Consider the following 57,671-nt stretch of genomic DNA (forward strand, 5'->3'; position numbering starts at 1 on the left):
TAAATCGACGCATGCCAAAATTGCCTTTGATATTTCCAAAGACACTCTCGACTTCAACCGGCCGTAGGCTACGCATTTGCAGGCCATACTCACTAGTTAGATTGACCCGTGCCTGCGCCTTTAACTCATTTGCGCGCCTGTTAATATAGATTCTTCGATTGGCAGACGGGTTATCGCCTTTCTTGATACAACGATCCCGGTATGGACACCCGCTACAATCTGCACTTTCATAAATTCGTACCACACTGCGATAGCCGCTTTTGCTTTTTTGGCTCCGCTCATACTGAAACCGTAGAATCCTACCACAACCGCAGATATATTCATCGCGCTCTTCATCATATTGCCAGTTTTGTACGCGAGTGAGATCAGACTTCCACTTTCGGCTAGCTTCTTTATGAAAGGTATTGTATTTTACGTAGTTTCTCAGTTTGGCTTCTTGCAAATACTCATAGTTTTCCTCACTGCCGTAGCCTGCATCCGCCACCACATTACCAGGTAGTTTTCCACCTAATTCCTTTTTGAGTTCTTCGAAGTGCTCTTTCAAGCAACTGGTATCACCGGCTTCCTGATGTACGCTATACCCAACTACAAATTGATTCTCGGTTCCAATCTGGACGTTGTATCCCGGCTTTAACTGCCCGTTTTTCATGTGGTCCTCTTTCATCCGCATAAAGGTGGCAGCGGTATCTGTTTTGGAATAGCTGTTGCGTTCCGCAAGGAGTTCTTCTTGTTGTTCATATTTTTTCATCCGGGGCAGGTAGTCTTTCACGATGAGCTTCTTAGCCTTTTGCAGCTTTTTGTCCGCCGGATTGTCGTCTAGTTTTTTATCAATCCGTTTGACAGCTTCTTCGATTGCTTTTGAGTCGATGGGCTTGTCCCCGCCAAGCTCTTCGAGGTTTTCGTCCCCATATTCCTCGTTTTCCGCTTGATTGGTTAGTTCCGCTGCGGCAAATAGCTCTTTGGAATGCGACAGGGGACGGTTCTCTCTTGTCGCATGTTCTTCTTTACGATATAATATGGATAAAAAGTCAAGGTGATTTAAATGACAAGGCATGCCAGAAGACAAAGTGCAAGTGGTATTTACCATATCATGATTAGAGGTAATGAACGGAAAAATATCTTTCTTTGTGATGAAGACAAAGATCGTTTTCTTGAAGTATTGCAAAGAATGAAGGAAGAAGAGAACTACCTCTTATACGCATATTGTCTAATGGATAACCACGTCCATCTGTTAATTGGTGAGCGCAAAGACAGTATACAGAGATTAATGAAGAGAATATGTGTAAGTTATGTTTATTATTTTAATAAACGATATAAAAGAGTAGGACACCTTTTCCAGGATAGGTATCGTAGTGAAGTGGTAGAAGAAGAGGGATACATATTAGCTGCTACAAGGTATATTCACAATAATCCAGTGGAAGCCGGAATTGTCAGGAATGTGGAAGATTATAAGTGGAGCAGTTATCATCAATACATAAATCCCTGGAAGGACAAGATGATCGATAGAGAGCTGATACTTTCACTGATATCTGATCAAGAAGAGCGGGCGATCGAAGGTTTTATAAACTATTCTGCTGAAATAGCAGAAGAAACTTTCATCGGAGCAAAAGAGGAAAGTACGATAAATAGAAGGCAAGACAAAGATGAGGACCTTAAAGAACAGATACATGTAACATTACAAAAATATAGACATACTTTAGAGAGTTTTAAGCAATGCAAAGATAAAAGCCTACGGAATGAAATAATAAAACTCATTAAGTGGACAACGAAAGCATCTGTAAGGGAACTGGCAAAAGAATTGGGGATCAGTAAAGATATAATTTTTAGGGCGTAAATGCGAAATAAGAACCGTCCCCTGTCGCGTAGGCAGCCTCCTTAGCGGGGACAACGTGATCCTGTCCGGCGACAATGTAACGATTAAGGGTTCTACCGTTGCCGCAACCGTTGCGGCCAATATAACAGCCGTTAACGGCGTCAATATTACGGCGGAAAAAGACCTGAGCCAGACCGATGCCTCGGTCGGCAAACGTGGCGGCTACTACTTCAACCGGTAGCAGGAGACCGATGAAACGGTGGCCGGCAGTACCATCGCCGCCGGAACGGATATCACCGTCAAAGGGCGGGATATCCTGGTCAAAGGCTCGGACGTCAGCAGTGAAAACGGCAAAATCAGCCTGAAGGCCGATAACAACGTCAACGTCACGGCCGAAACCGAACATCATGAAAGCCTGCACGAAGAACACCGTGAAAAAACAGGCCTCCTGTCCTCTACCAAAACCGACATCTATGACCACCAAAGCCTGGACGCCGTCCGGGGCAGCAGCCTGTCCGGCAATGAACTGGAAGTAACCGCCGGCAACGATGTCACGGTGCAGGGTTCAAGTGCCGTGGCGGATAAGGATGTCGCCATAACCGCAAAGAACGGAAATATCACCATCGAATCAGCCCGGGAGACCAGCCGGAGCGAATACGAGAAGTCTGTCAAAAAATCCGGCGTCTTCTCCGGCGGCGGATTGGGCGTAGCCATAGGCAGCCAGAAGCAAAAACATACCGACGACCTGGACAGTGTCAGCCAGGCGGGCAGCGTCGCCGGGTCCGTTGACGGCAATGTAACCCTGGAGGCCGGAAAAGACGTGACCGTCACCGCCTCCGACATCATCAGCGGCCAGGACACTGCCATAACCGGGCAGAACGTCACCATTGAGGCGGACGACAATATCGACAAAGAACGTGAGACCTATGAATTCAAACAAAGCGGTCTCAGTCTGGCGATCGGTGGTCAGGTCGTAGACAACATCCAGGGTGTCTACCAGCCGGCCAAACGGGCCGGTGAAGTAGAAGACAGCCGTCTGAAAGCGCTCTACGACTACAAGGCCGTCAAAGCGGCGGATAATCTGAACCGCGGCAAAAATGCCGACGGCAGTGCCAAGACAGATGGCGGCTTGTCGGTCAGCATCAGCCTGGGCTCGAGCAAAAAACAAAGCGAAACCAACGCCGAAGCAACCACAGCCGCAGGCAGCCAGGTGACTGCCGGCGGTGATGTCAGCATCACCGCCACCGGCGTGAAAGACGAACAAGGCCGGGTCATTGACGGCGGGGACCTGAACATCGTTGGATCGAGTATTGACGGGCAAAACATCCATCTCAGCGCGGCCAACGGTGTGAACCTGACGGCCGCGGAAAACACCACCAGCACCAAAACCACCTCCAGCGGCAAATCGGCTGGTATTGGCGTCAAAGTCAGCGCCGGACAGGCCCCGGGCTTCTTCGTGGAAGGAAGTAAGTCCAGCGGCAGAGAAAATGGTAATACCGTAACGCACACCAATACCCATATCACCGCAGCCGATACGGTAACCATCGAATCCGGTCAGGATACCAGCCTCAAAGGAGCGCAGGTCAAAGGCAAAACCGTCGATATCGACGCCAAAGGCGACCTCAATCTCGAAAGCCTGCAGGATGTAGACAACTACCAGGAAACCAACAAATCCGCCGGCGGCTCCATCAGCTTCGGCGCCGGCGGCCTGAGCGGCACCGCTTCCGCCAGCAAAGGCCACATCGACTCCGAATACCAAAGCGTCACTGAACAAACGGGGATCTATGCAGGAGAAGGCGGCTTCGACATCGAAGCAGGCGGCAACACCGACCTGAACCCATTAAAAGCAGGAATAACCAAAAAGATAAATAAGTATGCATGGAGCAGTTATCATGAATATATAGGAAATTGCGGAATTACCGATATAGATTTGGCGTTGGGCATCGACAGCATTTATGAAGAGGAGATAAAGGAAAAGGGGAGTTAGCTCGAAGAATTCTTCAAAAAATGGATGTGTGTCGCCCCGGTTGAGTACGGGATTTTATCAGGCGGTATCAGGACAGGCTTGCGCCGTTTAGCGTCAAGGAAGCAGGTAAATATATTTAACAGATTGGAGGTAAAAGCAATGATGAGAAATCCTGAACAAACAATCGGTAATCTTATAGATAAACAAAATGTCGCCTTTATCAGTTCGGTGGCTGGCGATGGCTTTCCCAATACAAAAGCCATGCTGCCGCCGAGAAAGCGTAAGGGCATTAAAAATTTCTGGTTCACAACAAATACTTCTTCCATGCGGGTAACTCAATATCGCAAAAACCCTAAGGCATGTATTTATTTTTGTGACAAGAGATTTTTTCGCGGCGTTATGCTGAAAGGGACGATGGAAGTATTAGAGGATGCGGCCAGCAGGGAAATGATCTGGCAGGAAGGCGACACCATGTATTATCCAAAGGGCGTTACCGACCCGGATTATTGCGTACTGAAGTTTACAGCGCAATCGGGGAGGTATTACAGTAACTTCAGCTCCGAGGATTTTGTTGTTGAATAGTTGGAGCGCTTTAATATGAGTAAGGAAACGAAAGAAAAGTTAGCTGGATCATAAAAGACATGGGGACGGTGGATGTGTCTTGCGGAAAAATAAATCTTACGCAAATGGTACAGTACTTGCCCGCCGCCTTTGTGGCGGGCAGGGGGCAATGGAAATAAAGAATGCAGGCAATCCGCCTGTTTATTTTTTTTGCAAAAAATAAGGTAGAAAATTATAAATATAGAAAAAATTTCTGAAAGTTAGCAGGTATCGGAAAATGGAAAGCGAATTAATTTAAAAAATAATTTTATATTTAATTAAATTAAGAATGAGAGGTGGGTGATATCGATTGGGTCATAACCGGTTTGGATAGGAGGTTTGCTTGGAAGGCAATAAAGGAGGGGAAGTTCGGTTACCGGATGGTGGAGTTGGCATCAAGCCGCAAAAAAAGAGGAGGAGTTTTTTAATGAAGAAAATCGTATCTCTCCTGTTGGTATTGGCAATGACAATGCTTTTGGCAGCCTGTGGATCAAACAGCAGCCCAACTGCCGCAGACAACGGCGGAAAGAAAAAGGTGGGCATTGCCATGCCGACAAAATCATCTTCCCGCTGGATCGCTGACGGTGACAATATTGTGAAACAACTGCAGGCCAAGGGGTATGAAGTGGATCTGCAGTATGGCGAGGATAATGTGGAAAACCAGGTCGCGCAAATTGAGAATATGATTACCAAAGGGGCCAACATTCTGGTTATTGCCTCGATTGACGGGGATGCGTTAAGCGATGTATTGCAGAAAGCCAAGGACAACAATATACCGGTTATCGCTTATGACCGTTTAATCAGAAAAACACCCAATGTCGATTATTATGCCACCTTTGACAATTTCAAGGTCGGGGTCTTGCAAGGTCAGTATATTGAAGAAAAACTGGGCTTAAAGGAAGGTAAAGGACCGTTTAATATGGAGATGTTCGGCGGTTCACCCGATGATAATAATGCCTATATGTTTTTTGACGGTGCCATGTCGGTTTTGAAACCGTATATTGATTCCGGGAAGCTGGTAGTAAAAAGCGGCCAGATGGATATGAAAGTCTGTGCTACCCTGCGCTGGGACGGAGCGACGGCACAGGCCAGAATGGATAATTTGCTGAGCAAAAACTATACCGCCGATAAAGTGGATGCCATTTTGTCTCCCTATGACGGCATCAGCATTGGTGTTATTTCTTCATTAAAAGCAGTGGGATACGGTACCGGGGCTCATCCTATGCCGATCATTACCGGACAGGACGCGGAAATACCTTCGATTAAATCGATTATTAAAGGAGAGCAGTCCATGACGGTGTTTAAGGACACCAGGGAACTGGCTAAAGTTACCGTGGCCATGGTAGAGGCTGTTGTAAACGGTAAAACGGCGGAAACCAACGATAATAAGACGTATAATAACGGGGTTAAAGTGGTTCCTTCCTATCTTCTGCCTCCGGTTGCGGTGGATAAGACCAATTATAAAAAGGCACTGGTGGACAGCGGCTATTACACGGAAGACCAACTGCAGTAAAGCAGCGTCCGTGTCAACGTAAAGAAGCTAACCATGCTGCGAGACGGCCGGACGGTATTATTTGATGATGGCTGAAAGGCCATCATCAAATAATACATTCACCAGGACCGGCGCATTATGGTTCCAATGCCGGAGAAGCTGGCAACCGGTTAGAAGATCCATGCGGGAGGTGGGGCGATGGGAGACTTCATTTTGGAAATGGTTAACATAACCAAAGTTTTTCCCGGAGTTAAAGCGTTGGATAATGTCAATTTACAGGTAAAAAAAGGCGAGATTCATGCGCTGCTTGGTGAGAACGGGGCCGGAAAATCTACGTTGATGAAGATTTTAAGCGGGGTATATCCACATGGCACCTATGACGGTGAAATCCGTTATGATGGTCAGTGCTGTGAATTTAAAACGATCAAGGACAGTGAAAAACAGGGCATTGTCATCATTCACCAGGAACTGGCGCTCATTCCCTATTTGTCGATTGCGGAAAATATTTTTCTGGGCAATGAGAATGTGAAAAGAGGGATGATTGACTGGCATGTCACTACAGCCCGGACCCAGGAATTGTTGTCAAAAGTGGGATTAAACGAATTGCCCGGAACGCTGATTACTAATATCGGGGTGGGTAAACAGCAGTTGGTGGAGATTGCCAAGGCGTTATCCAAAGAAGTGCAACTGTTGATTCTGGATGAACCGACATCGGCATTAAATGAAGCGGACAGTGACAACCTGCTCAACCTGCTGCTGGAATTTAAAAAACAGGGAATTACCTCCATTTTGATTTCTCATAAGCTGAATGAAATTTCCCGGGTAGCCGATTCCATCACCATTCTGCGTGACGGGGCTGCCATTGAAACGCTGGATGCCAAAGCGGACTGCATTACCGAAGACCGCATCATCCAGGGGATGGTCGGCAGAACGCTGACTGACCGGTTTCCGAAAAGAACAGCGGCAGCCGGGGAGGTTATTTTCGAGGTCAGAAACTGGAATGTATATCATCCGCTGCACAGTGACCGCCAGATTCTTCATGATATTCATCTGACAATCCGCAAAGGGGAGGTAGTAGGGATTGCCGGCCTGATGGGAGCCGGCAGAACGGAACTGGCGATGAGTATTTTTGGCAAGTCGTATGGACAGAAAATCAGCGGACAGATTTTTAAAAATGGCCGCGAATGTCAGCTTGGCGATGTCAATGCGGCGATCCGTAATGGAATTGCTTATGTAACGGAAGACCGGAAACAATACGGACTCATTCTGGACGACGATATCAAAAAAAATGCAACGCTGGCCAATTTGGATAAAATAGCCAGGCATCATGTTATTGACGGCAATCAGGAAATTGTGGAGGTGGAAAATAGCCGTAAACAATTAAATATCAAGTGCTCCAGTATTTTGCAAAAGACAATGAACTTAAGCGGCGGTAACCAGCAGAAGGTGGTGTTGGCAAAATGGGTTTTTGCCGAGCCCGATGTTCTGATTTTGGATGAACCTACCCGTGGTATTGATGTAGGCGCCAAATTTGAAATCTATTCTATCATCAATGATCTGGCCAGGGCAGGCAAGGGGATATTGTTCATATCCTCCGAACTGCCCGAAATCCTGGGAATGTGCGACCGGATCTATGTGATGAGTGAGGGGCGGGTAACCGGAGAACTGCCGCGGGCAGAGGCCTCTCAGGAAAAAATCATGAAATATGTAATAACCAAATAGGGAGGGGCAGTCGTTGGAAACGCTGAAAAAAATGATTCAGAGTAATATCCGGGAATACGGCATGGTGTTTGCTCTGATATCCATTGTGGTGTTTTTTGAAATTGTCAGCAAGGGCACGCTGTTAATGCCGTTAAACGTGACAAACCTGATTCAGCAGAATAGCTACATCCTTATTTTGGCCATTGGTATGCTGCTGGTTATCGTTGCCTTTCAAATTGATTTATCGGTGGGGTCGATCACCGCATTTATCGGAGCGATGTCGGCCATCCTTATGGTAGACAATCAGCTGGGGGTTGTTCCGGCGGTGCTGCTTTCCCTGCTGCTTGGTGCGCTGGCCGGGGCCTGGCAGGGGTATTGGATTTCCTATTTCCGTATCCCGGCGTTTATTGTAACGCTGGCCGGTATGCTGATTTTCCGGGGACTAACGATGACGGTTCTCAACGGCCAGTCCAAGGGGCCTTTTCCGGTCAGTTTCCAGAAGGTCAGCAACGGATTTGTTCCCGATCTGTTTGGCGGCAGTTCCCTGCATATCACCACCCTGGTGATTGGCATTATCCTGACGTTGATTTACATTTACTTTGAAATCAACAGCCGGAAGGCCAAAAAGCAATATAATTTTGAGGTCATACCCCTCCAGTTTCTGGTAGCGAAGATCGGGATTGTAGCGATCGCCATTAACTGGTTTATGTACCTGCTGGCTTCCTATAAAGGCATACCCAATGTGCTGGTTCTGCTGTTTTTTCTGATTGTCATGTACACCTTTATTACCACGAAAACGGTTGCCGGACGCCATATCTATGCGGTTGGCGGCAATGAGAAAGCGGCTAAACTATCCGGCGTAAAAACAAAAAGCATTGTATTTTGGGTCTTTGTGAATATGGGGGTACTGTCAGCGCTTTCCGGCCTGGTCTTTGCCGCCAGGCTGAATGCGGCAACACCGAAGGCCGGGGTCGGCTTTGAACTGGATGCCATTGCCGCCTGCTTTATCGGCGGCGCGTCGGTGGCCGGGGGGACCGGCGCCATTATGGGGGCGATCATCGGTGGTTTGGTTATGGGAGTCATGAATAACGGCATGTCCCTGCTCGGGGTTACGGTCGATATGCAACAAACGATTAAGGGGCTGGTGCTGCTGGTGGCAGTGGCTTTTGATATTTACACCAAATCCAAACAGTCGTGACGATATAAGAAAAGAACTGTAATATTGGTTTTCTTAAATAAAATAATAAAAAAATGATTAAATTAAATGTCGAAATTAAAGGGATTTTCAGCTTTCTTTTATAATATACATATACAGCTGAATTTAAAAACGGCTCCTGGACAGGTGTTTGGAAATCCCTTTACCAAACAGTCCCTGCAACCAATAAACATCTATCAATCTGTAAGTAACTGGAAAAATTTAAGCATCAGCAGTTTTCCCATAAACGCTGACAGGCTGACGAAAGGTAAGATATCATGCTTATGGCAGAAACCAACAATATAAATTTGAAAGCTGTGGGAGGACCGAATGAGGCTTTGGTAGTCAATACGGTCCGGCGGCGGGGGCCTATATCGCGCGTAGATATAGCGAAGCTGACCGGATTGACGGCACCGACGGTAACGAACATTTCCGGCAAACTGATTGAAGCCGGCATCATGAGCGAGTATATGATCGGCGAGTACAGCGGAGGACGCCGTCCGGTCCTGCTCAAAGCCAATCCGGATATGGCCAAAATGGTGATAGCCGATATCCGCTCGAAAGAAGTGGCCGGTTATATCATTAATGCCGGGCTGGAGATTAGCAAGCAAATCCGCAAGGATACCCGCCATCTTGATAAAGATGCTGTACTGGCGGCTATGCTGGACATCATCGCTGCCTTATGTTCTGCGGAGGAAGGCGAGGCGGTGGCGGCGATCGGGATTATTGTCCGCGGCCCGGTCCGGTCGGCCGAGGGAGTGTCCCTGTTTTCACCCAGCACCGGCTGGCGCAATGTGCCGCTGAAGTTTATTGTGGAAGGGCAGTTCCATATTCCCACTTTTGTGGAAAATGATATGCGGGCCATGGCTTTGGGTTCCTATCATTACGGTCCGTACCGGGATATCCGGAATGCCGTGTTTTTAGGAGTCGGCGGTGGCATTGGCTCCGGTATTATTTTAAACGGGGAGTTGTATCGCGGGTTGGGTGACAGTGCCGGTGAAATCGGGCACAGTGCCGTGGATATCGACGGACCGGTATGCAGCTGCGGCAATCGCGGCTGTCTCGAGGCGATGGCTTCGGAGACCGCCTTGGTCAATCTTGCCGTGCAGGCCGTAAAGGAAGGGCATACATCGCTTATTACCGATATGGTTAATCAGGATATAGAGGCCGTCAAGCCCGAACATATTTACGCTGCGGCGGAACAGGGCGACGGGCTGGCTGTGGAGGTGCTGCATAATGTGGCCCGCTACCTGGGGGTAGGCGTTTCCAACGTGATCAACATTTTTAATCCCGAGCTTGTCATTATTGGCGGCGGGATCACCAAGGGCTATAAGTTTATTGAGGACAGTATGATGGAAGTCATCAAGCAAAGGGTGCTGGAAAGCTGTTATGCCAGTGTCCGGATTGAGTGCTCGGCAGAAGGCCGTGCCGCCGCCTTAAACGGTATTGTTGATTTAGTGATGCAGGGACTTATTTTGAACAAATAGCACGGATCAGAAAGGCATAGGTAAAAACGTCACTTTCCGCTTTGTCGGAAAGTGACGTTTTTTTTAGAAAATTTATTTTTTTCAGAAGAAGGAAAATGCTGGACGACAGCGTATATTATTTTATGTAATAAATTAAATATTTAATTTATTACATAAAAATTGTCCGTAATTCAGGAAGCAAAGCGTAATGGCCCAACATTTCAATCTAAATTGGGGGAGGGTAAATTGTGGAGAAGAAAAAATACAGCATTGGAATTGACTTTGGCACGCAATCCGGACGTGCGCTGTTGGTGGAGGTGGCGACCGGCAGGGAGGTAGCCACGGCGGTAGTACCTTATAAAGATGGTGTCATTGATGAAGTACTGCCGGGTACGGACATCGTACTGCCTTATGACTGGGCCCTGCAGAATCCGGATGATTACCTGGAAGTCTTATATCAGGCTGTACCACAGGTGCTTGCCGAGGCCAAGATCGACCCGGAAGATGTAATCGGTCTGGGAATTGATTTTACGGCCTGTACCATGCTGCCTGTGGCCAAAGACGGGCGGGCCTTATGCCAGCTTCCTGAATTTCGCCATAAACCGCATGCCTGGATCAAGCTGTGGAAGCATCATGCTGCCCAGGATGAGGCCAACCGCTTAAACCAGATTGCCGCCGAACGCGGCGAGGACTTTCTGGTCCGTTATGGCGGGAAAATATCCTCTGAGTGGCTGATTCCTAAGATATGGCAGATTTTAAATGAAGCTCCGGAGATCTATGAGGCCGCCGACCGGTTTATGGAAGCTGCCGACTGGGTCACCATGCAAATGACGGGAGTCGATGTCCGCAACAGTTGTACTGCCGGCTATAAAGCCATCTGGCATAAACAAAAGGGTTATCCGGATAAGGATTTTTTCAAAGCGCTGGATCCCCGGCTGGAAAACCTGGTAGCGGAAAAGTTATACAGTCCGATCGTACCGATTGGCAGTAAGGCCGGTGAATTGATTCCTAACATGGCCAGGGAAATGGGGCTGAAGGCAGGCATTGCCGTTTCCGTAGGCAATGTGGATGCCCATGTGGCTGTTCCGGCGACCGGGGTAGTGGAACCGGGGAAACTGGTCATGAGTATGGGAACTTCGATTTGCCACATTGTGCTGGGCAGGGAGGAAAAAACGGTTGACGGCATGTGCGGCGTAGTGGAAGACGGGGTGGTAGCCGGCTATTACGGCTATGAAGCGGGACAATCGGCTGTCGGCGACATTTTTGAATGGTTTGTGGAGCATTGTGTTCCGGCAGCGTATCTGCAGGAGGCCGCTGCGCGTAAGATCAGTATTCATACCTTGCTGGAGGAAAAGGCAGCCCGACTGGTACCCGGCGAAAGCGGCCTTTTGGCACTGGACTGGTGGAATGGCAACCGGTCGGTTCTTGTGGATACCCATCTGACCGGATTGTTATTGGGAGCAACCTTGCTAACCAAGCCGGAAGAAATCTATCGCGCCTTGATTGAAGCCACTGCTTTTGGAACCAATATGATTGTGGAATCCTTTGAAAATGCCGGTGTGAAAATCGATGAATTGTATGCCTGCGGCGGGTTGTCCCAAAAAAATACTATGCTGATGCAGATTTATGCCGATGTGACCGGACGGGAGATTTCGGTTGCCGAGTCGCTGCAGACTCCGGCGCTGGGTGCGGCTATGTTTGGTGCGGTGGCTGCCGGCAGAAAACAGGGCGGGTATGATACGATTTTTGCTGCAGCCGCCAATATGACACGGATTAAGCAGGTGTATACACCTAACCCCGATAATGTAGTCCGCTATGCCAGGCTATATGCCGAATATAGAACGCTGCACGATTATTTTGGCCGCGGTGCCAACGATGTGATGAAACGCTTAAAGGAAATCAAACGGACGGCCAGGGAGCAAACCGGTACCGCAGCTCCGGCGCTGGAGCTGGAGGTAATGGAGGTAAGCTGAAGCCGCTGTTTTTTGAATCAGGTAAGAGAGGAGATAAGCACTATGCTGGAAGAACTCAAGCATTCCGTATGGCAGGCCAATCTGGACCTGCAAAAACACGGCCTGGTACTGTTTACCTGGGGCAATGCCAGCGGTATTGACCGTGAACAGGGCTTGATCGTGATTAAACCAAGCGGTGTGGAATATGAAAGGTTACAGCCGGAAGATATGGTGGTTTTGGATTTGACGGGTAAACAGGTAGAGGGCAGGTTCCGTCCTTCTTCGGATACGCCCACCCATCTGGTATTATATCGTCAGTTTCCTGAAATTGGCGGCATTGTTCATACTCATTCCACTTATGCCACCGTTTGGGCTCAGGCCGGGCGGTCCATTCCGGTGCACGGCACCACGCATGCCGATTATTTTTACGGCGGCGTGCCTTGTACGCGGGCGTTAACGAGCCAGGAAATTCAGGGACAGTACGAAGAAGAGACCGGAAAGGTCATCGTGGAGACCTTCCGGGAAATGCACCCGGCCTATGTTCCCGGAGTGCTGGTGACCAATCATGGGCCATTCTCCTGGGGGAAAAATGAGCACGAAGCCGTTTACCACGCTGTTGTTCTGGAAGAGGTAGCCAAAATGGCTTTATACACCTATGCCCTGAATCCGGAGGTTCAGGCTGTGGACCAGGGGCTGCTTGATAAGCACTTTTTAAGGAAACACGGACAGCATGCTTATTATGGGCAGGTGGCCTGCGCTGAGGAAAATTAAAAAGAATTCATTATAAGGAGGAGAAGGGCATGAATATTCATTGTAGTGAAAAGGAAGTGTGGTTTCTCACCGGCAGCCAGCATTTGTATGGCGAAGAGTCGCTGCAGCAGGTCAACGAACATTCGCAGGTCATTGCCAAAGCTATCGCTGAAAATATTGATATACCGGTCAAAGTGGTGTTTAAGCCGGTGCTGACCACGCCGGATGCTATTTATCATACCTGTATTGAAGCCAACAGTGCGAAGCACTGCATTGGCCTGATTGCCTGGATGCATACCTTTAGCCCGGCAAAAATGTGGATTGCCGGACTTAAAGTACTGCAAAAACCGCTGGCTCATCTTCATACGCAATATAACCGTGATATTCCCTGGACGGATATAGATATGGACTTTATGAACCTTAATCAGTCGGCTCACGGCGACCGGGAATTCGGTTTTATTGGCACCAGAATGCGGAAAAGCCGTAAAGTAATCGTAGGTTTCTGGCAGGATGAGGATGTTGCCAAACGGTTATCAGTGTGGATCAGGGCAGCGCTGGCCTGGGATGACTGGCAGGGGGCCAGATTTGCCCGGTTCGGCGATAATATGAGGGAAGTGGCAGTAACCGAAGGCGATAAAGTGGCGGCCCAGGTGCAGTTCGGCTACGCGGTCAACGGCTATGCGGTCGGCGATCTGGCCGAATATGTCAATGCGGTCAGCAAGGAAGAAATTGACCGGCTGATTGCGGAATATGAAGATAAGTATGCCGTACAACCGGATTTGACCCGAAATAGTGCCAAGTGGGAGGCTTTATTGGAGTCTGCCAGAATTGAAGCCGGGATGAAGAACTTTCTCGAAGCCGGCGGTTTTAAAGGTTTTACCACTACCTTTGAAGACTTGCACGGTCTCAAGCAGCTTCCCGGTCTGGCTGTACAGCGCCTGATGGGGGCAGGTTACGGTTTTGGACCGGAAGGCGACTGGAAATCAGCAGCCCTGGTACGGGCCATGAAGGTCATGTCTTACGGATTAAAGGGCGGTACTTCCCTGATGGAGGATTATACCTATCATCTGGAAAACGACAATATGAAAGTGCTGGGCGCTCATATGCTGGAGGTTTGCGAATCGGTGGCAGACGGCAAACCGTCGCTGGAGATTCATCCGCTGTCCATCGGCGGCAAAGCCGACCCGGCCCGCTTGGTCTTTAATGTTCCGGCCGGGCGGGGGCTAAATGCCACCATTATTGATATGGGCAATCGTTTCCGGCTGCTGGTCAATGAACTGGCTGTTGTGGCGCCTGATCAGGAACTGCCTAAATTGCCGGTGGCGAGAGCGCTCTGGATTCCGCAGCCTAACTTCAAAGTAGGTGCCGAGGCCTGGATTTTAGCCGGCGGCGCTCACCACAGCAGTTTCAGTCAGGCGGTCACGGAGGAACACATGGAGGATTTTAGCGAGATAGCAGGCATCGAGTATGTTGCCATTAACAGCAAAACAGAAATATCCTCTTTTAAAAAGGAACTGAAGTGGAACGAATTATATTATCATTTAGCTAAAGGAATATAAACATAAAGAGGAGCCATGACTCCTCCTGAATTAACGCAGGTAAAGCTGCTTTCCGGCCTTGGGCTGGAAAGCAGCTTTTGCTTTTGACAAACCGGCTGGTTGTTTTCTTTGGGTATGTCCGGAGATTGAACCCTGAATATTCCGGGGTTCGTACTGCCGGCAGGAACCTTTATGGATTTTCATATATTCGGCCGGGGGATGGGGCATTCGTAGGGCCGGGACATGCTGTAAGGATTGCCGGCTGATCGATGCCGGTATCCTGGGAAAACGGTAAATAACGATACTCGGAAGGGGTCATTTTTACCATGCGCTTAAACTGTTTGGAAAAATAAGCGTTGTCGGTAAAACCGACATGGCTTGAAATGGTATTTATGGGATCATTTGTGCTGCGCAGCAGCTTCTTGGCTTTATCCATGCGGATATGCAGCAAGAGCTGGAGCGGGGTTACGCCGTATTTACGTTTTACACAACGAATGATATGGGCAGGGTGAAAGGCATATTGTTTGGCGATTTTTTTTAATTGAAGAGATTCCTGATAATGGGCCATCAAATATTCAAAAATATCCTCGGCAAGATCCTGGCAGGTGACTTCTTCGTGCGAATCGCAGATAAAAGTCAAAATCGTATAGAAGAGCTGTTGGTATTTAATTTGGGACGTGGTTGAAGTATAAAATATCTTGGCGTTTTGGTGGCGGTCGATTTTTACCTGAGCGATTGTTTTCATGTAATTGGTAAATTGCTGCTGCAACTCTTTATTAACAAAACCGTACTGGGGAAGGGACAGCTGAAAATCATCCCGTTCATAACACTTGCCGCGGCAATATTCTTTACTAGAGTACTGGACAGGAACTTCCGAGCAATAAAAATCCCCTGTGGTATAAAAATGTATCCAGTAAAAATTGGTTTCCGTATCACAATGTTTGTACCCTGTATGCAGTGTTTTGGGCGGTAATATCAAGAACTGCCCCGGAGCTACAATGAATCGCTTTTTATTCTCTTCCATGTATAGCTGCCCGCTGACGACATAAATCAAATCAAATGTATGATCAAGGTTGCGGCGTGAATGCCGGTCGCCTTCTCTAAACATCGCAATACCTCCCACAATGAGGTACGGCATTGGCGGGCAATTAAAGATAATATACATTTTGGCAGCCTCTATTCGTTAATTTTATTATATTGGCACTATTTAGAAAACTCCATTTACGTCAAGAATCTTAGAAAATGCAAGGGTTCTGTGGATACCTATTTTGCACCCTACAGACCGTGTCGCGTTAATTTTATTATACCATAAATGTTAATTTAATCCAATATTCTGGAAATATTCTTCGTTTTTTTTAAAGAACCTTGTTTGTAAAATTTAAATGAAAGTTTTAATTTTTCAGATATTATTTTTTCGTTGCCTTTACGGAGTTTATTCAACAGCTTGGCCACGGCAGATAATGTCTGACGCGACTGTAAAGGAAAGAGTGGTGAAGCAGTGAGCGTTTACAGTTGCCTTACAGAAAACATGAGGAGCGATGTGACACATGAGCGTACAGAATGATTCAGGAAAGGTGCCTTTTAGCGGCCGGTTTAGCTATGCGTTAACGGATGCCAGCGGAAATTTGCTTTATTGTATTATTGGGGCCTATTTGTTGTATTTTTTCACCGATGTATACGGTTTGCCGGTTGGCGTAACCGGAACACTGCTGCTGGCAACAAGGCTTTTGGATGCGATCGATGCGCCGGTTTGGGGCTTTATTGTTGATCATACGAAATCCCGCTACGGTCAAAGCAGGCCTTATTTTTTGTGGTTATGCATCCCCTTTGCCCTATTTATGTGGCTGACCTTCACCACGCCCGGACTTGACGGCACCGCAAAGGTAGTCTATGCGGCGGCGGTTTATATCCTGGCCGGTGTTTTTTACACCGGGATTCAAACCGCCATTACTTCCATTTTACCTAATCTGAGCAATCATTCGGGGGAACGGGTTGTATTAAATACCTTCCGTATGGTGGGAGGCAATGTGGGGGCTTTTGTTGCGATTACCTTTACTTTGCCGTTGGTAGCCTTTTTGGGTGGCGGAAATGATCAGAAAGGTTTTTCGCTGGCACTGGCGGTATACGGTATTGTTGCCGTTGGTTTATTCTTAATTGCCTTTGTTAATTTACGGGAAGCCAATATTGAAAAGATAAAAAGTATTCCGGTAAAACAAAGTATCATGGCCATTAAGGGGAATTGGCCCTGGATAATTATCGTAACGGCCAACCTGATTTTCTGGATTGCGCTGACCATCAGACAAGCGACGCTGGTTTATTATTTGCAGTATTTCGTTGGCGATAAAAGCCTTGTCCCGGTCATCAACGGTTTGACCGTTCTCCAGGTGATCGGGATGATCTCGATTCCCTGGTTGGTGAAGCTGTCGAGCAAGTATGCCACTATGATTTTGGGACTTATTCTGGCGGCGGGCGGGCATATTGTCATGTTTATGGCAGGCACCGCCATACCGGCCTTGGCTACCGGCTGGATTATTGCTTCGATCGGCTCGGGGATTGCCTGTTCGATGCCGTTTGCCATGTTGTCGGATTCTGTGGATTATGGAGAATGGAAAAACGGTATCCGTGCCAGCGGTTTTTTAACTGCCATTGGCAGTGCTTTTTGCATCAAAGCCGGTTCGGGTATAGGCGGATTTATTCCGGCCGTGGTTTTGGAAGCGTTTGGGTATGTGCCCAATGCCGTACAGTCAGCTCAGTCCCTGTTGGGCATCCAAGCGGTATTTATCTGGCTGCCGGCCGCTATTTTCCTGCTGGGGGTTCTTCCCCTGCTGTTTTATCGTAAATATGAGGAAAATGAAGCGAACATTATCCAGGAACTTACCCGAGGATCGTTTCGCGCATAACCGAGGTATATATTGACGGAAAAGGTGAGATGAATGAGTAAACTTAATGTACACAGTGTAAAAGTCACTGATCCATATTGGGTTCATTATCTGGAATTGATCCGGAAGGAAATGATTCCCTACCAATGGGACGTATTAAATGACAGGGCGGATATTGTCATTGCCAAAGAACGGGATGCCGACTACATCCCTTCGGAAAAAAGTCATGCCATTAAAAATTTTAAAATTGCCGCCGGTCTGGCCAAGGGCCGTCATTATGGCATGGTTTTTCAGGATAGTGATGTATATAAGTGGCTGGAGGCGGTAGCTTATTCTCTGCGTCATACCTATGATGAAAACTTGAAAAAGACTGCCGATGAAGTGATCGACCTCTTGGCGCTGGCCCAGGAAAGCGACGGGTATCTTAACACGTATTTTACCATAGAAGAGCCCAACCGGAGATTTAAAAGATTGTATCAAAGCCATGAACTGTACTGTGCCGGGCATTATATCGAAGCCGCCGTTGCCTACTATACTGTAACCCAAAACCAAAAAGCGCTGGATGTTGCCTGCCGGCTGGCGGATTGCATTGATTCCGTTTTTGGTGAGGCGCCGGATAAGCTGAAAGGCTACGACGGGCATGAAGAAATCGAACTGGCGCTGCTCAGGCTGTATGAAGTGACCGGAAAACGGAATTATTTGGAACTTAGCCGTTTTTTCCTGTATGAACGGGGCAAGGACCCCGGCTTTTTTAAACGGCAGGCAGCGGAAGATCCGAATAAGAAGCCGCTAATTGAGGGGATGGAGCAGTTTCCGCCCAGCTATTATCAGGCGCATAAGCCGGTTCTGGAGCAGGAAACGGCGGAAGGGCATGCCGTCAGGGTAACTTATCTGTGTGCGGCTATGGCCAAACTGGCCTGCTTGAACCAGGATCAGGAGATGCTGGCGGCCTGCCGGCGTTTGTGGAAAAATATAACCACAAAGCGCATGTATATTGTTGGTGCCATCGGTTCTACCGTAACCGGGGAGGCCTTTACGGCGGACTATGATTTGCCGAATGATACCATGTACTGTGAAACCTGCGCATCCATCGGGCTGATTTTCTTTGCCGGCAACATGCTGGAAAATGAAGCCCAGGGAGAATATGCCGATGTGTTGGAACGGGCGCTGTATAATACGGTGCTGAGTGGATTAGCCCTGGACGGCAAACATTTTTTTTATGTGAATCCTTTAGAGGTGGTGCCGGAATACAGCAAAAAAGACCCGGGGAAAAGCCATGTGAAAGTGACCCGGCCGGAGTGGTTTGGTTGCGCCTGTTGCCCGCCGAATGTTGCCAGAATGTTAACCTCGCTGGACCGTTACATCTATACGGTTCATGGCCATACCATTTACACCAATTTGTACCTGACGAATCAGGCTGTGCTTGAAATGAAGGGGCAAAGGGTGACCATTGGCCAGGCGACAGAGTACCCGTGGGAAGGCAAGATACGGTTTACGCTTGCTACAGAGCAACCGGTACGGTTCGGTTTGGCCGTCCGCATTCCCCGCTGGTCGAAAACGTATACGGTTGCAGTGAATGAAGAAGTGGTGACCCTATTGCCGCAAGACGGCTATGTCACCATTGAGCGTGACTGGCAGGACGGCGATGCCATGACTGTTGAACTGGATATGGCGGTGCAAACCTGGACGGCCAACCCGCACGTGCGTGCCGATCTGCACAAAGTGGCAGTTCAGCGCGGACCGATTGTATATTGTGCGGAAGGGGCGGATAACGGCACCGATCTGCACCTGATACATGTAAGTAAAGATACAGCCTTCCAATACCGATTTGCGGCTGACCGGTTCGGCGGCGTGGGCATCCTTGAAGCCGATGCCGAAAAGCTGAAGATCGAACCGGAATGGGAGCATGTATTGTACCGGACCGCTGTCCCTGCGGCTTTTTCGCCGGTACATATCACCTTAATTCCCTATTACTGCTGGGCGAATCGCGGGGAGAATGAAATGCTGCTATGGTTCCATACGAAATAAAATTGTAAAGGAGTTCTCCTTGCTTTACTTTATGAATGGAAGTATGAGTTATCAAAAAATAAAAGTTGAGTAAAAAGTAAAAAAAGTTAAATGCTGGAATGCGATTTTCCCGTTACAATATAACCAGAACGTTTGACCACATCTGACCTTTTGACGTCGGGGGCGAATGAATTGTCAGGCGGTAGAAGTAAGGGGGAGAGTGTGTGCTGAAAAAAAGACGGATATTCCTATTCGCTTTGGTACTGCTGGCAGCCATGGTACTGACAGGCTGCGGCCAAGGGCAGTCGGCCACGGGAGGGCAGCCGGGGGAAGGCAATGCCACCATACTTAATTTTTGGACGTTCCAGGAACTTCATAAAGCCTTTATGGATGATGCGGCAGCTACCTGGAACAAAAACCATCCGGATAAGCCCCTTGTGATAAAAACCGATGTATATCCCTATGATGAAATGCACAACAAGTTGTTAATTGCCCTACAGTCGGGAACCGGTGCCCCGGATATCGCGGATATTGAAATCAGCAAGTTCGCCAATTTTTTAAAAGGCAGCAAGCCCAGCCTGGTGGAACTTAATGACGTGGTGGACCCGGTAAAAGATAAACTGATTATGGGCAGAATGGAAAACTATGCTAAGGACGGCAAGTATTATGGCATTGATTACCATGTCGGTGCGGAGGTTATGTACTATAACAAGGAAATTCTTGACCAGGCCGGTGTCAATGTAAATGATATTGTCACCTGGGATGACTACCTGGCAGCTGGGAGGAAAGTGCTGGAGAAGACCGGTAAACCAATGACAACGATTGAAACCACCGAACACTGGTCCTATTATCCGCTCCTCAATATGCAGGGATCGGACTTTTTGGATAAAGACGGCAATGTTATATTGGATAATGCCGTCAATGTGAAAACCTTGCAAATGTTAAAAGACATGCTTTATAAGGATAAAATCGCTTTACCGGCGCCGGGCGGCAATCATCATGCCGAAGAATACTGGGCATGGATGAATAAAGGAAATGCTGCATCCGTCTGGATGCCACTTTGGTATATGGGGCGTTTTGTGCAATATATGCCTGATTTAAAAGGGAAAATTGTTATCCGGCCGATGCCGACGTTTCCTGGTTCTAAAAAGTCTGCCGGGATGGGCGGTACGGGAACGGCGATAACCGCGCAGGCTAAACATGTTGAACTTGCCAAGCAATTTCTGGCGGAAGCCAAGCTCTCCAAAGAGGGAAGCATAAAGACCTGGACCGTGCTGGGCTTTGATCCGATCCGAAGTGATGCCTGGAACGACCCGGCTATGGCGGCTCCGAACAAGTATACGGAGTATTTTGGGTCAGATATCTTTCCGACTTTACAATCGGTTATCAGCGATATCAGTGCCATTCATGTCGGGGCCAAATTCCCGGATGCCGTGTCTCTGATTCAGAAAAATGTTTGTTTCAAAGTCCTCAAAGAGCAGAGCCAAACTCCGGAAGAGGCGCTGAAGGCGGCTGCAGAGGAGCTTAAGGCAAAATAGCCAGCCAGTCCCCTCCTATACAGGTTTGCCGTTAAATGAGGAAAAACAAATCCGGGATTTAACGGCAAACCTGATTTATATATGATTATAGAAACAGAACCGGCGAGAGGAGGAATAACCATGCCGGAACCGGTTGCCGGGATGCTGGATACACTGCCGGGGCGGCAACGCCAGTATAAGCGGCTGCTTACATCGCAGAAAGCGGCGCCCTACTTATTTGTTTTACCGTTCATTCTGTCTTTTTTGCTGTTTTTTCTCTATCCGATTATTTCGACCATCCTGATGAGTTTCTGTCAAATCAACGGACCGGGAGATGAAACCTTTATCGGCTGGCAAAATTATAAAAATCTCCTTAATCCTCATTTTTTTAATGCCATTTGGGTAACGACCAAATATACGTTTTGGACGATTCTGGTACTGATCCCCTTGCCCCTGGTTTTAGCCATATGGCTGAATAAAAAGAGCACCCTGGGCAGGAATTTTTTCCGGTCGGCATTTTTTTTGCCGGCGCTTACTTCCGTCATTGTAGCCGGCTTGTTTTTCCGGCTGGCTTTTGGCGAGCAGGAGACTACAATGGTAAACTCCCTGCTGGGTTTTGTGGGCGTAAATCCTGTGGTGTGGCTGCAAAACCCGGACACCGCGATGTTTGTTATGGTGCTGTTATGCACCTGGCGTTGGCTGGGGGTTAACATCATCTATTTTTTGTCCGGTCTGCAGAGCATTCCGGAGGAGCTTTACGAATCGGCAGCGATTGACGGGGCCGGTCCGTTTCAGCAATTTTGGTACATTACCCTGCCTAGCTTAAAGCCTGTTATTATTTATGTCATTACCATCAGTGTGTACGGCGGGTATTCTATGTTTGCCGAATCCTTTGCTTTGTGGGCCAGTGCGCGTTCGCCCGGTGAAATCGGCATGACCATCGTTACCTATTTATACCAGGAAGGCTTTAACAATAATAATCTGGGACTGGGATCGGCCATCGGCATTGCCCTGCTTATGCTGGTCATGCTGGTCAATCTCGTTCAACTGTGGCTGAGCGGATTTTTCAAAAAGGAGGCTGACTAGCATGTGGCCGCAAGCGGGTCGTAAACTGTCCGCCCTGATCGTATTGGTGATACTGGGAGTGGTTGCCGTTTTTTGTTTAGCACCCTTCTTCTTTTTGGTAATATCTTCTTTGCGTCCCGGTGTGGAGATGGTCCGGCATGGTATTTCGTTTACCATTGATTTCGGAGCCTTAAATTTGAATAATTATGTATTGCTGGTTGCCGGCAAGGACGGTATCTATCTGTCCTGGTACCTTAACAGTGTCGTCATTACGGTTATACATACCCTGTTGTCGCTGCTCTTAACCTCAATGGTGGGCTATGGGCTGGCCGTATACAATTTCCGCGGGAGAAATCTTATCTTTACCATCGTGCTGATCGTCATGATGATTCCGGTGGAGATTCTTATCCTGCCGTTGTATAAACTATCCATCAACCTGAAGATTATCGATACCTATCTGGGGGTTATACTGCCGTTTATGGTAGCGCCTTCCTCAATATTTTTCTTCCGGCAGTATGCGGCAACCTTGCCGAAGGAACTGATGGATGCGGGACGGATCGACGGCTGCGGCGAATTCAGGATTTTCTTTCAGATCATGGCGCCATTGATGGTACCGGCTTTCGGCGCCATGGGGATATTACAGGCCATGTTCAGCTGGAACAGTTTTGTCTGGCCGCTGATCGTGCTGCGTTCCAACGATATGCTGACCCTGCCGATCGGCCTGCAATCCCTGCTTACCCCGTACGGAAATAATTATGATCTGCTGTTCCCCGGGGCGGTGATGTCGGTCATCCCCATCGTTATTCTGTTCATATTAAATCAAAAAGCCTTTATTTCCGGATTGACTGTGGGGGGAGTCAAAGGCTGACGGCTAATATTGTGTCCCGGTAAATTCAAAGGAGGCAGAAGCATGAACAAAGCCAAATGTATAGTGGATAAGGATTATGTAATAGCGGAAGTTGATCCCCGTTTATATGGTTCGTTTATCGAACATTTGGGACGGGCGGTTTATTCCGGCATTTACGAACCGGATCATCCGGCAGCCGATGAGCAGGGGTTTCGCCAGGATGTCATTGGGCTGGTAAAAGAACTGGGGGTGCCTATTGTACGCTATCCCGGCGGCAATTTTGTATCCGGTTATAACTGGACCGACGGCATCGGACCGAAACACTTGCGCCCCCGCCGTTTAGATTACGCCTGGCAGTCGGTAGAAAGCAACCAGGTGGGTATTGACGAATTTGTTGACTGGTGCAAAAAGGCCGGTACAAAGCCGATGGCGGCCGTCAATCTGGGAACGGGAACGCCGCAGGAGGCCGGCTATATGATGGAATATTGCAACTATCCTGCAGGAACCTATTGGAGTGATTTGCGCATTCGAAACGGCCATAAAGACCCGCATAATATCAAGGTATGGTGTCTGGGCAACGAAATGGACGGACCCTGGCAGACCTGTTCTTTAAGTGCTGAAGACTACGGCAAGAAGGCCCGGGAAACCGCTAAAATTCTGAAATGGATTGATCCCGCGGCGGAACTGGTCGTGTGTGGCAGTGCTTCGCCCTGGATGCCCAGTTATCCCGAATGGGACCGGGTGGTGCTGGAACATACCTATGAACAGGCCGACTATATTTCCCTGCACCGGTATTATGAAAATGAGGAGAATATCGAAAACTTCCTGGCTTCGTTTGCCGATATGGATGCTTTTATCAGGACAGTGGCCGCTGCCGCCGACTATGTGAAAGCGAAAACGCGCAGCAAAAAAGTCATGAAACTATCCTTTGACGAGTGGAATGTCTGGTATATCAAAAAACAAACCCGCGTGCCCTGGGCCGAGGCCCCGGCCATTCTGGAGGATCAGTATTCGCTGCTGGATGCGCTGGTGTTTGGCGGCATGCTCTGTACCTTGTTAAATCACTGCGACCGGGTAAGAATGGCTTGTCTGGCCCAACTGGTCAATGTCATTGCGCCGATCTTTACGGAAAAGGGCGGCAGGGTACTTAAACAGGCCACCTATTATCCTTTTCAACAAGTTTCTGCCTATGGCCGGGGGACTGCCCTCAAGACACTGACCACATCAGAAAAAGTGGAAACCGGATTATATGGTGAGGTGCCGGCGTTGCAGACTGCGGCGACCTATAATGAAACGGACGGAAGCGTAACCGTGTTTGTCTTGAACAGTCATCGAACGGAGAATTCCGAGTTCACCGTTGATTTACGTTCCTTTGGTCATGCAACCATGCTGGAGCATAGCATTATGGACGGTCCGGACTTGTTTGCGCAAAATACCTTTGAAGCGCCTTTTACCGTGATGCCCCACACCAGACCCGCCGGCGAGGGAGCAGCGCCTTTTACCGTAAAACTGCCAAAGCTGTCCTGGAATGTATTGCGCTTTTCCGTGGCTAAGGCCGGGCTGTAATCGAAAAGCAAAGCACAGTAGTTTCCAGAATAATACAAAATTTTTGCTTCCTGGTATGGTACAATAAGAGCAAATTAGCAGGATGTATGAATCAATACCGCCGGTGTTCATTAGAACGAGCGGAGAAGGCCGGGATAGCCTGGAGCGCGTATGAGCCGATTTTTTACAGGAAACAGAACTGTTTTCAGAATGGTACAAAAATTCAGGAACCTAAAGATCAGGAGCAGGCTGGTACTTCTTTTTATCGTATTGGCCCTGATACCCTGTGTAGTCAGCGTTTTTCTGGCGTATAAGAATTCCCGCGATGCGATTGAAAACAAAATCAGCACTTATTCTGTGCAGGTTATGAACCAGGTCAGCCAAAACATGCGCAGGGAACTGGACAGGCTGCAGAACGACAGTGTGGAAATTGCATTTTCCGATGTGGTTCAGCAAACCCTGGCGGACTTTGACCGGCTGAGCGAGTGGGAGGTCGAAAAAACGAAATATGTCATGCGGGACAATCTGGCCAAGAAGTTTTTTTACTTGCATGATGTGACCGACGTGCTGATTTATACCCGGGAAAAACATAAAATCAGTGCTTACGGGGATATCGGTTTTTCCCTTAATTTGCGGCAAGATTATCTGAAGGATTATCTTCAGTTGCTGCATGACGCCGGAGGCGGTGTAGTCTGGTCCCCGGTAAACTCTGCCAATGAGTATTATCTGGTTAAATATGCCACCAGTGCCGAACGGCTCAACCGAAGCAACGGGCTGCTTCTGGGACGGGCTATTAAATCACTGACAGAAGGAAATATTCTTGGCTATCTGATTATCCGGATCAATGAGAGTCATTTGACCAATATCTATAAAGATACGGATATTGGCAGCGATGCTGATATTTTTGTGATCGATGCCAACGGACTGGTGATTTCCAGCCGCAGTCCCAGAGTGCCGGTCAGCACGGTTTTTCCTGATGCCGCCATGGTTAATAAAATCGGATCATGGGAAAAAACAGGGCAGCATGTTTTCCCTTATAAGCTGGATGGAAAGGAATATTTGATCTCTTTTGCTCCCATCGAAGGTGTTAACTGGTATGTGGTTAGCACCATTCCCTACGCGTACCTCAATTCCGATTCTGAAAAGATCTTGATGGGAGCGATATTTATCAGTACCAGTTGTTTTATCCTGGCGGTATTTTTGTCCTATTTTTTTGCAGCTACCATTCTGGCTCCGCTGCGGCGGTTGCGTAAGGCCATGTATCAGGCTCAGCAGGGCAACCTTTCCATCAGCGTCAATGATACCTATAGCGACGAAATCGGAGAAGTCACTCAGCACTTTGACAACATGTTGAATGAAATCAACCATTTGATGGACAACGTCAAACATAAGGAAAATCAAAAAAGAAGGGCGGAGCTTAAAGCCCTGCAGGCGCAGATCAATCCGCATTTTTTGTCCAATACGCTGAATATTGTCAAGTTCCTGGCGAAGAATCAGGGGGCCCACAATATTGAAGAAATCGTTACCTCTCTAATTCAGTTGTTTCATGTGGCGGTGGGCAAGGGAGACGATCTCATTACTGTCCGGGAAGAAATCGAATATGTCCAAAACTACATCAATATCCAGGAGTACAGGTATCTCAACAAATTCCAATTTCATTTTGAAATGGAACCGGATATTCTCGACTGCCTGCTGCCCCGGCTGCTGTTACAGCCGATTGTGGAAAATGCTTTAATTCATGGCATCGGACCGATGGAGGGGCAGGGCATGGTGGTGGTCAAGGGGTTTCTGTACGACCAGTCCATAAAATTTATGGTTACGGATAACGGGGTTGGGATACCGGAGGAAAAACTGAAAACGTTGTTAGCGGAGAATTCCGGTGCGGGCAGGCGGCAGGGCGGCATCGGAATCAGCAATGTGAACGAACGGATCAAAATGTATTTTGGCGCTCCTTTCGGCGTGACGCTGGAAAGCGTGCCGGATCTTTATACAACGGTTGAAATCACACTGCCGGTAGTCAGAAAAGGCGAAACTTTTCCTAGAGGGACGCTTAACGCCGGTGATTAAAACAGCAAATCATACCGCCGGAGGTGCAAGGAAGGTGGACAGATGTTCAGGGTGTTAATCGTAGATGATGATTTTACCGCACGGGCCAGTTACCGCACCATGATCGACTGGCATCAATCCGGTTTTGAAATATGCGGTGAGGCTACCAATGGACAGAATGCGGTTCAGTTGCTGGAGCAAGAGAACCCGGATATTGTTATCGTGGATATGAATATGCCGGTGATGGACGGTGTGGCCTTGATCGGGTATCTGGCAGAACATTATCCCGATATTAAGACTATTGCTCTCAGTGGATATGATGATTTTGCTTATGTTAAAGAAAGTCTGAAGCATGGGGCACTGGACTATCTGTTAAAACATAAGCTGGATGCGGAAGCGCTGCTTCATGTCCTTCAGTTGGCCGGCGATAAGATCAGCCGGGAGCATAAACTAAAAAAACAAATTAGCCAAAGCCGCGATATACTGCGGCACGACTTTATCAAACGCCTGGTACAGGGAGAGATCGGCAATGCAGCCGCTATACGAGAGAATATCAGAGAGCTGGGCTTGCCCCTGGAAGCCGGCTATTTGTCGGTAGTAGTGGCGGCTCTTGACGATTACCGGCTGATGAAGCAGCGGTTTACCCGGGAGGAACTTCACCATTTGCGGGCGTCGGCTGCTGACATGGTCGAAGAAATATTGCGGGATATGGGAAATGCCGTTATGTCCTTTGTCAATGAGGAAAAGTTTGTTATCCTCTTTTGCTTTGGCAGTATCCGCAGTGAATTATATATTTATAACCATGTTTCAACCACCGTGAATCGCATTCAGGCAAGCCTGCAGCGTTACCTCAATGTGACGGCCTGTTTCAGTTTAGGCAGGTTGTTCAATCAGATCGGCGACATCAGCAAGTTTTACCGTTCAGCGGATGAACTGTTGAATGAAAAGATTATCGCGGGAAGAAACCGGATTTTCCGGGAGGCCGCGCAGCCCGGCGGCAGCCCGGGATTCTTTAATCTGGATTTGCAGGACGAAAAACAGATAATGGCGGCTATTAAAACGGGCAATATGGGACAGATTCAGGATTATATTGAAGAAATTTTCCATAAGATCATTGTACTTAAGGTAAACTACAAATCCATACAAATGATTTGCGGTGAACTGATCGGCATCGCCAACCGGATTGCCCGGGAGTCCTCCATAGCTGTCAAAGACATCTATAACACCAAAGACATTCCCTATGAGGAAATGAAAAAATGCGAAACCATCGCCGAGGTGAAACATTGGATTCTCGGCGTGTACGAACGGTTGGCAGCGCTGCTTCTGGCCGATGAAAGCAGCGCCCGCTATACGGAATTAACCAGGAAGGCAATTGAGTTTATCCGTCATAACTATGCGAAAGATATATCGTTAAACCAGGCGGCGGAGCATATCGGCAGCAACAGTTCCTATCTCAGCCGGATATTTAAGGATGACTGCGGTATGGGTTTTGTGGAATATGTAAATCATGTTCGGGTGCAGCAGGCTAAGTATCTAATGGAAAGCACCGACATAAAACTTAAGGAAATTGTCCGGCTGGCGGGCTTTAACAACTATACTTATTTTTTTAAGGTATTCAAAATGATTGCCGGTGTCACGCCGCTGGAATATAAAGGACAATGCCAAAAGGCGCTGTAAGTGCAGGCCGGCAAGGGAGGAAAAACCGTGGCAAAAGTGGTATTGGAAAATGTATATAAACGATTTGGCGAAGCCGAAATCGTAAAGGACTTCAATTTAGAGATTCATGATGAAGAGATGATTGTATTGGTGGGGCCTTCCGGCTGCGGCAAATCCACTACGCTGAGAATGATTGCCGGACTGGAGGGGATCACTTCCGGCCAGGTGTATGTGGGTGACCGGGTGGTGAATGACTTAACGCCGAAAGAACGGGATATTGCCATGGTGTTTCAGAATTATGCGCTGTATCCGCATATGAATGTGTACGATAATATGGCTTTCAGTTTAAAAATAAAAAAAATGCCGAAGGCGGAAATAGACCAAAAGGTAAGGGAAACCGCACGGATCTTACAAATAGAACATTTGCTGGCACGCAAGCCCAAGGCACTTTCCGGCGGACAACGCCAGCGTGTGGCCATGGGGCGGGCGATTGTACGGGAACCGGCTGTGTTCCTGATGGATGAGCCGCTGTCCAATCTGGACGCCAAGCTGCGGGGCAGCATGCGGGCCGAGGTGCTGCGCCTGCACCAGCGTCTGAAAACCACCACCATTTACGTCACCCATGATCAGACTGAAGCAATGACCATGGGCGACCGGATCGTGGTCATGAAGGATGGAGTTATTCAGCAGGTGGATACCCCCATGAACTTATATAGTTCTCCGAAAAACTTATTCGTAGCCGGGTTTATCGGCAATCCGCCGATGAATTTTATGAAGGCCGTTTTGACACGGGAAAATGATGAGCTTTATCTGGCTGGAGCCGGGTTTAAGGTGTTGATTCCCCGCGGCAAAATATCTGATATGCCTGGCTGCAACCGGGAGGTCATCTTTGGTATCCGTCCGGAACATATTCATGACGAAGGGATAATGCTGGATACGTTCCCACAGGCACGGTTTATAGCCACGGTAGAAGTGGTAGAGCTATTAGGTGCCGACGTTTTATTGCATTTAAGCCTTAACGGCCAGGAAATCCGCGCCAGTTTGCCGGCCCGGAATACGTACAGGGCGGGGGAGGCAGTTACCATGGTATTTGATATGAATAAGATGCATCTGTTTGACCCGGTTAGCGAATTGGCCTGTGCTGGCGACTGATGGCAGCAGGTGAAAGCTTTTCCTGCCCGGGAAGTATTTGGCCACTTGGCTTCTGTTCTCAACTGTGTTATAATAAACGGTACAGTTAAGAAGCGTGATATCGTTGCAGTACAACTTCTATCGGGGGGCGTAATGGTTTCGACAGGGGTAGTTGTGGCATGGGTAGCGAGCCGGGGTTCCATCAGCCCGTTGAAACGGTGGACTTAAAGTAAAAGCAAACGAAGATTACGCTTTAGCAGCTTAATGCTAACGTCCTACTCTCCCTCTTCCTGCGGGGCGGGATAGGGCGTCAACTAGCAGGATACCTGAGGTCTCATTCTCCGCGGACCGACTGGGAAACTTTAACGAGATAGCACCGGCGAAGCCTGTCTGTAGGCGTCAATGGAGCGAAATTCTAAATTACAGACTGCGCTCGGAGAGACCCGTGTAGCGGCACCTTTGGACAGGAGTTCGATTCTCCTCGCCTCCACCAATCAAAACCACCTTTTTTACAAATATAGGAAGTCTTGAGAACCGCGAATTGTCTGGCTTTGTGACGGACAGTGAGCGGTTTTTTGCTTTTTACAGGCGATTTATTGCCGTAGTCTAAAAAATAGAAATTTTAACTGCAATAAAACGGAATTATTTCTATTGTAATAAGTAGAGCTGATTTTAAGTAAAGGAGAGCAGTAGAATGGTTTGGGATTGATTGTTTCGCTGGTCTATTGCCAGAGCGGCCGTCCGCTGTATAGGGCGGCTGGTTTGGGGGCTATAGGCAAATTATCATCGTGATGATGGCCTTTCTTTTGATGGCCGTCGTGGCATCGTTCATTTCGCTGGCACCGCATAAGGAAGAGGAGATGCCGGTTGAAAACCGGCAGGTCATGGCTAGATCGTAGCACTCCTGGGGAGTTCGACCCTTTATGGACAATGAAAACAATAATGGGAGCAAATTTTTCGCTGGGCAATATAAAACCAGGCTATGACATGCAGCCTGGTTTTATTATTGTTGTAACAAGTGGTGCAAGTGAAACTCTGGGGGCCTGCTCCGCTCAGTGGCTTACAAAACGGATACCGCTCTATGTCCAGCCGTCCGCTGCTTGCGGCGTTTTGTTGACGCTGCACTCTCCCGTCCAGCCACCGCTAACGCTTAGAGCCGTAAAGCGAAGTATGTTCAGTGGGAGCACCTACACAAAAGATATCAATTTGAAAGGCATCTTTTATTGAGGATACACCCGGATATTAGATTATAAAATATTTAAGTCAAGAAGCGTCCTCCAAGAACTAGAATTGTCCTCAAGAGTTCTTAACCAGCGTTATCGTTTGTTGCAGATAATACTTCTTTTGTCAAAGCTATAAATTCATGTGCTGCCCGTGACAGATGCCGTTCTTTGCAATAGACGGCCGACATTGTTCGCGACGGTAGGGGACTATCTAACGTAAAGAAAGCTAGTTGATCAGGGTATCTAAATTTTGCTAATCCATCCGAGCCGAAAGTAATACCCAGGCCAGCTTTTACTAGCGGTAATATCGTTTCATAATTGCCACTTTCAAATACAATTCGAGGGTTAAACCCTGAATTAATAAAAAGTTGATCAGCAAGATCTCTCAGTTTTCGTCCTTTATTCAATAAAAGGAAAGGCTCTTCCCGTAAATCAGCAAAATGGATTTGCGGCCAAGGTGGTCGAGTGATATCGAGCTTGTTCAGAGGGTGACTGCGGGGGGTGATAAGAACAATATTCTCTGTGAAGAGAGGCTCGCTAATCAAGTGTGGCCTGTTCAGCGGTAAGTTAATTAATGAAAGGTCTGTTACCCCTTTTAATGTAAAATCTTCTAGTTCAGCAAAGGTTCCGTCCTTGTGGATCACTTCAATTCCAGGAAATTTTCTACAGAACAATGGGAGAATATGAGGGAATAAAACGCTACCCCGGATACTAGCAATTCCTATTGTAAGGCGTCCTTTCTTGAAGTCAATAATTTCTTGCATTTGCGACTGGAATTGACGATCCAAGTTTAGCATGCGCCTCGCATTTTCGACAAACACTTCACCAGCATAGGTAAGCCTTAATGGGATAGTTGACCGGTCAAACAATGAAAGTCCAATCTGTTGTTCGATCCTTTGAATACATTGACTTAAAGATGGTTGCGATATGTATAATTTCTGGGCCGCTTTAGAGAAACTTCCTTCTTCGGCAACTTTCAACATGTATTGAAGCTGTCTTAATTCCATTTTGAAAACCTCTTACCAATAATATAGGGTAAACATTATGAGTTATATAATGATTATAATATTAGACCAATCATGATTCTAAGAGTACACTATAATTATGTTTTGTGCAAGCAATTTTCTATTTGTTGGAAAACGTGGAGATCCGCTGGTGCCACAGGATATGGATGTACTATTTCTCAGAAAGGATGATACTATTGCCCATTGACAAGCTTTTATGGATAACAGTAATGGCAACATTTCTAATAAAGTCTTTGCTAGCGTATATAATTCCGTTTACTGGTGATGAGGCGTTATTCTACACGTGGGGAACATTTCCGGATATTGGTTATTATGATCATCCGCCCATGATCGGCTGGTTGCTTGCTCTCATTATGAAATTTAGCGCCTGTGAGTATGCCCTCCGGCTCCCAGCACTTATTTTCCCGTATATTGTTGGGGCTGTTATTTATAGTCTGCTAAAGGTTCTTGATAAAAACCGCGCTCGTTGGACGGTAATCTTATTTTTGGTATCACCGCTTAATATGATGAATATTTTAGTTACCACCGATACACCACTTTTTTTGTTCGTTTCGCTGTCGGCGGTCTGTTTCTATCAAGGCCTGCACCTTAATAAGCGGCTACACTTAATCTTAGCAGGGATTTTCCTCGGTGGCGCTTTTTTATCTAAATATTTTTCAGCCTTGCTTATCATCTCCTATGGCGTCTATGTGCTGATTTATCAGCGCAATCGCAGAGGATTTGCCGCGCTTGCGCTTGTAGCTGCGTGTACCCTACCCTTTGTATTGCTGAATGTATACTACAATTATACTCATGCCTGGTCCAATATTATGTTTAATGTATTTAACCGGAATCACGACATGGGTTCCTTTACACCTGGAAATTTTTTTGTTTATCTGGGACAACTACTGCTTTTGCTGACACCTTTTACGATTTTCTTCTTATTCCGTTCCGTGAAATCAGCGCGGCAATTTGCTGCTGCAGAGCCCTTACGCCGCTACTATTTCGTTTTATGTTCTGTGCCTCTGGGTATACTTGCCCTATTGTCTTTCGCCAAATCCATTGGCATTCATTGGCCTCTGGCTTTTTTGCCCTTTGTGTTCATCCTTACCATCTTTTATTTTAATGCAACAACATTCCGCAAAGCAGCTCTGTTGGTGGCAGTGTGTACATTTGGCGTAAATTTCTTACTAGCGTACATGGTGATTAACACGCCTCCGAAATTGACGCAAAGCAGGGCTTATCAGCAGGCGTTATTCTATGTAAAACCCCAGGCAGTGGCGGACATTCTTAACCCTTATGCGAAAGACTATATTTTTGCTACCGAAAGCTATTCTAAGTCAGTATTGCTGTATTACTATACAGGCAAATACATAAGTGTCTTTGGGCCGGGCTCTTTTCACGCCCGTCACGATGATATGTACACTGATTTTCGACAATTTGACAAAAAAAATATACTAATCCTTCGTACTACGCCGCCTGATACGAATAAGTACATACCGTATTTTCAATCTGTTTCTGTTAAAACAATTGAGTTAGAGAATACAACGTTATACGTAGTCCAAGGTAATGCTTTTAAGTACGATGCTTACCGGGAACTAGTCTTGCGGCCGATTAAAAATAACTACTATCAGATTCCGGCCTGGCTGCCAACACAGGATAATTATTTTATCGATAAGTATTTTGCGGAAGAATAGATTATTTCAACAAATTATGAGGTGGAACTATGTTTATATATGATATATGTGTGATTGGCGGATGCGGGCACGTTGGATTGCCCTTATCCATTACGCTGGCTGATCGTGGCAAAAAAGTAATAGTCTATGATATCAGCACTCAGGCAGTCAATGCTGTACGACAAGGAACCATGCCTTTTCATGAAGAAGGCGCCGATGAAGTGCTACAAAAGGTGCTTGCTGACGGTACGCTAAAGCTATCTGATTCACCAGAGGTAATTTCCAATAGTAAGATTGTAATTATGATCATCGGCACGCCGGTGGATGAGCATTTAAATCCGAAATTCCAAGTAATGGTTGATTCGGTGAATCAGTTCATTTCGTATTTTCGCAATGGACAAACCTTGGTTTTACGCAGCACAGTATACCCGGGGATCAGTGAACGGATAAATGACTGGCTGCGGGAAGCGGGGTTAACCATGAATGTCTGCTTCTGTCCGGAACGGATATTAGAAGGTAAAGCCATGACGGAGCTATACTCCTTGCCGCAGATTATTTCATCCTTTACGCCGGAAGGCTTGCAGGAATGCCGAAATTTATTTGGCCTGCTGACAGATGAACTGGTGGAAGTTCATCCGACGGAAGCTGAATTGGCCAAGCTGTTTACTAATGTCTGGCGGTATATTAAATTTGCTGTTGCCAATCAATTTTATATGATTGCCAATGATTATAACCTGGACTTTTACAATGTTTATCATGCCGTGACACACAAGTATGACCGGGCCAAAGATTTACCGAGAGCCGGTTTTGCCGCTGGACCTTGTTTGTTTAAAGATGCAATGCAACTGGCTGCTTTTAATAATGGTAACTTTTATCTAGGGCATTCCGCCATGCTAGTTAATGAGGGGCTTCCTAATTATATCGTGCAAAAGTTAAAAACGAAATATCCGCTAAAGAAAATGACGGTAGGTATTCTGGGCATGGCCTTTAAAGGGGACTCTGATGATATTCGTGAATCTTTGTCATACAAATTGCGTAAAATTCTGCAAGTTCATGCGGGCAAAGTTTTGAGTGCAGATCCTTATGTGACGGATGACTCCTTGCTGCCCCAGGAAGAAGTGCTTGGGAAGGCCGATATATTAATCATTGCAACACCTCATAAGCAATATAAAGGATTGGACATTCCGCTCAATAAAATGACTGTTGATATCTGGAATATACTGGGGAGAGGGGGCCTCATATAGTGAAAATCCTGGTTACAGGCTCGGCAGGCTTTATAGCCGGCTACTTAGTAGAAGAATTATTGAAACGAGGTCATTTTGTTGTAGGAATTGATAACTATAGTAAATATGGCCCTGTGGAAAAATCCTATGATCATCATCCTAATTATAGTTTTGTGCAAGGCGATGTTAAGGACAGCAAGTTGATGAAAGAACTCGTTGCCGACTGCGATCAAGTTGTAGCTATTGCGGCGATGATTGGCGGAATCACTTATTTCCACGAATACGCTTATGATTTGCTCGCAGAAAATGAGCGGATTACGGCAACTACCTTTGATGCTGCCATCTGGGCGCATCAACACAAAAAATTGCAAAAGATTAATGTTTTATCTTCTTCGATGATTTATGAATCTACTGCCGTTTATCCCAGCCCCGAAGGAGAACAATTACGCTGCCCGCCGCCGCTGTCAACATATGGATTTCAAAAGCTGGCGTGCGAGTATTTTGCCAAGGGTGCATGGGAACAATACAAACTTCCCTATACCATCATACGTCCCTTTAATTGTGTGGGAATCGGTGAACGGCGGGCTAAAAACGACAAGGAAATTTTTTCAGGAAATGTCAAGCTGGCCATGAGCCATGTTGTCCCCGACCTTGTGCAAAAGACTCTGAAGGGGCAAGATCCGCTCCATATTCTGGGGGCCGGCAATCAAATACGCCATTACACCTATGGCGGTGATTTGGCAGAGGGAATTGCGCTGTGCATTGAAAACGAAAAAGCCGTTAACGAAGACTTCAATCTGTCAACCCCTGTTTCAACTACTGTATTGGAGCTGGCAGAAGCGATTTGGAACAAGGTGAATGGGGATAAGGCATTCCGCTACATAGCGGATACACCCTTTGTATATGATGTGCAAAAACGGATACCTGCCGTAGCAAAGGCGAAAAACTTGCTTGGTTTTGAGGCTAAGACGGATTTGAACGCTATGCTTGATGAGGTCATTCCCTGGATAAAAGAGCAATTGAAGACAGGTAATATTTAGGAGCCTTTTATCAGGAATCCTCTGTAACCAATGAAACAAGGAGGTGTATGACATGCTTGATATCGTTGTACCGGTATATAACGAGGGGGCAAATATCGAAAATTTGCTTAATCAGATAGAGAGCAGTATCAAGACAGAAAAGCGGCTTACAATTATCTATGACTTCGAGGAAGATAACACCTTACCTGTTGTGAAAAAGGTTCGTGTAAAGTATAATTTTCCAATTTTTTTAAAAAAGAATATCTATGGGCGCGGTGCGCTAAATGCCATAAAAACAGGGTTACATACCTTTAAAGGCAATATAGTGCTGGTTTTAATGGCCGATTTATCCGATAATCTGGGAGTCGTGGATCTAATGTACGATAAAATTGTAAAAGAGGGCAATCATCTTGTCTGCGGTTCCCGGTATATGGAAGGTGGAAAGCAATATGGGGGACCGCTCATTAAAAAGACATTGTCCCGCTTTGCGGGCGTAAGTCTTCATTGGGCAATAGGAATTGCTACGCACGATATAACCAACAGTTTTAAAATGTATCACAAGGCTGTTATTGAGTCTATCCAAATTGAGAGTACTGGTGGTTTTGAAATCGGCATGGAAATTACGGTAAAAGCATATTTGAATGGCTATCGAATAACGGAGGTTCCTTCTTCCTGGTATGAACGCGCAACAGGAGAATCACGGTTCCGATTGTTCAGGTGGTTGCCATTCTATTTGAAATGGTATTTCATTGCGCTATGTGAAACTTGGTTTCGTCTAAACTATGTAAAGCTTAAGCCGGATAGCCCAAAAAATGTTATCCCGAAATAGCGGACTACCGCATCAATTTTTACGTTATTTCTGTGTTGGCGGTATTTCTGCTCTAGTAGACTGGAGCTTATTTTACGTTCTCCACCTCAAGATTGGGTATCACTATATTGCTGCGGCTGTCAGCAGCTTTTTATTATCCGTTATCGTCAATTTTTTCTTAGGAAGAGAGTTTGTCTTTAAAAATCAGTGTAAATTCAATACAATGATCGAGGCATTAAGTATAATAGCCATGAATACCACTGGATTATTGCTTAACCTGTTGATTGTGTCCTTAGCCATTGAATTAGTACATGTATATCCAATGACAGCTAAAATCGGGGCTACAGGTCTCGTGTTTATCTGGAATTTTTCGATGAGAAAATGGTGGCTGTACCGGCAGGTTTCTTAGGGATAGCGTTGTGCAGCTTAATATTATGTGATATATTTCACTTTTGTTCTCACTCTAGCTTGTCTCGGCATTCTATCATCTCCAAACTAGTATTGCAGGGACAATGAACTGTTTCTTTGGCCCACGGGACAAACTTCAATATGTATTAAGTTGTCTTAATTCCATTTTGCCTCTCCCTTAACAATGATATATGAGTCAAAGAACCGTCACCTGACTCATCTCTAGGAACCGGGCAGTAATGCCGAGGTGCAAAATTTTTGCCGGCTCAACTACGGCGTAAGCTTTCCTATGTTTGAAAAAACAGAAGTGCGCGGGGAAAATGCCCAGCCGCTATTTGTCTATCTGACCAAACAGGCGCCGTTTACAGAATTTGATGCAGCCCATCCGATTGTCGGCAAACTGCAGGCAGTACTAAAGGAACGGTTCCCGGAATTGCTGGAAGGCGACGGCATCAAATGGAATTTTAACAAGTTTCTCGTTAACCGCCAGGGGGATGCCGTAGGACGGTATGAACCGACAACGTCTCCGCTGGCTATGAAACCGGCGATTGAAAAAGCCAGGACGTAGTTAGAAGCAGCGCAGCAGCGCAGACCTCATTGCAGAAGGCAAATCAATCCTTACAGGAGTACGAGCGAGGGGTAAAAGCACAAACGAATAAATTAAAATTGGAACGGAATGTGCTTGGTATAGCGGTAGTTATGCTGGCAATAAAAAAATGATTTGATTTTATGGGTTCCCTGCCGTTTGGTGGGGACTTTTTTTATTGTAAATAAATGATGAAAATTTTCAATACCCGTTTAAAGACGAACGACAAAAGAATGTATCTAAGTGAAAGCCGGCAACAGGATACACACATTGAAACAGAAGAGGTCCTTGGCTTGGCGGGTTTCAAATAAAAAAATTGGAGGAATGGAAAATGGCTACAGTAGGGGAAATCTTAAAAGCTCCCGAGGCAGGATGGAAAAGAATAAATTTAACATTAGATAATGTAACTTACGGTGGTGGTACAGATTCCTATAATTATGGTGCTAATACAGCCTATTTAGGAGATACTTTAAGGCTAAATGTATATGGGGCATGGGTAAGTTTTAAATTTTCCGGAGATAAGATTAGAATTATTGGCACAAGAGCAACTCAATACGATGATAATGTGAAAATAAATATTGATGGAGTTGATTCTTACTTTTCCGAACGCGGAAACGTTAATTATGCTTGGCAAACACTAGTTTTTGAAAAAACGGGGTTATCTGAAGGTGAACACACAGTTACGATTACCAGAGTTTCTTATGTCGATTATAATGAACAAGTTCACATTGATGCAATCGATGTAGCAGAAGGCGAAATCATTCCAGCACCGACGAACCTTATTGCTACACCCGGTGACTCCCAAGTAACGCTCAACTGGAATGTAGTTACCGATGCCACCGGCTACAACGTAAAACGCTCCACTACAGCAGGTGGCCCATATGAAACGATTGCATCCAACGTATCCGGTACCAGTTATGTAGATACCAACATTGTGAATGGCACTACCTATTATTATGTGATCACAGCCATTACGGCGGATGGTGAAAGTGGCAATTCAAACGAAGCGTCTGCTACGCCGCAGGCAGCACCGGTGGAAGAGGGGCAAGGGCTGTTACGAGTTACGATGATTGATTCCAGCGAACGGGAATATCAGCTTTCTGATAGTGAAATCAATGGTTTTATAACCTGGCATCAAAATCATGTAAGTACCGATGTTGCAAGCTATATGCTCAAGAAAAAGGTAGGCCTGCAAAGCAGTAAGGAATATCTGACTTTTGATAAAATCATCAGCTTTGAAGTGATTCCTCTGCCGACAGAATAAAATAACCCTGCATGCAGGGTGTCATATCTCCTTAAGTTGCCCCTATCTTGGTTTAGGCTGAGACAGGGGCTTTTTGTTTTTATGTTTACAAGAAGGACTTTCTCATTGATCTCCTTGTATAAAATGATAGCAAGGTAACTACCTACTTATTTTTAGGATATAACACTGAGTTCTGATGTAATGAATCACACCATATTTCCTTTTCACTAAGGCTAGTCTCAATAAGTTCTACAGGAGCACCTTCTATCTCGATCGTCGCTACCCGATAACCATCAAACGGATAATAAGGCTCCATTAGAATAACCTTTCCTGCAATTGCTTCATCAAGATTATCCACTTTAAAGGCGACGTGCGGCATCGACTGAATGAGTGGATGCAACGGGCAGCCTTCTTCAAACCGATGCCATTGAATACGAAAATCGTTGTGCCCGCCTGTCGTATACATTTTAAATGTTGGGCTGTATCTCTCTCCTTCCCGAGGCTTAGTAGTGGGTATACCGGTATGATGATAGTAGTAATTCATTGTATTCAGCTCCTTTATAATTTTTTTGGGTAACTTTTATTTAGTCGAATGATCCTTTTCTTTCATTTGGACATCGAGAAATAAAAACAATTTCTCCATAACAGCAAGCATGACATTTTTTTCTTCGCTACTTAATTGACGAAAGAAAGATGCTAATTTTATTTCTTGCTCTTTATGTTTCTTTTCATGAAATAAAAAAATTTGCTTACCTTTTTCAGTTAGTTTAAAATATATCTCTTTCTTATTATCTATGTTTTGGTAACTAGTGATATCTCCATTTGCCAGCATCTTTTTTGTTGCTTTGCTGATGGCCCCTCTGGTCATGTTGAGCTTGGAGGCTAATTTAGTGACATTAGCATCTTCGGTCCGACCAATCAAATCGATACAGTGCACCTCAGAAAACCAATAGTCTTGCAATACACCTTGTCCTAAAATTTTACTCAAAGCTTCTTGTTTTTCGCAAACTCGTATATACTGTGCTACTAGCTTTTCTATCGTATCCATCTATTTCTCACCGCCATTTTGTTTCCTATTATACATTATTTTTGATTCGTAGTAAACATTTTCTTGGATGAATTAAGAACTGCTTGGAATAAAACGAAGTGTAGTAGCTAGGAAATAAATAGAAAGCGGGATGACTTAGTGAGTCCGGCAGGACCGGCCTGGAAACTCACGCTGTTGCCTCATCCCGCTCTTGAGAGTATAATTTGAATCAGGACGGGGTACCTCGTTCATTACAACTAAATAAGGAGGCCGGTGGAAGATGCCTAATCATGACGCCCAACTCAGCGTATTGCTGCTGCCTAGAGCAGAGAATACAAGAGTTGCCAAACATTGTCGTGACGCATAACGCCCGTCTCCGGACAAGAACCCGCGGAATTTTCACGGGTTCTTGTCGCCTATTGCCGTAAAAGATATTACAGTCCTTGAAAGCCATTTGTTGTCTGCCTTTATAGGCGATGATGAATGTTTTTTTGTTCACAAGTATTAGAAGCCTGAAACCAGATAAATTTCTTTTGAAAAAAGTAATGAAAAATTGAGAAAATAAGTGTAAATAACATAGTTCGCCCTCCGGAACCGGGTGCGCAGATTCGATTCCTGCCGGGCGCACCATAGACAACAGCGTCAACTGCTATGACACTGCTACACCTTATTACATAAATGCATTTTAAAGGGAATTTTGTTGAAACGAAGAAATAATTAAACATTTTATAGAGTCTTGTTTCTATGACAACGCTAGCAATAGGACAAAACAAATCGCCATTGGCATAGAAGAACAGTCCCGCTACGACGCGAGGATAAGCCATATTAACCCGATAGGGTTTCACATTCTAGTGAATATAAAGTTGACAGAACCTATACCGGATGGAGAAGATGATTATCTGAAAACGATATTTTTGAAGTTTGGGGAGTCAATACTTCTTCAATATATTAGATTATAGGCGCGATGAGGTGTTGTTACATGCTTGGGGTCAATGACTTTATTAAAAATGTTGAGGAAAGTGATGACAGATACATATGTTATAACTTAGGTAAAGATATACGGATTTTTAATTATGTTATTGAAGATGAAGAGTTATCAAATATTGAAATATATATATCATCCAATGTACATCTAGGCTCAATAATTAATGAAATAATACGATACATTGCCTGGTTTAATCAGTGTGAAACAGAATTAAGAACGTACTATGAGAATGAACTTCATGAAAAAGTATACGATACGTGGTTTGATGATATTGAAGTATATAATGCCAGGTTTACATTTAATAGCGCTGATGATTATGGAGCAACAATTTCCTGTGGGGACCAAATAATTCCGGACCATACGCTAGAGATCGATTTTGAAAAAGAAGAAGTGGCTGACATAAGATTAAACGGGTAATAGTAGTTGATATTTTTGATAAATTTCTATTCCAATAAAATAAAGTTATCGATAAGACAAGTATTGATGAATTTGAAGCGAAATTTAATCTTCAATTGCCAGGTGAGTACAGACTATTTCTATTGGAAGCGGGAAATGGCGGAGCGGGCCCGTTCTACGGAGTATTGCCATTTGAAAAATGTTTGTTTTCCGATATTGACTATCCAAATGATAAATTTGTATTAAATCCTTCTTTACCTTTTTCATATCATGAAGAATGGAATATGGATAATCCGTTAAATGGCGAAGATGATGAACAAGATGAACAATTAGAAGCGTTTGAGAAAGAATACTTTGACGATAAACAGGTAAATGGAACGATCAGAATATGTAATTATGGATGTGGCCATTTTATTAATTTAGTTGTTAAAGGAGAGGAATATTCGCATATTTGGCATTGGAATATACGGTGCGTTCACGGAAGCCTGAAAACCCGTATATTAAAGAACATTATAAAGTTTCAGATCCTCCCAATAAAGAACAGATCATATCGTTTTTAAAAAAGTCAGAGATGAGGAGAGTTTGAAATCAAAAAAACGTATGCAACATGATTATTGCTTAGATTGATTTTCTCATCTGACTTGTGATCGGGACTTTTTAAATTAGAAATCGGAATTTGAATAGATATGAACAATATAGTTCCTAAAGGGAGCAATATGGAAGTTCAGAAATGTACAAAATTTAAGGATGCAATAAAGATCCCGAAGTGATGAACACTTCGGGATCTTTTGTCATTCTAGACTAAATAAGTCGCAAAGTTTTTCCTAAAGGAAGCGAAGAAAAGCGGAAAAATGTTTAATTGTCGGAAAGTTCATTTAGATTATATAATGACTTCAAACGAAGGGAGAGCGCATTTTAGGTTGATCTAAGAGAATTAGGTACAACAACACTGGTTGTGTTGAAATATGTAAATCTATTATGAAAAAAGAGAGGATAGAAAAATGAAATTCGCACAAGTAAAAGCATTTCCGGAGAATTTCTTATGGGGAGCATCTACTTCCGCCTATCAGGTTGAAGGGGGATGGGACGCAGACGGTAAAGGATTGTCCATAATGGATAAGGGCAACCATTCGACAAAGAACAGTGATTTTAAAGTGGCGAGCGATCACTACCACCGTTATAAAGAGGATGTAGCCCTGCTGGCGGAAATGGGCTTGAAGGCTTACCGGTTTTCCCTTGCCTGGACAAGGATTCTGCCCGACGGGCGCGGCGCAGTAAATCAGAAGGGGATAGAATTCTATAGTAATTTGATCAATGAGTTGCTTACATATAATATTGAGCCCATTGTTACGATGTATCATTTTGATTTGCCCTATGCCTTGCATCAAGAAGGAGGCTGGGCAAATCGGGCAACGATTGATGCATTTGTCGACTATGCCAGGGTATTGTTTACCCATTTTGGCGACAGGGTAAAGTACTGGCTGACGATAAATGAACAGAACATAATGATCCTGCATGGCGCGGCGCTTGGTCTGTTTTCAGAGCAGGGTAAAAAAGAATTGTACCAGCAAAACCACCATATGCTGGTTGCCCAGGCAAAGGTTATGGAGTTGTGCCATACCATGTGCAGTCAGGCCAAGATTGGTCCGGCGCCCAATATCAGTTCGGTTTATCCGGCTGCCTGCAAACCGGAAGACTATATGGCAGCGCAGAATTGGTCCGCCATACGCAACTGGCTGTACCTGGATGCGGCAGTTTTTGGCCGCTATAACAGCCTTGTGTGGAGTTACTTTACGGAGAAAGGCTATACTCCTGCTATTTTGGAGGGAGATATGGAAATATTGGAAAATGCAAAACCCGATTTTATTGCTTTTAACTATTATGCGACGGCAACAGTTGCGGGAAGCAAAAACAGTACGGTTTCTGACCGGAAAGCGGATCAGCAGGTCGCCAAAGATGAAGAAGGCGTCTATTATACCGAAGCCAATCCATATGTATCCAAAACCGAGTTTGGTTGGAGTATTGATCCCGCCGGCTTTAGAAATACCTTGCGGGAATTACAGGACCGGTATCGTTTGCCACTGTTGGTTACGGAAAATGGATTAGGTGCCTATGACAAATTAGAGCCGGGCGATGTTGTTAATGACGAATATCGGATAGAGTTTTTACGGCAGCATATTGAGCAGGCTAGGCTTGCCATTACCGATGGAGTAAATTTAATCGGATATTGTCCATGGTCCGCCATTGACTTGGTTAGCACCCATTCTGGTGTCAGTAAACGGTACGGTTTTATTTATGTCAACCGGGATGAGTTTGATTTGAAAGATTTGCGCCGTATTAAGAAAAAAAGTTTTTATTGGTATCAAAAGCTCATTGCCAATCATGGTACTGATTTGAGCGGTCGGTAAGCGGATAGAACTTACCTGATGTATCCATGCCGTTGGCCGTTTTCCGCCGGGCCAAAGCTCATTGTTTACACGAAGCGCGTTATAAAAAATGTCAAGAACTGGCAAAACCGGTACTTGACGTTTTTTGCCATACCTTCGCACAGCGAAAGCCTCTGCCAAGAACGGCTTTAAGTTTTTCAAAATATGCTGGGGGTTTTGTGCAGTTTCGACTTTACGTACATTTTAGCTGGAAACAAGCTGTACAGATTGGGAAATTACTTATTACAAGCCTTTTCCTCAGAGCATAGGAAATTTGTTTAATTGTCCTGCCTTTTGGCCAAAGGTAAAATATATTTAGAAAATTATACATTTGTCTGGCAAGTAAGGGCGGACGCGCCTATTCTTCATAGATGCCGGACAATATCTATCGTATTTCTGCAGAAAGTCTTATTTTGAAAGTTAAGAAGGTTTTAGCCGGCAAATTTTCAACTTGAATTGAGGTGAAAGGAAGTAAGTATTGAAGGATAAACAGTAAGAGACCTTATACTGAATTAAACTTACGGGTCAGTAATTTTTTTAAATACTTGTTAAAATTGGGGGAGAACAAGTTGAAAAAGAAGCTTATATTGGCGGTAATGATCAGTTTGATGACCTGCTTAACAAATTATGCTTTCGCAGAAGATCAGGAGAGCAGACAGGCTGAGCTTGATAAAATCAACGAACGTCTGAACCGGCTAGAAAGCCAAGCGGATAAAAATACAACGGGTAAAAAAGGCAATGACAAAGTGAAAATAAGTGGAAATGTTTATATTCAGGCAGAAGGAGCGAAGGCAGACGGTGAGTCTTATGAGGATCACAGCAGTAAAATTCAGTCGGATATAACCATTACAGCCCAATTACCGTTAGGTTGGGAAGCCGAGCTAATGCAGAGATCTCAGCAACCATTTTCTAATACTGGTGATTCGTTCTCTACCAATACAGAAACATTGACACTTAGCGGGCCTTTAGGGGGAGGACGGGCTACATTTGGTAGAATGTATTTTGGAACTGAAAAATGGGATGTTCTTGGAGATACCTGGGTTACCGGTGGAAAGTTTGATTTTGGTGATCAGGTAAAAGCAAGTCTAATGGTAGGGAGGCTAAAAAAAGGGTATCCTTCATGGAAAAATGACTTTAATCAGGCAGGAGATTCCCCTCTTTATAGGTATTTGGATGTAAGTACTAATATAAGTCCAAAGTTGAATCTTGATGCAACTGTTCATGAAGTTCGTGATAATGGGACGGAACATGCATACGAGGCAAATGTTCTTTATAAAATGACGCCGGACCTTTCGTTGCTATATAGGATGTTCAAAACTAGCCTTCCAGATACAGGAACAGGGAATCAGGGTTATGCAGTAAAGCTAACGTATGGAAATTTTAATCTTAATAAGGCTCACTCTCAGTCAAAGTATATTGTCTATCGCAAATTACCGACAAATTCGCAGATTAATACCGGGAATCCGTGGCTGTTAGATAAAAGAACACTTCGTTTTGGTTACAATTACATGATTGAAAAAAATTTGGCATTGATTAGTTTTTATGATTTCCGGACTAAGTTGTCCAATGATGAAAAGGAGCAAGGTTTTAGGCTTCGTTTGCAAGCATGGTTTTAAAGAGAGGCAAATGGTCTAGAGTCTTGTGGAAAGAATAATTCGATAGAGTTAATGAGCTAAGGGGGATTTATATGGGAAAGCGGCCCAATATGGTAATTTTTGTTGCGGACCAAATGCGGGCGGACGCCTTGGGGCACTTGGGAAACCGGGCGGCTATTACCCCAAATTTGGACAAGGTGGCACAAACTGACGGTGTGTCGTTCCGTAATGCGTATTGCCAGAACAATGTTTGCGTTCCCAGCCGCTGCAGTTTTTTAACTGGCTGGTATCCTCATACGCGGGGACATCGCACCATGCATTATTTACTGGAAAAAGATGATCCCATGCTGTTGAAAACGCTGAAACAGGAAGGGTACCATGTCTTGTGGCTTGGCAGGAATGATGTCATTCCTGCCGACCGGCCGCTTGACGAATATTGTCACGAGTACTACCAGGGCTATGAAGGCAGGACGGGATTTCAACATTTTTCTAACAAAGAGTGGGAAGAGGGGTATCGCGGGAAACCGGGGAACGATACCTATTATTCCTTTTTTGCAGGCAAGGGTGAGAAGGACAACGCTTTTGTCCAATATGACTGGAATTGCGTGAACAAGGCACTGGAGTTTATTAAAAATTGGCCGGAAGACAGCGAAATACCATTTTGCATTTACATTACCCTGATTTTCCCGCATCCGCCGTATGTGTGTGAAGACCCTTGGTTCAGTTCGATTGACCGGACGCTGATTGAGGATATTCGTCCGGCACCGGCGGAGTGGTCAGGAAAGCCCAGCATGCTGAAGAGCATTTATGAGAAACAAGGCTTATGCTCCTGGAGCGAGAAACGCCTGAAAGAATTGCGGGCAACCTATCATGCTATGGTTTCCAGGCTGGACCATCATTATGGTCTGGTAATGGCGGCTTTGAAGGAAAGGAAACTTTACGATGATACCGCTGTATTTATGTTCAGCGATCATGGGGACTATACCGGGGATTACGGGATTGTGGAAAAAACGCAGAATACCTTTGAAAATCCTGTCTGCAATGTTCCCTTTATCATTAAGCCTTCCAGTAGAGTAAAAGTGCAGCCCAGGGTGAGCGATGCACTGGTGGAGCTTGTCGACTTATGTGCAACTATTGCGGACATGGCCGGATTTGAATTGCCTTATACGCAGTTTGGCAAATCCATTGTACCGGTGTTAGCCGGTCAGGAGCAACACCGGGATGCTGTATTCGCTGAAGGAGGCAGAATCCATGGCGAATACCAGGCAACGGAAGCCGGCCATGGGCCGGAATCGCAATATTGGCCCAAAATCAGTACTCAATGCAGTGAGGGGCCGGAACATACCAAAGCCGTGATGGTCAGAGTGGGCCAATACAAGTATGTAGAACGGTTGTATGAAAAAAGCGAACTGTATGATTTGGCCTCTGACCCGTATGAACTGAACAATTTGATTGACAGCCCGCAGCATAAAGAGATCATTTTAAGTATGCGGGAAAGAATATTAAAGTTTTACATGGAAACAACGGATTTTGTTCCTAGTAAACGAGATAAGCGATAAGAGGGGGAAGATTTCATGAGGAGTTATTGGCGGAAAAAGCAGATGAAACGATGGTCGGCGATTGGATTGGCCTTGGCCACGGCTTTGAATATGACCGCTCCAGCGGTGCAGGCAGCCGTAACCAGTGGCAATCCAGCCACTGCTTCTGCCGGGGCGAATAAAGCAAAGACCAATTTCGTGTACATCGTATTAGACGATATGGGATTCAGTGATTTCGGCGCTTATGGTTCCGAAATCAAAACTCCTAATATTGACAAGCTGGCGGCTGATGGGCTGGTTTATAATGATTTTAATGTTTGTCCGGTTTGTTCGCCCACCCGCGCCTCGTTGATGACGGGCCGTGACAACCATGCAGTCGGCATGGGCTTTATTACTAACCTGGACATGGGGCCGGAATATCCGAATTTCCGGGCTCAGATTACCAATCAGGCGGCGACAGTTGCGCAGGTGCTGCAAGCCAATGGTTACAGTACCATGGGGGTTGGCAAATGGCATTTAACTCCTATTGCCCAGGTTACTCCGGCCGGGCCGTTTAACAACTGGCCCTTGGCCAAAGGTTTTGAACGGTTTTACGGCTTTTTAGGCGGGGAGACCGATCAATATAGTCCGTTGCTTATATATGATAATCACCAGATTAGTTCACCTAATATGACCAATTATCAGTTTACTGCCGATGTGGCAAAAATGGCCAAGCAGTTTATCACCGATCAGGTTTCTGTGACTCCCGATAAGCCGTTCTTTTTGTATACTGCTTTCAGCGCCGTACATACGCCGCTGCAGGCGCCGCAGAAGTATATAGATATGTACAATGGCGTGTATGATCAGGGTTATGATAAAATCCGGGAAGCACGGTTCGAAAAACAGAAGAAACTTGGCATCGTGCCTGCCAATGCAAAACTGACGCCGCGTGACGCCAATGTGAAAGCCTGGGACTCACTCACGGAGGATGAAAAGAAGGTTAGTGCCCGTTTTATGCAGATCTACGCCGGATTTTTGACGTATGCGGATGAAAAAATTGGTGAAATTGTAGATCATCTCAAAGCAACCGGGCAATACGACAACACCATGATTGTTATTATTTCCGACAATGGTGCGACAGCTCTTGGCGGAGAAAACGGCAATGATTTTGACATTAAAGCATATCATGGTGAAAAACCCCCGCTGGAGTATTTGAAAAAACATATTAATGATCTTGGAGGTGCTGATTTTGGAGGTGCATATCCGCGAAGCTGGGCGAATGTATCCAATACACCGTTCCCTAGCTACAAAGAGACGTTATACGCTGGTGGAACCCGTGCCCCTCTCATTATTCACTGGCCTAAGGGTATTGGTGTCACCGTTAACAATGTCCGGACCCAATATGCGCATGTAACGGATATTACTCCGACCGTATATGACATTGCCGGTATTAAGGCACCTGATACATTTAACGATATAAAACAGCTGCCGATTGATGGAACAAGTTTGCTGCCTACTTTTAAAAACGCAAACGCTCCTTCGATGCATGGAGCTCAGTACTATCTGCACAAGAGTAATCGTTCCATATATAAAGATGGCTGGAAAGCAATTTCAATTCATAAGAAAGGGACCTCTTTTGAACAGGACAAATGGCAGCTTTATCATGTTGATGAAGATTTTTCGGAAACAACTGATGTAGCCGCAAAATATCCGGAAAAACTTAAGGAATTACAGGCATTATGGAAAACGGAAGCCGAGCGGCATGGTACGCCGTTGAGAGAGGTCTATGAGATATATTCCGGCTCTAAGCAGGATGTGTATAAATATTATCCCGGTGTCGGTTCCATTGGCATGGGGGCCGCTCCTAATACGCCCGGACGGTCTTATACGGTTACCGTTCCGGTTACCAGAATGGATAAATCCCAGGAAGGCGTACTGTTCTCCATGGGTAATAATGGCTATGGTTATACCATGTTTGTAAAAAATAATAAATTGGTTTACGAATATCATTACTTTGGCACCGTTAACCGTATTGAAACGCCAATGCCGTTAGGTAAATCGGTAATTACGTATAAATTTGAGCAAAAAACGGGGGCTAAATCCGGAGTCGGACGTATGTATATTGACGGCAAGCTGGTTGGTGAAACGGAAATAGCCAAGCAGTTTAGGCTAACCGGTTCCGAGGCTATGGATATTGGCTGCGACCGGTATTCTCCGGTAAGTACGGAATATAAAAATAAAGGTGAGTTTCCTTTTACCGGACAATACGATTATGTGTTGTTTGAACTGCAACCGGATAAGAAGTAACCAATAAATGACGATTTGAGCAGGTATATACAGCGTATCTGCTCAAATTGATGAAATCAACACATAGGAATTTGGGTTAATTGTGTTATTATAGCCGGAATATACAATAGCCTAAAAGCAGGGCTGTATTGCAAATTTTGCTATTATTTCACAGGTGCAAAAAGATACAGAAGATTATTTAATTTTTATGAAAAAGAAAAGTAACAGGAGGTATAGGGGATGGCAATGTTTTCAGGTTGGCAGAACACAATAAAGGACAAGCTGGTTCCTTTGGCGGCAAGAGTAGGGGAAGAAGCTCATGTAGATGCGATGAAGTCCGGCTTAATGGCGGTAACTCCGCTGACCATTTTGGGTGGAGTTGCACTGATTCTGGCGCAGCCGCCGGTGAATGCCAAAATGATTGAAGGGACAAACTGGTTTACGGCGATGCTGCTGAGCTGGAAAGCGTGGGCGTCGGCACATGCAGCATTCCTGATGCTGCCGTATCAAATGTCGATGGGGATTCTTGGACTTTTTACTGTAATTGGTGTTGCTTTCTTTATGAGCAGGAAATATAAAATGAATGAGCTGAGCGGTGTGATTACGGCTCTTCTGACTTTTTTGTGCGTTGCGGCAACAGCGGGAACGGTGAATAAAGACACACCAGCCGTATTATATATGAATATGTCTTATTTGGATGCCAAGGGTATGTTTTTAGGGATCCTTATTGCGATGGGAACTATTGAAATCACCAGGCTGCTGGACCGGAAGGGGATAAAAATCACCATGCCGCCCAGTGTGCCGCCTATGGTCGCGGCTCCTTTTGAAGCTTTGATTTCCTTATTTGTGAATGTTTTTTTCTTTATGTTTTTAAATGAAATGTCTTTAACTCTATGGGGAATTAACCTGGCGCAGCTTACCATGAAGATCTTTTCACCGGTAGTTTCAGCCTCTGATTCGGCCGGGGGGATCTTGCTGATTATGTTTTTGCTGAATGGATTGTGGTTCTTTGGGATTCACGGTGGAGCAACAATCGGTGGAGTGACCATGCCGTTTTTTTTGTCCAATTTCGCGGAAAACGCTCAGGCCCTGGCGAACGGACAAGCTTTGCCACATGTTCTAGCAGGCCATTATTGGATCTTTTTCGCCAATTTTGGCGGGTCGGGTGCGGCGCTGGCCTTGATTGTAGCTGCTTACATTGTTGGTAGATCGGCTCATATGAAATCGGTATTTAAAGTGGGAATCATTCCTGTACTGTTCAATGTGAGCGAACCGATTCTATTTTCGCTGCCGATGATTTTGAATTTATTTATCTTTGTCCCCATGGTGTTTGTACCCATGCTAAACGGTTTGATTGCTTATTATGCTTTCGACTGGAATTTGGTAGGACGAATTTATATCAATGTACCGCTGACCACTCCGGGGCCCATAGGTGCGTTTCTATCGACAATGGATTGGCGCTCCGTCATTCTTTGGTTTAGCTTGATGATTGTTGATGTTATTTGCTATATCCCGTTCCTGAGGGCATATGATAAAGTTTTGCTGAAACAGGAAGAATCACCCATCGAACAATAAAAAGGATTATTAAAATTAGTCATTTTTCATGATTGTGTTTAGGGAATCTTTTTCTTGGGGGGAGGAAGAAATATGATGATAACGAAAAAAAGAAAATTGCTGATCGGATTGTCTGCTCTCAGCTTAACGTTGGCTGCAGTCACAAACTTGTGCATGCCGTTGGCGTTGGCTAATGAAACGGACCGAAATACGGGAACGCCAAAAACAACCGGGCAGATGCCAAAAACAAAGCCCAACGTAGTATATATCGTATTGGATGATATGGGCTATTCCGATCTTGGCAGTTATGGCTCGGAAATCAAGACACCGAATATTGATAAACTGGCAAATGACGGATTGATTTATAATAATTTCAACACATGCCCGGTTTGTTCGCCAACTCGCGCCTCGTTACTTACCGGACGCGATAATCATGCCGTAGGCATGGGGAGTTTGGCCAGTGTGGATTTAGGACCGGAAAATCCCAATATGAGAGCCAGGATTAACGATAATGCCGCAACGGTGGCGCAGGTGCTGAAAGCAAATGGATACAGCACCATGGGCGTAGGGAAATGGCATGTTGCCCCAATCAGCACGGCAACACCGGCCGGTCCGTTTGATTATTGGCCGTTAGCCAAGGGCTTTGAACGGTACTATGGTTTCTTGGGTGGGGAAACGGATCAGTATGATCCGGTACTGATTTATGATAATCATGCGGTAGATACACCAAAACAGCCGGGTTATCAGTTTTCTGCCGATATGATTGACAAAGCCAATCGGTTTATTAGTGACCAGGTCACGGTTGCTCCGGATAAACCTTTCTTTCTGTATGTAGCATTGGGGGCTGTTCACTCGCCGCACCAGGCGCCGCAGAAATATATTGACATGTATAAGGGTGTATATGATAAAGGCTGGGATAAAATCCGCGAGGAACGTTTTGCCCGGCAAAAGCAGTTGGGCATTATCCCTGCTGATGCACAGCTTACGGAACGGGATGCTAAAGTAAAAACATGGGAAAGTTTATCTGCCGATGAGAAAAAGCTGTTTGCCCGTTATGAAGAAACCTATGCCGGTTTCCTTACGTATGCCGATGAACAAATTGGCCGTCTGATTGATCATTTAAAGGCAACCGGACAGTATGACAATACCATCATTACAGTCATTTCCGACAACGGCGCAACCGACACAGGCGGAGAGTATGGGACGGATTATGATTTAAAAGCGTACCGTTCGATCAGTATGACCCCGGCGGAACTTATCGCCCGCAAGGATAAAATAGGAGGACCGGAATTTCGCGGGATATATGCCAATGGCTGGGGAATGGTAGGAAATACTCCTTTTTCCGGATACAAGTTTGGTTTATATAACGGAGGAACCCGTGATCCGCTGATTGTGCATTGGCCTAAGGGCATCAAGGCAAAAGGAGAAATACGCAGTCAGTACGTTCATGTTACGGATATTACGCCAACTGTTTACGATATATTGAACATTGATGCACCCAAGAGCTTTCAGGGGGTTAATCAACTGCCGCTTGACGGGAAAAGCATAGTGGATACGTTTGCCGATGGCCAGGCACCCACCAAACATAATGTTCAGTATTATCTGTTTCAGAGTGACCGTTCCATTTATAAGGATGGTTGGAAGGCGATTTCCAATCATAAGAAAGGAACTTCCTTTGAACAGGATACCTGGAAATTATTTAACCTGAATGAGGATTTTTCCGAATCACGGGATGTGGCTGCGGCAAATCCGGAAAAACTTAAAGAGTTACAGGCATTATGGCAGAAAGAGGCAAAAGAGCATGGTGCCATTTTAAAAGAAACTCTTTCGGTACCTACGGCGTTCAGAAGAGATGTATACAAGGCGTATCCGGGAGTCAACCAGATGAGTTCCGGCGCTGGTCCCAATACGTATAATAAGTCCTATACCATTACGGTTCCCATCGAGCGGGACAGTAAGTCCCAGGAAGGGGTGCTGGTATCCCTGGGCAATTCATCGGCCGGATATGCGTTATTTATACAAAATAATAAGCTAATCTATCAGCACAATTATTTTGATAAAGAAATTACCCGGATAGAGTCAAATGAAAAATTGCCGTTGGGAAAAGTCGAGGTGAAATATGCCTATACTAATACCGGTTCCTATACGGGAAAAGGACAGCTTTTCATTAATGGAAAATTAGTTGGTGAAAAATTGATACCGCATACGCTATTCCAATCAAGCGATGAAACTTTCGATATCGGATGTGACCGCCACGGCATTGTGAGTGCATCCTATAAGGATAAGGGAGAATTCGCTTTTAACGGGAAGTTTGAATATGTGCTGTTTGAAATGCAACCTGCTTCCCAAGCCGCAAAATAAGAATAGAGGCCTTTCCTGTTAGAAAGAAAAACAGGAAAGGCCTCTTGTCGCTTTTCCTAAGTAATTAGGAAATTTGTTTAATGGTGTTTGAAACTGCAGTGATATACAATATAAAAAAGATGCCTTTGCAGCCAGGGGGTGCTGTGAATGGGTGCCAGCATGCTTTTATTAATTGTTAAAAGGTGATAGAGGATGGTAAACAGCCCAAGATCCGTTCACATGTTAGCGAAACCGGCAGGACCGCAGTGTAATTTAAGTTGTAAATACTGTTTTTATACAGAAAAGACGGCTTTGTATCCTTCAACAGAAAATTATCATATAACCGGTGAAGTGTTGGAGACGTTTATCCGTAAATATATCCAGTCACAGCAGACACCGGAGGTGGCTTTTGTCTGGCAGGGGGGAGAACCTACTTTGCTGGGACTGGATTTCTACCGGAAAGCGGTTGCTTTGCAGCAACAGTATGCTGGTGGTAGAAGAATAACCAATTCCCTGCAAACGAATGGTATACTGTTAAACGATGAGTGGTGCCGGTTTTTGAAAGAAAATGATTTTCTCGTCGGACTTAGCTTGGATGGGCCGGAGGCTGTTCATGACCGTTACCGGCGGTATAGCGACGGAAGACCTTCTTTTCAAAGTGTAATGAAAGGATTGAGGTTGTTAAAAAAATATCAGGTTACCTATAATGTCTTATGTTGTATTACCAGAGAGGCGGCTTCAAGCCCTATCGATATTTATCGTTTTTTTAAAAATGAAGGCGTTAAGTATATTCAGTTTATTCCCATAGTGGAGAGAATGACTGATGGATTGGCAGAGGCATTAGGCTTAAGGCTGGCAACGCCGGTTTCTTTACGCGGGCCGAACTCCCAGCCTGAAGTGACGGAGTGGAGCGTTGAAGCGGAGGCATATGGCGATTTTCTGATTAAAGTGTTTGACCGATGGGTACGGCATGATGTTGGTGATATTCATGTGATGAACTTTGAGTGGGCATTAGCCTCCTGGATGGGGCTGCCGTCAACTGTCTGTGTTTTTGCCGAGAATTGCGGCGAGTCACTGGTCATGGAACATGATGGGCAGGTTTTTTCCTGTGATCACTATGTTTATCCCGATTTCCGGCTGGGCAACATCCTAACAAACTTGCCCCAGGACATGGCGGCTTCCGACAAGCAGAAGCAATTTGGTCTAAATAAATCAGCCAATTTGCCCGATTGTTGCCATCGCTGTGAAGCCTATTTTGCCTGTCGTGGTGAGTGCCCGAAACACAGGTTTTTAATGTCACCTGACGGAGGACCCGGCCTTAATTATTTGTGCCAGGGCTATAAAAAATATTTCCGTCATATTCATCCCTATATGAAAGTTATGGTTCAGTTAATTGAGAATCACCTTCCTGCTGCTAAAGTAAAAGAGGTAATAAAAGGGCCGCTGGTTGTTGCCCGCCGATCGGGAATATGATGTGATAATAATGAATCTTCATAAACGAAAATTTAATTAATTACCGTATAAAGATTTTTTGTATACGGTTTTTTGTTTTGGTGAAATAGCCGAGGCTGACTTATGTAGGGGTTTCCTCACTGGTTAGGAAATTTGTTTAATTGTTCCGGTAGTAGAGGGGAAGGTAAAATAGAACGTAGGAAGTTTCACTTAGTTAGCCAAGATGACAGGGGAGGTTTTGAAATGAATATTTTATTGGTATGTGCTGCCGGTTTATCGACAAGCTTGTTGGTGAATAAAATGAAGGCGTCATTAACTGAGGAGCAAAAGGGCTGGAGAATTGAAGCCCATCCGATTGCCGAAACGGCGGATTTTATTAATGACTTTGATGTGATTTTGCTTGGGCCGCAAGTGGGTCATAAACTGAACGCAGTTAAAAAAGATTTCGAATCCTATAACAAACCGATTGCCGTCATTAATCCGGTGGACTATGGCATGGGGCGGGGAAAAGAGGTTGTCGAATTTGCGGCCAAGCTTTATAGGGAGCAATAACGAGTGGATTTGTATAGCTGGCTGAATTGAAATTGGTAACAAGAAAACCAAATGTGAATCTGAAAGGTGATCAATCAAGATGAATGAAGAAACATTGATGATGATGATACTGGGAGCTGGAGAAGCCAACCGACTGGCTATGTCTGCTATCAGTGAAGTGAAGAGTAAAAATTTTGACAAGGCTAGAGAACTCATTAAGGAAGCCAGCAAAAAATCGGTGGAAACCCATAAAATTCAAACCGAGTTGATACAAAAAGAAGCCCGCAATGAAAAAGTTGAATTAAGCTTGTTGATGGTCCATGCGCAGGATCATTTAATGAATTCCATTTTGGTTATTGATATGGTGGAAGAATTGATTGATGTGTTTGAGGCTTATCAATAAACAGATAGGCATGTACCGTAACAATAAGAGTGGATGTGTAGACTACGGAGACAACCGACAACTTTTGGTGATAGAACCGATAGCCTCAACAATGGATAATTGCCTTGTTGGGGTTATTGCAAATATAGTTATGGAAATTAACAATAAGTAGGTATTTTTAATGGGAAAAAGTGAGAAAAAGTACCGGTTCTTTTTATGTGTCGAACTGTTTTGGAGCTTTTTTAAATTGTCCCCTATTTCATTTGGCGGCGGCTTTGCCATGGTACCGGTGTTGGAACGGGAAATCGTCACCAAGAAACAATGGATTGAAAAAGATAAAATCGTGGATATTTTCGCACTGGCTCAGTCGGCTCCGGGAGCCATTGCTACCAATTCAGCTATTTTTGTCGGCTACCAGATTGCCGGCGTGCCGGGTGCTTTTGCCGCTATGCTGGGAATGGTTATTCCAACCTTTGTGATTGTAGTCGCATTAGCATCGGCGTTTGTTTCCTTTCAGCACAATGAACATGTTCTGGCCGTTCTGGCTGGCATCCGCCCGGTGATTGTGGCGCTGATTGCTTCTGCTGCTTATAAAATGGCCCATTCGGCATTGATCGATAAGATTAGCTGGCTGATATGCCTGGGAAGTCTGGCTGTATTATTGTTTTGCCCGCAATTTAATATCATTCTGGTTATTTTGACAGGGGCTTTGCTGGGCGTCATTATCACCAGTATTAAAGTGCGGACAAGAGATAGAGAGGCTTAAGGTAACTATAAAGAAAGTGGACGAAACGAGATGCATTTATATTTAGATCTGTTTATTACGTTTTTCAAAATCGGATTTGTCGGATTTGGCGGTGGCTATGCGATCATTCCGATTATTGAGAGTGAGGTAACACGGCACCAATGGCTTGATACCAAACAGCTTACCGACATTATTGCCATTGCGGCAATGGCCCCGGGACCGATCGCTGCCAACAGCGGATCAGTCATTGGCTTTAAGCTAGCTCAAGGCATTGGTGCGGTTATAACCTGTGTAGCGATCACGCTGCCTTCATTATTGGTCATTTTGATACTGGGAAAGCTATTTCTCAAGTTTCAGGATCATCCTTTAGTCCGGTCAATATTTTACGGCCTGAGGGCAACGATTATTGGAACGATTGTGTTTGCAGCGGTTAAATTCGCCATCAGCAATGGCATTGTGGGCGGCAGCAGCTTGATTGACTGGAAGAGTGCTGCCATTGTGCTAATTAGCTTTTGGCTTTTAGTAAAAAGCAAAGTAAATCCAGTTTTCCTGCTCATTGGAGCAGGAGTTGTCGGGGAATTGATATTTTAAGTATGTATTGCAAAAAACGTGTAACATAATGTAATATTATGTCGAATACGTTGGTGTCTAAATTATCCTAATTACAGATAAAGGAGAGAATATATGCCGCCTTTGGTGCTGATGGTGAAGCCGGCATCCAGTGATTGCAATCTGGCCTGCTCCTACTGCTTTTACCATTCGCTTGCCCGGGAAAGAAACACAGCGTCCTATGGCAGGATGTCGGACGATTGCCTGGAATGCCTCGTAAAGAAAGCCATGCAATATGCGGAGGGCTCCTGTACTTTTGCTTTTCAGGGCGGAGAGCCGACTCTTGCCGGACTGGATTTTTATAAGCAATTTATCTCCTTAGAGAAAAAATATAATGTCCGGGGAATTGACGTTCAGCATGCACTGCAGACTAATGGAACGCTAATTACCGGGGAGTGGGCAAGGTTTCTTGCCGGGAACCGTTTTATGGTAGGCCTGTCACTGGATGGAAGCGTTGACCTTCATGATGCCAACCGGCTGGATGTTAACGGGCAGGGCACTTATCACCGGGTAATGAATGCGCTCCATTTGCTGGATGAATATCATGTGGACTATAACGTGCTGGCTGTCATAAGTAAAACAATTGTCCGGAAAGGTCGGAAAATTTATAACTTCTTTAAAAATAAACAGATCAGGTATGTCCAGTTTATTCCATGCATAGAACCATATGGGAAATATACCCAAACCTATTCACCTAGCCCAAATGAATTTGCTGCTTTTCTAATGGAAGTATTTGATCTTTGGTACAGTGACCTAAAAAAAGGGAAAGCGGTTAGCATTCAGTATTTCGACAATCTGCTCGGGTTGGTTGCGGGGTTTGCTCCCGAAGTATGCGGCATGTCCGGAAGTTGTCAGTGCAATTTAGTCGTGGAGGCAGATGGGGGGGGATACCCATGCGATTTTTATGCAACTGATGCCTGGCACTTAGGTAATATAAGTGAAATGGATATCGGTGATTTTGTACATACCGGACAGGCTCGGCGGTTTGTAGACAGTTCCCGGCATATCCACGAAGAATGTAAAATTTGCAAATGGTATTCGTTTTGCCGCGGAGGCTGCCGGCGGTTTAGAGAACCATTTGACGGAGAACAACCTGGTTTAAATAAATTTTGCAAAGGATATAAGCGATTTTTCCCATATGTGTTACCAAGGCTACAAATTCTTGCGCAGAAAATACTTGATACCGGGAAGCTGCGCACCTAGTAAGATCGCAAAAAGAGGGGGCGGTGTAAGACTTGTTACAAAAAAGGCAAAAAATAATTCTTCAATTGTTGCATGATTCGCCTAAGCCTCTGTTAGGCAAACAATTAGCCCAAAGGATTAACGTTACTTCCAGAACCATTCGGTCGGATATTAAGATTTTGAATGAAGTGCTCCGGCAGTTTAAGACGGAAATTGCTTCTTCCAGACGGGATGGATACTATATCGAAGATAGAGACATACTTGCTAAAGTAATTGCCAGTATGGTAG

Annotated in this window: 46 protein-coding genes, 1 other RNA gene and 1 pseudogene (1 of these 48 running past the window's edge); 43 read left to right on the forward strand and 5 right to left on the reverse strand. The window is 45.4% G+C overall.

The features are described from left to right. Positions 1 to 1,054 (reverse strand): transposase (locus tag P22_RS14110; protein WP_216598084.1); only part of this gene is annotated, 1,054 nt, incomplete at its 3' end. Here P22_RS14110 and P22_RS14115 point away from each other — a divergent pair. The 11 genes from P22_RS14115 (at position 1,043) to araA (ending at position 14,494) form a co-directional block, all read left to right on the forward strand. After that, entirely contained in the window at positions 1,043 to 1,834 is a 792-nt protein-coding gene (locus P22_RS14115; protein ID WP_054260883.1) for a transposase, read from the forward strand. The two genes, P22_RS14110 and P22_RS14115, sit on opposite strands and share 12 nt — an antisense overlap. A 55-nt stretch (positions 1,835 to 1,889) precedes the next feature. Continuing rightward, positions 1,890 to 2,054 carry a hypothetical protein gene (locus P22_RS20605; RefSeq protein WP_156318975.1) on the forward strand — a complete coding sequence of 55 codons (165 nt, stop codon included), beginning with the start codon at positions 1,890 to 1,892 and terminating at the stop codon, positions 2,052 to 2,054. 18 nt (positions 2,055 to 2,072) lie between these two features. Continuing rightward, complete coding sequence (locus tag P22_RS21575; protein ID WP_054260884.1) at positions 2,073 to 3,800, forward strand: hemagglutinin repeat-containing protein; 1,728 nt, start codon at positions 2,073 to 2,075, stop codon at positions 3,798 to 3,800. A gap of 138 nt (positions 3,801 to 3,938) precedes the next feature. Beyond that, a complete protein-coding gene (locus P22_RS14125; protein ID WP_172675849.1) occupies positions 3,939 to 4,361 on the forward strand; it encodes a pyridoxamine 5'-phosphate oxidase family protein in 423 nt (140 codons plus the stop codon). 445 nt (positions 4,362 to 4,806) lie between these two features. Further along, entirely contained in the window at positions 4,807 to 5,892 is a 1,086-nt protein-coding gene (chvE, locus tag P22_RS14130; protein WP_054260986.1) for a multiple monosaccharide ABC transporter substrate-binding protein, read from the forward strand. 177 nt (positions 5,893 to 6,069) lie between these two features. Further along, positions 6,070 to 7,593, forward strand: a complete 1,524-nt coding sequence (gene mmsA / locus P22_RS14135; protein ID WP_054260885.1) for a multiple monosaccharide ABC transporter ATP-binding protein — start codon at positions 6,070 to 6,072, stop codon at positions 7,591 to 7,593. Between the two features lie 13 nt (positions 7,594 to 7,606). Further along, the gene (gene mmsB / locus P22_RS14140; protein WP_054260886.1) at positions 7,607 to 8,770 is read left to right on the forward strand and encodes a multiple monosaccharide ABC transporter permease; all 1,164 of its coding nucleotides are present in this window, start codon (positions 7,607 to 7,609) and stop codon (positions 8,768 to 8,770) included. 275 nt (positions 8,771 to 9,045) lie between these two features. Further along, positions 9,046 to 10,254 (forward strand): ROK family transcriptional regulator, encoded by a 1,209-nt coding sequence (locus P22_RS14145; RefSeq protein ID WP_235814659.1) that lies wholly within the window; start codon positions 9,046 to 9,048, stop codon positions 10,252 to 10,254. Between the two features lie 227 nt (positions 10,255 to 10,481). After that, positions 10,482 to 12,206: a ribulokinase gene (locus P22_RS14150; protein ID WP_054260887.1), complete on the forward strand. Its 1,725-nt coding sequence runs from the start codon at positions 10,482 to 10,484 to the stop codon at positions 12,204 to 12,206. A gap of 42 nt (positions 12,207 to 12,248) precedes the next feature. Continuing rightward, a complete protein-coding gene (gene araD, locus P22_RS14155; protein ID WP_054260888.1) occupies positions 12,249 to 12,956 on the forward strand; it encodes an L-ribulose-5-phosphate 4-epimerase in 708 nt (235 codons plus the stop codon). A gap of 29 nt (positions 12,957 to 12,985) precedes the next feature. Beyond that, positions 12,986 to 14,494, forward strand: coding sequence for an L-arabinose isomerase (araA, locus tag P22_RS14160; RefSeq protein ID WP_054260889.1), 1,509 nt, complete (start codon positions 12,986 to 12,988; stop codon positions 14,492 to 14,494). Positions 14,495 to 14,663: 169 nt separating this feature from the next. Here araA and P22_RS14165 read toward each other — a convergent pair whose 3' ends face one another. Next, on the reverse strand, positions 14,664 to 15,581 hold the full coding sequence (locus P22_RS14165) for an AraC family transcriptional regulator (RefSeq protein ID WP_235814660.1): 918 nt from the start codon (positions 15,579 to 15,581) through the stop codon (positions 14,664 to 14,666). Positions 15,582 to 16,020: 439 nt separating this feature from the next. Between P22_RS14165 and P22_RS14170 the strand changes: the two genes are divergently transcribed. The 10 genes from P22_RS14170 (at position 16,021) to ssrA (ending at position 29,659) form a co-directional block, all read left to right on the forward strand. Beyond that, positions 16,021 to 17,373 (forward strand): glycoside-pentoside-hexuronide (GPH):cation symporter, encoded by a 1,353-nt coding sequence (locus P22_RS14170; RefSeq protein ID WP_054260890.1) that lies wholly within the window; start codon positions 16,021 to 16,023, stop codon positions 17,371 to 17,373. Between the two features lie 33 nt (positions 17,374 to 17,406). Further along, complete coding sequence (locus tag P22_RS14175) at positions 17,407 to 19,380, forward strand: glycoside hydrolase family 127 protein (protein ID WP_054260891.1); 1,974 nt, start codon at positions 17,407 to 17,409, stop codon at positions 19,378 to 19,380. Between the two features lie 203 nt (positions 19,381 to 19,583). Continuing rightward, a complete protein-coding gene (locus P22_RS14180) occupies positions 19,584 to 20,897 on the forward strand; it encodes an ABC transporter substrate-binding protein (RefSeq protein ID WP_235814661.1) in 1,314 nt (437 codons plus the stop codon). Between the two features lie 120 nt (positions 20,898 to 21,017). Continuing rightward, positions 21,018 to 21,962: a carbohydrate ABC transporter permease gene (locus tag P22_RS14185; RefSeq protein ID WP_054260892.1), complete on the forward strand. Its 945-nt coding sequence runs from the start codon at positions 21,018 to 21,020 to the stop codon at positions 21,960 to 21,962. 1 nt (position 21,963) lies between these two features. Beyond that, positions 21,964 to 22,809, forward strand: coding sequence for a carbohydrate ABC transporter permease (locus P22_RS14190; protein ID WP_054260893.1), 846 nt, complete (start codon positions 21,964 to 21,966; stop codon positions 22,807 to 22,809). Positions 22,810 to 22,851: 42 nt separating this feature from the next. After that, positions 22,852 to 24,354 (forward strand): arabinosylfuranosidase ArfA, encoded by a 1,503-nt coding sequence (locus tag P22_RS14195; protein WP_054260894.1) that lies wholly within the window; start codon positions 22,852 to 22,854, stop codon positions 24,352 to 24,354. A gap of 150 nt (positions 24,355 to 24,504) precedes the next feature. Further along, positions 24,505 to 26,400, forward strand: a complete 1,896-nt coding sequence (locus tag P22_RS14200) for a cache domain-containing sensor histidine kinase (RefSeq protein WP_235814662.1) — start codon at positions 24,505 to 24,507, stop codon at positions 26,398 to 26,400. A 42-nt stretch (positions 26,401 to 26,442) separates the two neighbouring features. Then, entirely contained in the window at positions 26,443 to 28,056 is a 1,614-nt protein-coding gene (locus tag P22_RS14205; protein ID WP_054260895.1) for a response regulator, read from the forward strand. A 27-nt stretch (positions 28,057 to 28,083) separates the two neighbouring features. Continuing rightward, complete coding sequence (locus tag P22_RS14210; RefSeq protein ID WP_054260990.1) at positions 28,084 to 29,187, forward strand: ABC transporter ATP-binding protein; 1,104 nt, start codon at positions 28,084 to 28,086, stop codon at positions 29,185 to 29,187. A 123-nt stretch (positions 29,188 to 29,310) separates the two neighbouring features. Then, positions 29,311 to 29,659, forward strand: a transfer-messenger RNA (tmRNA) gene (gene ssrA / locus P22_RS19965). A gap of 813 nt (positions 29,660 to 30,472) precedes the next feature. Here ssrA and P22_RS14220 read toward each other — a convergent pair. Next, the gene (locus P22_RS14220) at positions 30,473 to 31,396 is read right to left on the reverse strand and encodes a LysR family transcriptional regulator (RefSeq protein WP_054260897.1); all 924 of its coding nucleotides are present in this window, start codon (positions 31,394 to 31,396) and stop codon (positions 30,473 to 30,475) included. A gap of 227 nt (positions 31,397 to 31,623) precedes the next feature. Between P22_RS14220 and P22_RS14225 the strand changes: the two genes are divergently transcribed. The 7 genes and pseudogenes from P22_RS14225 (at position 31,624) to P22_RS14255 (ending at position 38,377) form a co-directional block, all read left to right on the forward strand. After that, positions 31,624 to 33,090 (forward strand): ArnT family glycosyltransferase, encoded by a 1,467-nt coding sequence (locus P22_RS14225; protein ID WP_235814663.1) that lies wholly within the window; start codon positions 31,624 to 31,626, stop codon positions 33,088 to 33,090. Between the two features lie 29 nt (positions 33,091 to 33,119). Next, entirely contained in the window at positions 33,120 to 34,313 is a 1,194-nt protein-coding gene (locus P22_RS14230) for a nucleotide sugar dehydrogenase (protein ID WP_172675850.1), read from the forward strand. Further along, positions 34,313 to 35,332 (forward strand): NAD-dependent epimerase/dehydratase family protein, encoded by a 1,020-nt coding sequence (locus P22_RS14235; protein ID WP_054260899.1) that lies wholly within the window; start codon positions 34,313 to 34,315, stop codon positions 35,330 to 35,332. The genes P22_RS14230 and P22_RS14235 overlap by 1 nt, the downstream gene beginning before the upstream one ends. Positions 35,333 to 35,384: 52 nt before the next feature. Beyond that, entirely contained in the window at positions 35,385 to 36,140 is a 756-nt protein-coding gene (locus P22_RS14240) for a glycosyltransferase family 2 protein (protein ID WP_054260900.1), read from the forward strand. Beyond that, complete coding sequence (locus P22_RS14245) at positions 36,124 to 36,528, forward strand: GtrA family protein (protein ID WP_054260901.1); 405 nt, start codon at positions 36,124 to 36,126, stop codon at positions 36,526 to 36,528. The genes P22_RS14240 and P22_RS14245 overlap by 17 nt, the downstream gene beginning before the upstream one ends. 237 nt (positions 36,529 to 36,765) lie before the next feature. Continuing rightward, positions 36,766 to 37,095 (forward strand): annotated as a pseudogene (locus tag P22_RS14250) (glutathione peroxidase); the annotation flags it as partial. Between the two features lie 349 nt (positions 37,096 to 37,444). Then, a complete protein-coding gene (locus P22_RS14255; RefSeq protein WP_054260903.1) occupies positions 37,445 to 38,377 on the forward strand; it encodes a fibronectin type III domain-containing protein in 933 nt (310 codons plus the stop codon). Between the two features lie 142 nt (positions 38,378 to 38,519). Here P22_RS14255 and P22_RS14260 read toward each other — a convergent pair whose 3' ends face one another. Beyond that, on the reverse strand, positions 38,520 to 38,900 hold the full coding sequence (locus tag P22_RS14260) for a VOC family protein (RefSeq protein WP_054260904.1): 381 nt from the start codon (positions 38,898 to 38,900) through the stop codon (positions 38,520 to 38,522). 36 nt (positions 38,901 to 38,936) lie between these two features. Continuing rightward, positions 38,937 to 39,404 (reverse strand): MarR family transcriptional regulator, encoded by a 468-nt coding sequence (locus tag P22_RS14265; RefSeq protein ID WP_054260905.1) that lies wholly within the window; start codon positions 39,402 to 39,404, stop codon positions 38,937 to 38,939. A 958-nt stretch (positions 39,405 to 40,362) separates the two neighbouring features. On the opposite strand from P22_RS14265, the gene P22_RS14270 reads away from it, so the two are divergent. The 15 genes from P22_RS14270 to P22_RS14340 all read left to right on the forward strand — a co-directional run. Further along, on the forward strand, positions 40,363 to 40,785 hold the full coding sequence (locus P22_RS14270) for a hypothetical protein (RefSeq protein WP_054260906.1): 423 nt from the start codon (positions 40,363 to 40,365) through the stop codon (positions 40,783 to 40,785). A 62-nt stretch (positions 40,786 to 40,847) separates the two neighbouring features. Further along, positions 40,848 to 41,324: an SMI1/KNR4 family protein gene (locus P22_RS14275; RefSeq protein ID WP_255351804.1), complete on the forward strand. Its 477-nt coding sequence runs from the start codon at positions 40,848 to 40,850 to the stop codon at positions 41,322 to 41,324. A 441-nt stretch (positions 41,325 to 41,765) separates the two neighbouring features. Further along, complete coding sequence (locus P22_RS14280; RefSeq protein WP_054260908.1) at positions 41,766 to 43,172, forward strand: glycoside hydrolase family 1 protein; 1,407 nt, start codon at positions 41,766 to 41,768, stop codon at positions 43,170 to 43,172. Positions 43,173 to 43,759: 587 nt separating this feature from the next. Next, entirely contained in the window at positions 43,760 to 44,806 is a 1,047-nt protein-coding gene (locus P22_RS14285; protein ID WP_054260909.1) for a hypothetical protein, read from the forward strand. Positions 44,807 to 44,877: 71 nt separating this feature from the next. After that, a complete protein-coding gene (locus P22_RS14290; RefSeq protein WP_054260910.1) occupies positions 44,878 to 46,344 on the forward strand; it encodes a sulfatase-like hydrolase/transferase in 1,467 nt (488 codons plus the stop codon). A 15-nt stretch (positions 46,345 to 46,359) separates the two neighbouring features. After that, positions 46,360 to 48,609, forward strand: coding sequence for an arylsulfatase (locus P22_RS14295; protein ID WP_054260911.1), 2,250 nt, complete (start codon positions 46,360 to 46,362; stop codon positions 48,607 to 48,609). 219 nt (positions 48,610 to 48,828) lie between these two features. Then, positions 48,829 to 50,163, forward strand: a complete 1,335-nt coding sequence (locus P22_RS14300) for a PTS sugar transporter subunit IIC (RefSeq protein ID WP_054260912.1) — start codon at positions 48,829 to 48,831, stop codon at positions 50,161 to 50,163. A gap of 72 nt (positions 50,164 to 50,235) precedes the next feature. After that, complete coding sequence (locus tag P22_RS14305) at positions 50,236 to 52,503, forward strand: arylsulfatase (protein WP_054260913.1); 2,268 nt, start codon at positions 50,236 to 50,238, stop codon at positions 52,501 to 52,503. 219 nt (positions 52,504 to 52,722) lie between these two features. Next, positions 52,723 to 53,955: an anaerobic sulfatase maturase gene (locus P22_RS14310; RefSeq protein WP_216598085.1), complete on the forward strand. Its 1,233-nt coding sequence runs from the start codon at positions 52,723 to 52,725 to the stop codon at positions 53,953 to 53,955. A 222-nt stretch (positions 53,956 to 54,177) separates the two neighbouring features. Beyond that, complete coding sequence (locus P22_RS14315) at positions 54,178 to 54,486, forward strand: PTS sugar transporter subunit IIB (RefSeq protein WP_054260915.1); 309 nt, start codon at positions 54,178 to 54,180, stop codon at positions 54,484 to 54,486. A gap of 79 nt (positions 54,487 to 54,565) precedes the next feature. Then, complete coding sequence (locus P22_RS14320; RefSeq protein WP_069972829.1) at positions 54,566 to 54,868, forward strand: PTS lactose/cellobiose transporter subunit IIA; 303 nt, start codon at positions 54,566 to 54,568, stop codon at positions 54,866 to 54,868. A 160-nt stretch (positions 54,869 to 55,028) separates the two neighbouring features. Then, positions 55,029 to 55,613, forward strand: coding sequence for a chromate transporter (locus P22_RS14325; protein ID WP_054260917.1), 585 nt, complete (start codon positions 55,029 to 55,031; stop codon positions 55,611 to 55,613). 30 nt (positions 55,614 to 55,643) lie between these two features. Then, the gene (locus tag P22_RS14330; RefSeq protein ID WP_054260918.1) at positions 55,644 to 56,183 is read left to right on the forward strand and encodes a chromate transporter; all 540 of its coding nucleotides are present in this window, start codon (positions 55,644 to 55,646) and stop codon (positions 56,181 to 56,183) included. 93 nt (positions 56,184 to 56,276) lie between these two features. Next, positions 56,277 to 57,404 (forward strand): anaerobic sulfatase maturase, encoded by a 1,128-nt coding sequence (locus tag P22_RS14335; RefSeq protein ID WP_054260919.1) that lies wholly within the window; start codon positions 56,277 to 56,279, stop codon positions 57,402 to 57,404. Positions 57,405 to 57,436: 32 nt separating this feature from the next. Further along, positions 57,437 to 57,671, forward strand: partial view of a BglG family transcription antiterminator gene (locus P22_RS14340; protein ID WP_054260920.1) — the 5' end (the start) only. Its footprint extends 1,700 nt past the window's final position; 235 of the gene's 1,935 nt are visible here — the first part of the coding sequence; the start codon lies at positions 57,437 to 57,439; the stop codon falls past the right edge of the window.

The sequence above is a fragment of the Propionispora sp. 2/2-37 genome, assembly GCF_001298735.1.
Lineage (GTDB): Bacteria > Bacillota > Negativicutes > Propionisporales > Propionisporaceae > Propionispora.

Excerpts from the sequence above, each read along its gene's own strand:
- P22_RS14270 (WP_054260906.1), top strand. The coding sequence starts at position 40,363 with ATGCTTGGGGTCAATGACTTTATTAAAAATGTTGAGGAAAGTGATGAC.
- P22_RS14305 (WP_054260913.1), top strand. The coding sequence starts at position 50,236 with ATGATGATAACGAAAAAAAGAAAATTGCTGATCGGATTGTCTGCTCTC.
- P22_RS14200 (WP_235814662.1), top strand. The coding sequence starts at position 24,505 with ATGAGCCGATTTTTTACAGGAAACAGAACTGTTTTCAGAATGGTACAA.
- mmsA (WP_054260885.1), top strand. The coding sequence starts at position 6,070 with ATGGGAGACTTCATTTTGGAAATGGTTAACATAACCAAAGTTTTTCCC.
- araD (WP_054260888.1), top strand. The coding sequence starts at position 12,249 with ATGCTGGAAGAACTCAAGCATTCCGTATGGCAGGCCAATCTGGACCTG.
- P22_RS14295 (WP_054260911.1), top strand. The coding sequence starts at position 46,360 with ATGAGGAGTTATTGGCGGAAAAAGCAGATGAAACGATGGTCGGCGATT.
- P22_RS14115 (WP_054260883.1), top strand. The coding sequence starts at position 1,043 with ATGACAAGGCATGCCAGAAGACAAAGTGCAAGTGGTATTTACCATATC.
- P22_RS14255 (WP_054260903.1), top strand. The coding sequence starts at position 37,445 with ATGGCTACAGTAGGGGAAATCTTAAAAGCTCCCGAGGCAGGATGGAAA.
- P22_RS14245 (WP_054260901.1), top strand. The coding sequence starts at position 36,124 with ATGTTATCCCGAAATAGCGGACTACCGCATCAATTTTTACGTTATTTC.
- P22_RS14310 (WP_216598085.1), top strand. The coding sequence starts at position 52,723 with ATGTTAGCGAAACCGGCAGGACCGCAGTGTAATTTAAGTTGTAAATAC.
- P22_RS14330 (WP_054260918.1), top strand. The coding sequence starts at position 55,644 with ATGCATTTATATTTAGATCTGTTTATTACGTTTTTCAAAATCGGATTT.
- chvE (WP_054260986.1), top strand. The coding sequence starts at position 4,807 with ATGAAGAAAATCGTATCTCTCCTGTTGGTATTGGCAATGACAATGCTT.
- P22_RS14290 (WP_054260910.1), top strand. The coding sequence starts at position 44,878 with ATGGGAAAGCGGCCCAATATGGTAATTTTTGTTGCGGACCAAATGCGG.
- P22_RS14240 (WP_054260900.1), top strand. The coding sequence starts at position 35,385 with ATGCTTGATATCGTTGTACCGGTATATAACGAGGGGGCAAATATCGAA.
- P22_RS14265 (WP_054260905.1), bottom strand. The coding sequence starts at position 39,404 with ATGGATACGATAGAAAAGCTAGTAGCACAGTATATACGAGTTTGCGAA.
- P22_RS14195 (WP_054260894.1), top strand. The coding sequence starts at position 22,852 with ATGAACAAAGCCAAATGTATAGTGGATAAGGATTATGTAATAGCGGAA.
- P22_RS14170 (WP_054260890.1), top strand. The coding sequence starts at position 16,021 with ATGAGCGTACAGAATGATTCAGGAAAGGTGCCTTTTAGCGGCCGGTTT.
- P22_RS14280 (WP_054260908.1), top strand. The coding sequence starts at position 41,766 with ATGAAATTCGCACAAGTAAAAGCATTTCCGGAGAATTTCTTATGGGGA.
- P22_RS14220 (WP_054260897.1), bottom strand. The coding sequence starts at position 31,396 with ATGGAATTAAGACAGCTTCAATACATGTTGAAAGTTGCCGAAGAAGGA.
- P22_RS14300 (WP_054260912.1), top strand. The coding sequence starts at position 48,829 with ATGGCAATGTTTTCAGGTTGGCAGAACACAATAAAGGACAAGCTGGTT.
- P22_RS14335 (WP_054260919.1), top strand. The coding sequence starts at position 56,277 with ATGCCGCCTTTGGTGCTGATGGTGAAGCCGGCATCCAGTGATTGCAAT.
- P22_RS14315 (WP_054260915.1), top strand. The coding sequence starts at position 54,178 with ATGAATATTTTATTGGTATGTGCTGCCGGTTTATCGACAAGCTTGTTG.
- araA (WP_054260889.1), top strand. The coding sequence starts at position 12,986 with ATGAATATTCATTGTAGTGAAAAGGAAGTGTGGTTTCTCACCGGCAGC.
- P22_RS14205 (WP_054260895.1), top strand. The coding sequence starts at position 26,443 with ATGTTCAGGGTGTTAATCGTAGATGATGATTTTACCGCACGGGCCAGT.
- P22_RS14185 (WP_054260892.1), top strand. The coding sequence starts at position 21,018 with ATGCCGGAACCGGTTGCCGGGATGCTGGATACACTGCCGGGGCGGCAA.
- P22_RS14190 (WP_054260893.1), top strand. The coding sequence starts at position 21,964 with ATGTGGCCGCAAGCGGGTCGTAAACTGTCCGCCCTGATCGTATTGGTG.
- P22_RS14230 (WP_172675850.1), top strand. The coding sequence starts at position 33,120 with ATGTTTATATATGATATATGTGTGATTGGCGGATGCGGGCACGTTGGA.
- P22_RS14260 (WP_054260904.1), bottom strand. The coding sequence starts at position 38,900 with ATGAATTACTACTATCATCATACCGGTATACCCACTACTAAGCCTCGG.
- P22_RS14125 (WP_172675849.1), top strand. The coding sequence starts at position 3,939 with ATGATGAGAAATCCTGAACAAACAATCGGTAATCTTATAGATAAACAA.
- P22_RS14320 (WP_069972829.1), top strand. The coding sequence starts at position 54,566 with ATGAATGAAGAAACATTGATGATGATGATACTGGGAGCTGGAGAAGCC.
- P22_RS14175 (WP_054260891.1), top strand. The coding sequence starts at position 17,407 with ATGAGTAAACTTAATGTACACAGTGTAAAAGTCACTGATCCATATTGG.
- P22_RS14325 (WP_054260917.1), top strand. The coding sequence starts at position 55,029 with ATGGGAAAAAGTGAGAAAAAGTACCGGTTCTTTTTATGTGTCGAACTG.
- P22_RS14225 (WP_235814663.1), top strand. The coding sequence starts at position 31,624 with ATGGCAACATTTCTAATAAAGTCTTTGCTAGCGTATATAATTCCGTTT.
- P22_RS14165 (WP_235814660.1), bottom strand. The coding sequence starts at position 15,581 with ATGTTTAGAGAAGGCGACCGGCATTCACGCCGCAACCTTGATCATACA.
- P22_RS14145 (WP_235814659.1), top strand. The coding sequence starts at position 9,046 with ATGCTTATGGCAGAAACCAACAATATAAATTTGAAAGCTGTGGGAGGA.